Origin of the sequence: Rhodococcus sp. IEGM 1305, assembly GCF_030058635.1 — a bacterium.
In the GTDB taxonomy this organism is placed as follows: domain Bacteria; phylum Actinomycetota; class Actinomycetes; order Mycobacteriales; family Mycobacteriaceae; genus Rhodococcus_F; species Rhodococcus_F opacus_D.
This window is the reverse complement of the sequence record NZ_JASHKX010000017.1, coordinates 57,672-105,867: the sequence shown is the minus strand read 5'-3', so window position 1 is coordinate 105,867 and position 48,196 is coordinate 57,672. Positions and strand designations below refer to the sequence as shown.

The window sequence follows — 48,196 nt, the reverse complement described above, 5'->3', positions numbered from 1 at the left end:
TGGGCGATCGGGGCGGGTCACGAGGTGTCCCTGCGCGGCCGGATCTCAGCTGAGCTCGAGCGGGCCTTCCATGATGCTCAGGCGCAGATGCCGGTGGCGTGAGTTGCAACATTGCGCTGATGGATTCCGTGGCCAACCTGCGGCGAAGGCCATGAGCCTGTGGGGATCATGGCCTTCGGGATCATGTGGTGGGCGATTGTCCGGCGTCAGCGGTGCCCGCTATGGGTCCGAGGTATCCCGGCGGCACCTGACTTGACGATTCTCGCGGGGGAGGGGATTGGGTGCAGCAGTTCCGGCCCAGGGTAAGCCTGGGCCGGGGTGTGCGTGGCGCCTTGGGCGCGGCGGGACACTGTGATGCCACCGCCGGGGTGACGCGAATGCGGGTCACCGCGGCGAGGGTGCCGACGGCTGGGTGAGGTGCCGTGTTGCCGTGATCTCGACAGCTTCACCCGCTGCTCGGCAGTGGTCTCCTGGACATCAGTTCGGTTGTGGCACTGACGAGCTGCGGGTGAGTGCTAATGGTTGCAGTGTGGGATTCCCTCCGGCAGTTCGACAGTTCACGCCATCTCGGGGACGTGCAGGTGCGCGATGGCGAGTTCGAACTCGCATGTATCGAGTACCTCGGCGTTCGACTCGCGAACCCATTCGTCCCGGATGCGGTCGATGCGTTCCCTGTTCCGTTCCATTGCCTCGGAGCTGTCGAATGTCAGCGACGACACCCCGCGACCCGCGGCGTGGTCGAGCATCAGACTGGCGCTGCAGAAGCCGTCGAGTTCCTCCATCTTGGGCAGTGCTGCCATCTTCCACACGTCGACGGCGCGGTCCATATGGGCCGACTCGGTCTTGACCCACGTGACGCGGCAATAGGCCCCGCGGTCCGAATGGTGGTCGCGATGCATGACAGCGATGTCCCACCGCGACACCTCGGTGGTGCCGTGGAAGACCTCGGCTGCGACGTCACGTAGCTTCAGTACCTGCCCCTCGCTGGCGCGTAGCGATTCCTCGTCCCGCCACGAACTGGTCGCAATGCACCGGCCCGTGCCGCGATCGATGAGCAGAGACATTCCGAGGCAGCCCTCTACGTCCGCCAGCGCGGGCATCACGGTGTCGCGTACGTGCTTGATCCCGGCGTCGATGTACGACGGATGCGCTTGAATTGTGGTTGAGCGTGCGAACACGATCGGCACCCTTCTTCTCAGGGCGGCGCCGACGCGGCGTCGCCGGTCATTTGTCTGTGTTTCACACTGCTCCCCCTACCCCTCGGAGGCAATGGGCGGTGGCCGGATGCCCCAAACGAATGCGTGCCGGCGAGCCGTCCCCAGTGTCACCGCGGGGTTGTGCGGGCCGCGGTGGCGAGGTCGGTCAAGGCGGTATCGAGGTGGCCGATGATCCGATGCAGATGAGGGACCGCCGTCCGGTCACCGACGACCGCGACGTGCAGCTGCCCGGATCGGCTGGTGAGGGTGATGCTCAACGCCTGGCCACGCGCGAGGGTCGGGATTGGGTAGACGGCGTCGAGGTGGGCGCCGTTCCAGTACCGCGGGCGGGTCGGCCCCGGGGTGTAGGAGATCATCACGTTGAACGGTGGCGGGATGTCGTCGAGGACCTGGCGGATCGGGTCGAGCATGATCGGACTCAACGTCATGGCACTGACCAGTTGAAATTGGGTACGGCTCAGGGCCGCGACAATCCCGCTGGTATGGGCTACGGAGTCGGCGATCCGTGCCAGGCGGGCAAGGGGGTCGTCTTCGTCGGTGGCCAGGGACACCACCATTGCCCCGACCCCTCGGTTGCCGCCCGGCCCGATGGTGGGGTCCTCGCCGAGGTCGAGCGGGACGGGGAGCATCGCGGTCAACGAAGCCTCGGGGAGTGCGTACTGCTCGAGCAGATATGCGCGGAGCGCGCCCGCGCACAGGGTCAACACGACCACATCCAACGGGGCACCGGTACAGGCGGAGAGCCGGCGCAGTTGTTTCAGGGGCCAGGACCGGGCGGCGACCTTGCGGGCACGGCCGGTCGGGGCGTTGAAGATCGTCGGCGGGGACTGCAGCGGCAACGTCAGGCGCTCTTCGGTCAGTCCGTGGTAGCCGGCACGGACCAGGGTGGGAAAGGCGGCCGCCATCTCCCGCGGGATGCCCAGGCCAGACCGCAGCACCCCGCGTGGGTCGAGGGAGGAATACCGAGTGGGGGCCGCGACCGACGGGCTCCACGGCGCGGGGGAGTTCCGGAGGTCCGGGTCGACCGAGAGCGTGCGGTGCAGCAGCCTCATCCCCGAGGCGCCGTCGGTCAGCGACAGATGGAATTTCGTGTATACAGCGGTGCGCCCATCGGTCAGTCCCTCGATGACGTGCATCTCCCACATCGGGTGCTGCGGATCGAGCGGCATCGAGTGCATCTGCGAGACCAGCGACAGCAATTCGGCCATGGTGCCGTCGCCGGGAACGGCGGTATGCCGCACGTGATATCCGAGATCGACGTGCTTCTCGAGCCGCCACCACGGATACCCGTGCAGTCGGCGGACAGGGCGTTTGCGGAACAATTCGCCGGCCTCGGTGTGGGCGCGCAGGCGCTCGACCATGTCGGAGGCGTGGGCATCGGGTGCTGTGCCGTCCGGGGGATCGAACAGGGTCAGGGTGGCCACGTGCATCGGGTGCGACGGCGACTCGAAGAGCACGAACATCGCCTCGGTTGGGCTCATCGGCGCCAGACCACCGAACCCAGCTCGCACACCGCACCTCCCGGCTTCTGTGTGGTCTCAGCAGAACACACTGCGCCCGCGATGACCGTACTTTCCGCCGAGCCGACATAGGACCGCACGGATTCCACACATGCGAGCAGGTCCGCGGGTCCTGGTCGCGGGCCGGCCGAGTACTCGGTCCCACCAGTCGGCGAGCCGGGGCTGGGGTCGGGCCAGATGATCGGATCGCCGCACAGCCCCGCACCGACCAGCGGCCACGGTCGGTGAGCGGTCCGGACGCGTCGCTTGTCGGAGCGGTGGCGGATCGGCGGGCGGGGGCGGGATGCGTGCCACGGTGCGCGGAGTCTTAGTCGCCGATGTAACCGGTCTCGGGATTGATCTGGCCGAGGAAGTCGCGGATCGATTCGCGATGCTCGTCAATCGTGTTCGGCTGGAGCGCGGCCGACGGAGTGTTCGCTCGGTCTTGAATACCGGAATAGGCCACGCGTTGAAAGCTGGAGAATCCGTACCCTTTGTTCGGTCCGGATTCCCAGTCGTAGTCGCAGGCGCCTGGTTCCTCTGGACGTAGTCTCACAGTGAAAACCTCGCCATCGACCGTCAACGTGAACGGCCCATCGTCAGCCGTCGGTCGACTGTGACCTGCGGGCTCGTCGTGATCCTCGGTACGCATGAACGAATCTTCACATGCGCCGAGCTTGTCGGATCGAACGTTTGCCCACTCCTGCTCGAAGTGGAAGTGAGAATCGCTAACCTCACTGCATCGCGCTGGTGAGAGCAAGAAGGCGTTGTGGCTCCGTAAACAGCGTCAAGCGATGACCATCGATGACGACCAGCTCAAAGGCGCACTCGCAGTCATCTATCGACTACCGGACCAGTCGCCGGAGGCGATGGAGGATTGGGTGCGGACCCAGTACCTCGAAGACGGCCGGGACAAGGGCTATGCCCGCGAGGGCACCGAAGACCCGCTGTGGTTGCTCGCTGCCAAGGCGCACACTTATTACGGCGACCTGAAACAGGCGGGCTGAATCACATCTGCGGCCGCGCCTCACCGTAGTTGTCAGCCGCCTCGAAGTGCATCGAGTCCACCACATCGCTTTGCCAACCGGAACGGTAACTGCATCGTTGACCGGTTCGCGATGAGCACGAACGTCCTCAGACGTACCAGTCCGTGGGTCGTCCGGCTCGCGCACGTATTAGCTGCGAGCGGCAAGGACGATCTGCGATGCTGGTCAGTACTGACTGCGCGGAGACACGAGAAGGCTCAAGATGGCAGAAGCCCCAAGTAACGGTTCCGCATCGGGTGACAAGGCGGTGACCGTCTGTGCCGCCGCCATCCGGGACGCGGCCACAAGCCAAGCACCGAAGCACAGGCAGCTGCTGCAATCGGCCAGGGGCGGACGCATCCTGAGCAAGATCATGCTGTGGGTCTTCGCTGTCTCGACACCACCCGGGCACGGAGTCCTCACCACCACGGGGCGCAAGAGCGGCAAGCAGCGCCGCAACTACGTTCGCGCCATCCGGCGCCAAGACAAGGTGTACGTGGTGATGCTTCGCCCACCCACCCTGGCTATCGAGCGACCTCTGGCCGTTTCATCCTGGGTGTGGAACATCCGCGGCAACCCGAAGGTTCACCTGCGACTGCGACGCCGAACATTTGCTGGCGTCGCGCGAGAGATCAGCGACCCGACCGAACTGCAGCAGGCAAGAGACGCGATCTGCGAGACGGTTCACCTCATTGACTTCGGCGAGTGCCGGCTGCATCTTCGCGGGCGACCCTCCCGGGCCAAGATCAAGGATCTGCACCGCTATTGGTTCGACACCGGCATTCCACTCGTCATCGAACTCGCAGACTACTGAGGGCAGTAGGCATCCGCCCGCACCGCAATAGTGCATCTACACGGTGCGGGGGTTGGCAGGGATTTCGGAGAATGAGTTCAGTTGTGCGGAAGCAACGAATCGGGAGCGGCCAGCGCCCTCTGCCATGACCCGCTCCCGAATTCGTCCGGTCATGGATCGGCAACCGGGACTGAACACCGTGGTCCAGGTCGTCACAATCACACCGGTCCTACGGCTTGCTCGCCGACGTGTGCATTCCGCGCCCGTGCTCGGCTGAGGAATTCGAAAACGTAACAGACCAGTCGGTCCGGACGATCAAGGTGCCAAGACTAGATAACGACCACAAGGAGCGAGAACGATGGGTTCGTCTGGAATCGTCACCGATTTGGTCGCCTGGGATGCTGAAAGTTTTCTGAACGGGGCCGGGTGCAGTCGGCAGCGAGGTCGATGGTCAACGACGCCTGCTCGCTCCTCGGCCCTAGACCTTCCGAATCCGGCCACTCGACGCCGGACAACATCCGTGGCATATCCGTAGTCACTCTTCGCATCGACCCTCGTCCGGGCCCAGTGGATTCGTACAAGAACAGCAACGTTGTATCACCTTGCACGATGAGCGGGCTGTCGGTCATCGGACGGGCCACCGGGACTGCCCGGAACCAGACATATTGCTACTGAAAGGATCTCCATGAAGAGAGCAATCGTCGCTGCAGCACGCGTCACGGCCGCCCTCGTATCGGGGCTTGCCGTCGCAGCGATCATCGGGTCCGGCACCGCCCATGCGGACCCCCAAGCTTGCGTCATCCAGCGGGATGCCTTCAGTGCGACGGCAACCTGCCACGACACCGGTGCGCCCGCTGGTAGGGAGTACGCGCTGATCGTCGACTGTTGGGGCCTTCACGGCATTCCCAACGCCTTTCCGTTCTATGCGGTAGGGCCCTTCAGCCAGTCCACTCGCTCATTTGTGCCGACAGGTCAGGCCACCGGGGCTTGCGGCACGAATTGGGGTGCCCCCTCGTTGAATGTCGGCGTGATCACCAACGCCCATGTGGAGATCTATCGCCAATAGCAGGTACTAGCGACGCAACCGATCCACATCCCGGTATCGACATCGCCGAGCGCGGTTGTCGGTATGGCGATGGATTGGGTCCCGGAAGGGGAGATGTCGACTCTCAGGAACCGGCCATCGACGAAGGACTGCCAGCGACCGCCGAGGATCGCTGGCGGGATGCGATGGAGGACCAAGATCTGAGTCGACCACCGGCCGGCCGTCGGACGCTGTCGACGCTGGAGGCCAGCTTGCCGATGCGGATCTGAGCGTCAAGATCGGTTTCAAGCCACGTCGCGAATCTTGCACAACGCTGTGGCCAATCCGACGGCGATTGGTTTTGCAGTGGTTTGGCGCGCCATTTCAATGCCTTTGTCCCTCTTATGCGCCCACTCCACGTCCAGTAGGCAATGCCCGCCTCGGTCGAAATACTCTACTCCACTGTATGCACAAAGAATGACAAATCGGGCGGAATTTTTGGCGGAAAGTACGTCGTATCCCTACGGATCCCCCTCGCATCCATGGCGGGTGTTGGGAGTAGTCGGGGCCTGGGAGCGCGATATCCGCCGCCCCCCAGATCAGCCGCGGGCAGCGTGACTTGGGTCCCCAGAGATGGTGACTCGCATTCGATAGCTTCCGACTCGCCGCGAACGGAATCGTACGGGCGCGGCGACGCGAAGAAGTTCACGGCGAGGGTGGGGACGGGGCTCAGTGGAGGCCTTCGCGGAGCCGGCCAGCGGGGGAATTCCGATGTTTCGGAACGGATGCCCACGGGCACGCCGGGAGTATGACGACCGAACACGGAACGACGCACCACTCCGAATCCGGGTCGGCGGGGGACTGTCCGCTTCCGCCTCTGAGGTCCGGTGGCCGCTTGCATATCGTCGAAGGGCGGCCGTGGCGGCGGGCCCTCGACTGTGTAGTGGCCGGCGGTGGGGAGGGGAGAAGGCCATGGCACGGGGTAACGAACCCCCATGATCTGGATCTGCTGCTCGTTGTGCTCTCGACAGATCCCCGCATGGTGTTGTGCGTGGACGTTGTGGACGGAGAGGCGGCCGACCGCGGTGGCAATATCGTAGTTTGTCCTTCCGCGACGGTGTTATTCCGCCACGGCATCATGTTCGATGCTGTGAAAAAGCGTTCAGGACTCAATGTTCGGATGTATGAAAGTTACCGGGGGGCGGACGCGCATTCGATATTGGACGCACTCGACAAGGAGTATCACCTCGATACACCGTGGTTCACCCCCGCGCGGTGGCTCGATGGCCACGGGGTCGACTTCTAGCTGGGTGCCGGACGGGACTTCACCGGCATCCTCCGGGTTGATTGTCGGCTCTCGAAGGTTCGTGACCGGTTTCGCTTGCTTAGCTTGAACCCGTCGCTGGATCGGTCTCGTCGAACCGTGTCTCAAACCTTCAGCCCGCCGCTGTGCCTTCGATCAGAGTTCGGCGACGTCACCGTCTGTGACCACGGTATGGCTCAATCCCGCTTCGGAACCGATTCCGGCTGAAAGGGGAAGTGCGACACTTCAACGCAGGCGGAGATCCCGGCTGTCTGAGCTAGAACACCGTGATCGTGCCGGTGGGGCGACCCCTCAACGCCCCACCGGTCTGCGAACGGTCGGTCGCTGAAGAGTCAATGTCGACCGTCGCATTGGCGGGACCGGCGCTCACGGGCCGCGGGTGCTGGGAACCGAGTGGTCGGCGCTCACCGCGGCGGAGTCGCTTGGTGTGCCTTCGTCGGTCCGCTTCCGTCATACCACCCCACACACCATAGGGTTCACCCACAGCGAGCGCGTGATCGCGGCACTGCTCGAGCACGGGGCAGGGCAGGCAGATCTGCCGGGCCTGCGCTTCGCGCCGGTCGCGGGCGTGGCCGCGTTCGGCGTCGGGTGAGAAGAACACTGCCCAATCGTTTCCAAGGCACGCGGCACGCGCCTGCCAGTCACCGGAATCGCGGGGGACGTTGTCCCTGCGCGTGGCGGGATCGTCGAGGGGCGGCGAATGCGGCATCTTGTTCATTTGAACACCGCCGGCGTCGTGGGACCCGCACGGCGCGGACGGGCCGCAAGGCGGGGTTCCTGCTGCTCTCTCCGGCCGTCAACGGTCGATTGCCGGGACAGGACGTGCTCGGCTGCGTTGGCTACGCTGGCGTGGTTGCGGCGGGCAATGTCGAGGAGAGCATCAAAGGCGGCGTCCTGGCTGCAACCATACTGTTTGGCCAGGAGTGTTGCCGCGGCGGACAGTAACAGTGCGTCCGCGTTGTCCGAAGGGTCCCGTCCGGCTACCGCAGAGGTGTCAGTTGGCACGGAGAGTCCTTTCGCTGCATAGGCGGTCCAGGCGGCCCGGGCGGCCACGCATCACCGCCGGCGCGGCGGGTTCACTCTTCAGAGTCGTCGGCGAGACGCTCAGAGAACACCGACATTCACCTAGTCATACCTAGGCCGCGTCGTACCTGTCGGGACGACCCGAGACGAGACTCCACAAATTTGGAGCGGCGACTGTGACAAGGCACGTCGAAGGTCTTCGCGGCGGGCTGGTTGTCGAGCGCGGCAGGCGCCTCGCGCGCCGGCTTGCTGCGGCTGTGTCCGACTACATCTTGGCGTAGCGGGCCATGGCGAAGCTGTAGAGGCCGTAGGTGATGATGCCGAGGCCGGCCGCGATGAGGAGGGCCGCTCCGTAGGGTTGGGCGCTGACGGTTTTGAAGGCGCCGTCGAGTCCCGAGGCCTTATCGGGCTCGGTCGGCGGTGCCGGCTGCGTCGCCGAGGGCGAGCCGGATCGCGATGTAGCCGATGATCAGGTGCACGATGCCGCTCACGACGAACCCTGCGCGGGCGAATCGTTCGAAGAAGCTGTTCTGGGCCACCCGTCCTGCGGTAGAGGACGAGTTGTCGTGCGACGCCGGCGAGGAGGTGGCGGCGTGTGCCGGGGAAGGTGTGGTGTCAGGCATGGCGATCGTCCGATGTTGGTGGTGTCGACCGTCGGCGGGTGCGACGGTGAGTGGGCAGGGCTCGTAGGGCTGTCCGGAGCCCGATGCGGGAAGCCGGGGTCGATTCGATCGGCTCACGCACGGTGCGGAATTTCAGTTCGGAGGCCGTCTCGGGGGCGTCGTCGACGGTCGCGCGCAGAAACCGTTCGGGCAGTGCGAGTTTGAGGATGGTGTGCAGTGTCTGCAGGTACTTCCCGGCCAGGGAGCCGGTGGTGTATGGCAGGTCGTATTTCTCGCACAGTGCTTGCACCTTGGTGGAGATTTCCGCGTAGCGGTTGCTGGGGAGGTCGGGGAACAGGTGATGCTCGATCTGGTAGCAGTGGTTGCCGCTGAGGAACGCCAGCACCGGGCCGGCCCGGAAGTTGGCCGCGCCGAGCATCTGCCGCAGATACCATTCCGCCCGCGTTTCGTTCTCGATTTCGGCGAGGGTGAACTTCTCGGCGCCGTCGGGGAAGTGCCCGCAGAAGATCACCACGTACGCCCATACGTTCCGCAGCAGGTTCGCCGTCAGCGTCCGTCGCCAACGTCGTCCGCTGAGGGCGGGGAAGAGCAGGTAGTCCTTGCCGGTCTGGCGGGCAATCTTCCCGAGCAGCGCGCGGGTCTGGGCGGATTTCTCGGCGGCGGTGCCGGCCCGGGTCTGCTCGGAATACAGGTCGTGGAGGGCGATGCCCCATTCGAACATGGCCGCCAGCAGCAGGTTCCGCAGCGGTTGCAGCAGATGTTCCGGTTTCCAGGGTTGGTCGCGGGTGATGCGGATGACCCCGTAGCCGAGGTCCTCGTCCATTCCGACGACGTTGCTGAACACGTGGTGGCGGTAGTTGTGGGAGTAGCGCCACTGTGATGACAGGCCGGCCATGTCCCATTCCCAGGTGGTGGAGTGGATTTCGGGATCGTTCATCCAGTCCTATTGGCCGTGGGAGACGTTGTGGCCGATCTCCATGTTCTCGACGCTCTTGGCCACCGCGAGAGCCGTCGTCCCGAGAACCCACCCGGTGGTGGTCCTGCTGCCGTGGATCACCAACCGGGCCGCGGCATCGAGTACCCGCTGGAGGCCGATGGTGCGGCGGATGTAGGCGGCGTCGGCCTCGCCGAGCGACTCGGTGACGTCCCGGCGAATGCTAATGAGTTCGTCGCTGAGTGCCTCGACGTCCGCGTCGTCCTTGATATCGGAGATGGCCATGGTGTGCTCAGGTTCCCGACGAGCCCCCGTCCGGAACCTGGTGGTGCCCCGTCCGGTGCGGCCTCACGGCCGGGTCAGTAGGTCGACCCGACGCCGCTGATCACCGGCACCAATATCCGATGTGTCAACACTGTAGGTCTACTACCAAGCCCTACGGCAAAGGCCTACAGTTGAAAGCGAAGAAGGAAGTGTTTCTGATGGCCAAGGCCCCCGCTGATCGCACGACCCGCTCCGGCAACGGTCAGGTTCCGGACAGCGGCCCGATCACCCGACAGCGAATCCTGACGGCTGCACTCGAGATCATCGACCGCGACGGAATCGACGCACTGTCCATGCGTCGCCTCGGCAAAGCCCTGGGCCGCGACCCGATGACCCTCTACCGTCACGCCCCGAACAAGGCCGCGCTCGTCGACGCCGTCGTCGAGCGCGTCCTCGAACAACTCGAGGTCGACACCGACGACGGCGACTGGGCAACCCAACTCCGGGAGGTCGCCCGGGGCTTCCGCCGGTTGGCGCTCGACCATCCCCACGTGGTCCCGCTCCTGGTCACACGACCCCTGTCGACCCCGCTTGGGCTGCGCCCCCTGGGAACACTGCGCCCGCTCGAGAACATCCTCACCCTGCTTACCCGGGCAGGTTTCACCGCGACTGATGCCTTGCACGTGTACCGGGCCTTGTTCGGCTTCCTCCACGGTCACGTCCTCAACGAGCTCCAGGAAATCGTCGAAAAACCCGACGAGCACGACGACCTGCTGCGCTTGGGCCTGCACCGGCTGCCGATCGGAGACTTCCCCCTCCTGCGCGGCCTCGCACCCGTCTTGGCGTCGTACGACGGCGCCGCGGAACTCGAACGCGGCCTCGACATCTTGATCACGGGACTCACCGCAACGCTGCCCCACCCCGGCAGCCCCGCCCCTACTGTGAGCTGAACCCAGACCATGGACGAACCTTTGTTGCACCCTCCAACGCGCAGCAGTAGTGGCGAGGACGTGCCCGGCGCTGCCGCAGAAGAGGTGAACGCGGATAGAGACGGTGCCCTCACACCGTCGCCCCGGCTGCAGCTTCGCGAGATCATTCGCTGTCGTGGGGCGCGCTGGTGGTGGTGGGGCTGACAAAGAATGTGGTCAACCAAATGGTTGAGGGTATTGCGCGCCAGTACTGGTGATCGACATGGGGAAGTGTCCTAGGCCGTCAACAACGTCAGCAACAACGGCGCAGACCTGCTGAGGCCGATCGCAGCGGAGGGCACTCACTGACCACGGTGGGGCCTCGCACGCCCGTCCGCTCGGCGGACACGCCCGCGTCGGAATACCACCGGTAAGGCCGCTGTTGAAGAAGATGACGGTGGCGCTCATACCCCGGGTACCACACCAGAAAAGTCGCTGCGAGCGACCACTTGCCGAGAGGCGATATGGCGTCACCGTCGCCCCTGACCGGGTAAGACCTACATTGCGTAGCGTTCCCGGAAGGGACGAGGAGCCGCTGACGCCGGGGAAGGTGCCGGCGGCTTCCCTTTGCCTTCTCACCCGGTGTCAGTTGCGGGGTGGATCTCGCCGCGATGCCTCGAGCAGCACAAATGCCGTGTCCGATGGGTTGGTGACTACAAGGGAATGTCTGAGCCGAGTCGAGAGCGGATCCCCGGCAACTACCACTGGATACACAGCGGAGGCTGACCGGATCTCGAATTCAAGGCCATCCTGTGGCCACATACAGACATTTCGGACAGCATCCTCAGGGTCGGGCAGTAGAGTTACGGCTATCATCCGGGCCGGTTCGTTGCGGCCTCGCTCGACACATCTCGTTCGACGGAGAGAATGCACCATCAGCAATCCACACCGCGCCGGAACATCACCGAGAACCCACAATCTTCGCCACGCAGCAGCTGGCACGGCCTGGGTACTTTCGTTCGCCTACTTGTTGGCGGAGGTGTTCACCGCGGCGGCGTGGAGCACGCCTTACAGCTTCGCGCAGGACTCGATCAGCTCCCTGGGCGTGACGACCTGCGAAGTCGGATCCTGCTCACCCATGCACGACGTCATGAATTCGACGTTCGTCGCGCTCGGGGTGCTCACCCTCCTCGGTGCGTTGTTTCTTCATCAGCACATAAGAAGTGGCCGGGAGAAGAAGTGGATACTCTCGCTTGCCGTGATCATCGCGGTCAGCACCGCTGCCACCGGACTGTTTCCGGCGAACGATGGAACGATCATCCACTGGTCGGCCGTGTTGCCGGGCTTCGTGGCGCGCCACGTGGTGCTCGTGCTCATCGCCTGGCATATGTGGCACGAGAAGCGGCTGGTCGCTTTGTGGTCGGCCCTGTGCGCACTCGTGGGCCTGGTCGGCGCCGGCCTCATGCTGGGACAGGCGCTCCATTTCGGCCTTGGGGAACGTCTCGCTCTCTACCCGCTGCCGATGTGGATGGCCGTGACCGGCATGGCGGTCCTGATGGCGCTGGCACGCCGCACGGTGTTCCGCAATGTCGAGTTTTCGCTGCGTGCTCTCCACCCGCGCACCGCCACTTCGCGGCCAGCTACCGCGATAAATTCCATGTGGCGGTCCCTGGGCCGACATCCGGTCTCTGTCCCTTGGAGGAGGGCAGCACTGTCGAACAACCGCACGGTACGGCGATGAACGCCCGCCGCGCCACGCCCGACACGTGCAGGGCGGGTCCGTGGTCGGCACGAACGAACACGCTGTGAGTGTCTGAACAACCGACACGCGAGATCCTCGACTGGCGAACACCGGCACAGGTTCTGCCCGAGATTCTGGCACCGTGAACCGACAGTGTTGCGACCACCGCTTGAATGCGCCGTACTCTCAGTTTTGACCCCCTGCGCACTGCTTGACGCGAGTCGAGTCGGGGGAGACGAAGGATGTGGAAGATTGGGCTGAGATTCGTCGTCTGCTTCGCAGGGAAGAGTTGCCGATTCAGGTGGGACAGTCTTCCTGTCTATGTCGACGACCGTGATCGCCGCCTGCCAGGGCTTGCGCCGGGTGTTGTTCGCTGATCCTTCCGGTGCCCTGACTGTGTGGTGACGAACCGGGACCGAATTGACACCGTCCCTAGGGCGACTCGCCCAGGCGTGGGAGGTCGATCCGTTATCGTCTACGGATGAGCGATGACGCGACTCCGTCCAGTCCAACCCGCGCTCCGACGAGCACCCGGCGGGCGGTGCTCAACACGATGAAGGGCTCGGCAGGAAACCTCGTCGAGTGGTACGACGTGTACATCTACACGGTCTTCGCCACGTACTTCGAGGCGCAGTTCTTCGACGAGAACGACGCCAACTCCACGCTCTACATATACGCGATCTTCGCGGTCACCTTCGTCATGCGACCGGTGGGGTCCTGGTTCTTCGGCCGGTTCGCCGACCGTCGTGGCCGCAAGTCCGCCCTGATGCTCAGCATCACCATCATGTCATCGTGCTCCTTCGTGGTGGCGGTCATGCCGACGCGCGAAATCATCGGGTATTGGGCGGCGGTGGTTTTGGTCCTCGCTCGGCTTGTGCAGGGATTCGCCACGGGTGGGGAGTACGGCACCTCGGCGACGTACATGTCCGAAGCGGCGACCGCGAATCGGCGCGGCTTCTTGTCGTCTTTCCAGTACGTGACCCTCGTGGGCGGCCACGTGCTCGCGCAGTTCACGCTCCTGATCGCGCTCAGCGTTCTCGATGTCGAGGCGTTGGAGGATTGGGGATGGCGGATCGGCTTCTTCATCGGCGGCATAGCCGCACTGGTCGTGCTGTGGATTCGGCGTTCGATGGACGAGTCGCTCAGCGAGTCGCATCTGAAGGCCATCCGTGCGGGTGAGGACCGGACGGCGGGTTCCTTGACGGCGTTGTTCACCAAACACTGGCGTCCGCTGCTGCTGGTGTTCCTCATTACCGCGGGTGGCACGGTCGCGTTCTACACCTACAGTGTCAACGCGCCGGCGATTGTGAAATCCACCTTCGGGGCCGACAATGCGCTGACGGCAACGTGGATCAACCTGCTGGGGTTGATCTTTCTGTTGCTGCTGCAGCCGATCGGCGGCCTCGTCAGCGACCGCGTCGGGCGCAAGCCGCTGCTGATCTTCTTCGGTGTGGGTGGTGTCCTCTACACCTATGTGCTGCTCACCTTCCTTCCGCAGACCACCTCGCCGCTGATGGCGTTCGCGCTGGTCGCGGTCGGCTACGTCATCCTCACCGGGTATACCTCGATCAACGCGATCGTGAAGGCGGAGCTGTTCCCCGCCGACATCCGTGCCTTGGGTGTGGGCCTGGGATATGCGCTCGCGAACTCCATCTTCGGCGGTACGGCGCCGGTGCTTTTCCAGGCGTCAAAGTCGGCCGGTCACGTCGGTTGGTTCATCTTCTATGTGACGGTAGTGATCGGGGTCAGCTTGCTGGTCTACATCTTCGGGCTGAAGAACAAGGCGGTCACGGTGCTCGATCGCGAGCAGGGGAGCGCTTGGGGCGTGCCCGTGTCTTCAGGTCCCCGCTGAGCTGATTCCCGCGGTCCGGGTTCCGGGAGATCGGTGACGGCAGTGCTGGCCCGTGCTGGCCGAATAAGTGCCCGGCCGGCGCACCGAGCCGCTCGGTTGAAAATGGCAGCAGTTTGCGAATGGCAGTCCCTGCTCGTGGCGGAAAGAAACAGCCGCGAGTGTCGCGCCGGAACCTCTCGGTCGCCATCGTGCCCCGTGCAGGTGTCCTGAAGGTCGGGTCTATTCTGATTCTGGACGGGACGACCGACTCGCCATCACCGGCGGTGAGATGGACGGTCCGAAGTCGGAAAGGTTGTTGGCCTCTAGGCACTCTCGCAGAGTAGGCGTCATTTCGCGGCGAGGCGGAGCTGTGCGCCACAGGTCCGTCTCGAATGGGAAGATGGATTCGCGCCGTCGACGTTCGAGATCCTTGACAGGCTTCACGGCGGGCGAGGCCAGCGGCGGCGAGACCGGTCTCGGTATCGTCAGTGTCCCGGAGGGGCGACGACGTGCGACACCCTCGAGTAGGGCGACAGCGCCGATCGCGGTGACAACCGCCACGGTGAGCCCCCAGCGCTGTAAATCCTCCAGCGATGCCGCGCCGGCCGCGTGAAGCGACGTCGCGAACAGCGCACCGGCGGCCGCGACCGCAACGAGCGTGGACCGCCGGTCTCGGGCGGAGGCGGCAGCGTGGTGCAGGAGACTGCTTTCAGCACTGTCACACAGCTTACCGAGATCGGTATGTAGGAGAGCGATCTCGTCGGCGGTGCGGTGGACCAGCGTTGATCGAAGGTGTGTCGATGCGATCCGTGGCGGGCATCGATGTGCACTGGTGAGATGTGTTTGCAGAAGCCGTGTCTCGATCATCCGTGTGCGGGCCGCCGCGATGTCGCCGAGGCCCGCGAGCCCGCCGCGTTCGCACAGGTGGCGGCGGTTGCGCAGGAGCGATAGTACGCGGCGGTGGTCCGCCGAGTGCTGGGCGCGGAGGGCGACCCAGCCGATGAGGCCGTAGAGCATGTTACGGGTGCCCCGATCGAGGTAGTCGGGACTGGTAGCGGTGGCGCCGAGGTCGACGGCGAGGACGCGGGCGTCCTCGCGAATCGCGATCCCTGACCCCGGACGCCACGGCCTGTCGGTGAGCGGGGCCCGGTGCCAGCGTAATAGTCCACGGTAGGAGGGGGACGCGGCTTCCGTGCAGGGTGTGGTGCTCGGTTCGTCGACCAGTCGCCGTACCGTATCGACCCCGTCGGTGTGGACCTCGATGACCAGGCCCTCGACGGTGTCGCGATCGGTCCGGGGAGGGCTGTGCATTGTCAGGCTGCGCAGCCGTCGGTAGACCTCGGATCTGGGCAGTCGGGTGTCCAGTCGCGGGAATACGTCGATCGGGCTCGCCTCGGGCGTCAGTCCGAAGGGTCGAAGAAATGCTTCGATGGCGGTCCAGAATTCGGGGCTACCGTCGCCGCGGAGCGGGTCATGATGTCGGTCGATCAGACCGCCGGTGCGGTCGGGGGCAAGTTCCTCGCAGGCCAATACGAGTCCGTTGCCAGGAACCTCCCACAGTGACAGGCACGTTGCCGGTGGGCCGACGTACGGGCGTTGCGGGCTGTCAGGCGCGCGCTGGTTATCGAGTGCGATGCCGAAGGTTATCGGTGGACTGCTGCGGTCGACGATGTGTCGGAACGCCAGCAACTGTGCGTGGGGTCCATCGTCTCCGGTGGTGGTGGGGGCGCTGATGCGGGCAGGCAGGAACGGTTCGACATAGTCGACCGCGGGAACCGGGACCGGGTCGGCGCTTTCGGCGATATCCAACGGCAGCAGGATGACCCGCAACGTTGCCTGGCGTTTCCTCGACGACAGTGAGGTCGGGTCAGGCCGTCGGGTGACGAGTCCCGGACGATTCATTTCTGTTTCATAGTTTCTCGACGGTCCGGCACTGCTGTGCCGACCCTGAGGGTCGGCACAGGAGACAGTGATCTCGCCGGATGTTGTGTGAGTTGCTCTTGTCTCGCTCAGCCTGACTTCTTGGGAAACATGTCGTCCCGGCCGGGAGCGGCCGGGACGACATGCCAGAGGCCGGAAGTTGGCCCCCCGATCAGGTGGTCACACGCAGGGCGAACCGAGAACTTATGGCGTGTCTCCATTGAACTTGTCAGGGTCGTGTGAGTCTTGTTCGCTCCTATAGGAAATCGGAAGAGTGCAGCGGTGATATCGTCACGCCGAGCCGGTCTCTTCCGGGCTGCTCCTTCTGCTGTGGGCGCGGGTCAGGCTTTTTGGCTGTATTCCCGGGCAATATCGTCAATCCTCAGGCAGTGAAGAGGGTGGCGTGGTGTGTTGATGTCAGTTATCCTTCAGCTCTTACGCTTTCGGTCGAATTGGGTCGACTCGAGGGCCCTCTCTCGCTTCTCCGCTCGGCGCTCCTTGAGGGTACGTGCAGACTGTTTCGAACTCTTGACGGCGGATTTGTCAGCCATTGTCGGTCCTTTCCGAATCGGCAACCGCGAACTGGCTTCGACCATACCCAACAAAAGAAATAAGTCCAGTTCAGCGGCCGATATGGGGCGGCTCAAGTACAGGCGGGTCGTGACGGCGGGGTCGGTTGGAGCATCGTCACCGGGTTGTACCTCCTATTGGAGATGCTCTACGTCTCAGTAGCGTGCACCCCGATTTTCCTGCAGTGGCAGTCAGAGCTTCCGAGGTGCAAGGCGCGCAGTAAATTTCACGAAGCTTGCGTATTTCCTGCCGATGGCTATGGTGCAGGGCAGCGTTAGTGGCATCTATCTGGAGGACTGAAATGTGAGTGCAGCTACCGATCGTCAGTGGGCGGTTCGTGACGCTGTTCTGCGTTGGCTTCTAGCGAAGACAGCGGGGGGCTATCGCAGCCCGATTCTAGACGCGGATGCCATCGGAGCAGAAGTCGGGTGGGTGGCCTCGGCGCTCACCCACGACGAAGTGTCCGACGCCTCGATGTTTCTCTTCAAGGAGAACTTCCTGACAGGCGTGCCGGTAATGGGGATCGGGATTCCACGACCGATGCTGACTGTTGCCGGCCGTCGGGTGGCCAAGACCGGCAAACCTCTGAGGTCCAAGGACGACGCCCACGAAGTGAAGTTGCGCCAGCGTCTGGCGGCCCCGCTTGGGCAGGCATCCGTGACGACGGCGGTAGTGAAATAAATGAGAGAACGACTCGGCCGGTCAACCGTTGGGCTCTGCACCGTCGTCGGGGCACGTTGCGCCGACACCGACGAGGTCACCAGTCCGGTGGTCCCCTGCGGTAGGTGTCCGCGTACGCGCACCCTGCGGCGCGAAGGGCAGACCGCATCGGTCGATTCTTCATAGTTTGAGTTTCGGTACGGCGTGGCCCGTATGTCGGCGACGTGCGGCAGAGATTCATTGGCACGAAATCTAGAGCAATAGCAGGATTCACTGGAATGCTATTGGGGGAGTAGGTGCTCCGGAGGTCGTAGTGTGGGTGCTGGACGGATCGGTCGATGGCGGGCAGAGCGGCTCACAGTTTCGCCGGTCCGTCGCCGTTCCCGCGTTCGTGGGTGGGCACGTTGTTCTGGTGAGGGTGTAACGGCGGCGATGACCCGCGGTCTTCTCGTGGGATGACTGCATGTTCGTCCGTGATCTGACCGATTGCACTCGGAGCCAACCAACTGATTCTAGACGAAGGCGGGAATCGTCCACCATGAGTACGACATCCGACCACAGGGCAGCGTCGACCCTCGCCGGTGCCGGGTCGATCAGTATCGCGGAGATCAAAGTTCCTACCCGCCGCGATCTTCGCTGACGACAGCGTCACCTCTTCGCCCTCGTTGCCGAGCTATGCCGGATGCGCGAATTATGCTATACCACATAATGATCCGCACCCGGACCCATATTGGTCCACCCCGAGGAGGGCCTGTCCCGTGAACCTCAATGTCGCCCTACTGTTCCTCGTCCTCGCCGGCGGAATCGGTGGCACCGCCGCCATCCAGGCCGCGTTGCGCCGTTCAGCCGACCACGGTCGGCGCGTGTTCCATGTCGACGGCTGATCAACTTTCTCGGCTTCAAGCTCGCCAGGGTCGAGAAGGGTAGAGGTGGTGGCCCTAGAAGTTGTACCACTCGATCGTGGGTGCCGATCGGGCGTCCTGTACGGAGAAGTCATCGCGCCCTCCAGCAGTATGACCGGGAGTGGGTCCGCTGGTTCAACGCGGACCGATTGCTCTCATCGATCGACCACTTGTCGCCGATCGACTACGAGACGCGCCGCCGTGGACAGTGCCCCATCGCTACCTCCATCCCGGAGGTGGCCTGAACGACGTCTCCACTCGACCGGGGTCGTTCTGGAGGGTAGGTCCGCATAGCTTGGATGGAGTGGATGGATGGATGGAGAGAGAGAGGCGAGGACGGGAATCGAACCCGCGTATTCAGCTTGGGAAGCTGATGTTCTGCCATTGAACTACATCGGCGCACGATATTGGGCGCGCGTAAGCAGGCCCAACACCCTGCGGCGGAAACATTAGTCGCCCACTGACCGGCAGGGATCACGAAGAGGATCCAGCGGATCAACGCCCGCGCCGGGGGACGCTGGACTCTCCCGCAGCGGTGTTGCCGGGCCCGATCCTGCTGGTTACGCCGCCATAGTGCCGCCGCGAGGAGCGCGCGGGCAGCGGGGGAGAGCACCCCTGGCCGATACATGACCCCTACAGGGAGGATCAACGGCGGGTCCATGGCGCGGGCAACGACACCCGACTCGCCGGCATTGTCGACGACTGCCCTGGGCACCCACGCCATTCCGGCACCGGCGGCGACCAGCGGTACGCTCGCTTGGCGATGCGCTGTGACGACACCGAGCGTTGTCCGCCGTGATGCGCGGCGTAACGCGGACTCCACCGCGACCCGCCCTAGCGCGCCGCCGGTCACCGCGATCACCGGTAGGTCGTGAATCTGGTCGAATGGCAGGGGGTCGGGGAGACCCTCGGCGATCTCACGGGGAAGGGCAACGCACAGTTCATCGGTGCCCAGGTTGTGGGTGTCGAGGTCGCGGCGGTCGGCGGGCTCTCCGGAGTCGGCCGGTTCGAGGAAGCCGAACCCCAGCTCGACGGTTCCGTCGCGCACTGCCGTGGCTACGTCGGTCTCGGACCGGTACTCCCTGATCCGGACGGTCACCTCGCCGTAGGCCCGCCTCAGGTCACCGATTAGTTTGGGGAGCGGCGACTCGTACTGGCCTCCGGTGGTGCCGACGTCGACGTGTCCGCCGTGGAGACCTGAGAGTTCGGCAACGGACGCCGGTGCGGTGGCCCCATCCCGGAGCAGTCGTCGGGCGGGATCGACCGGTGCCGCACCCACAGGTGTAGGGAGGGTCGGACGTCGCGAGCGCCGTTGTCGTCGCGCTGAGTGTGGCCCGTGGCTATTCAGACGCCGCCCCGAGGCCGTGAGTAGTAGGAGCTCCGAGGCGAGGAAGCGCGAATGATCTTGGTGCGCATGGAAAGGAGATGCTGGCGCCGTTCAATTATGCAGCGAAGACCAGCGAGCGGGCCCACCAATCTCACCGTCCGCCGAGCTGTGCGGCCGGCGCGCCGCGTCGCCCGAAGTGAGCACGGAAAAAACATTTGGCGGCGGAACTGGGGGTCGGTAGATTCGGTGGCTGCCCTGCTTCTGTTCCGTCGTTCGCCGGGATGTCCCCAGTTCCCACCACCCGAAAGGTCCACCGTGACCGAACCTACTGGCCTCGTGAACGACGAGGCAAGAGCCGACGACCGAATCGAACGCCGACACCTCCAGGTGATCGGTGTCCTGTTGGTAGCCAGCTTCGTGGTGATCCTCAACGAGACGGTGATGAGCATCGCCATCCCGGTCCTTCAGGTCGAATTGGGCGTACATCCCAGCGTCGGGCAGTGGCTGACGACCGCATTCATGCTCACGATGGCGGTGATCATCCCGCTCACCGGCTATCTCATCCAGCGCATCCCTACGCGCACCTTGTTCGTGCTCGCCATGTCGCTGTTCACGGCGGGAACGCTGATTGCGTTCGCCGCACCCGGCTTCGGTGTGCTGCTGTTCGCCCGCATCGTGCAAGCATCCGGGACAGCCCTCATGCTGCCGCTGCTGATGACGACGATCATGACGCTGGTGCCGCCCGCCCGTCGTGGTGCGATGATGGGCAACATCTCCATTGTCATCGCGGTTGCGCCTGCTCTCGGCCCCACCCTGTCCGGTTTCATCCTCGACCACCTCGGGTGGCGTTGGATCTTCGGATTCGTTGCCCCCATCGCGTTGGTCACATTGGTCCTCGGCGCCCGATTCGTTGTTTCGGTGTCCGAGACGACGAAGGCCCGCATCGACATTCTGTCGATCCCCCTGGCGGTACTCGGATTCGGTGGCCTGGTGTACGGCCTGGTGAGCATCGGCGAATCGGCCCAGGAATCCCCGACGATCCCCGTGTGGGTGCCGTTCCTCATCGGTGCGGCCGCGATGTCCGGGTTTCTCGCCCGACAGTTCCGGCTGCAACGCGAGGACCGGGCCCTGCTGGACCTGCGTGTGTTCGGATACCGCCAGTTCAGCATCTCGGTCGTCGCGATGCTGGTCGGCATGGCAACGATGATGGGCACCTTCATCATCGTTCCCTACTTCGCGCAGTCGGTGATTCACCTCGATCCGTTCGAAACCGGTCTCATCACACTGCCCGGCGGCCTTCTGATGGGTCTGGCGGGTCCGATCGTGGGCCGCGTCTACGACCGGCGCGGTCCTCTCGTGCTGGTCATCCCCGGCTCGATCCTCGTCAGCATCGGAGTGTGGATGCTGACGACGTTGAACACGTCCACCTCATTGTGGTGGCTGCTGTTGTCGAACATGGCACTGTGCCTCGGCCTGGCGGCGACCTTCACACCGCTGATGACGTCGGGATTGGGATCGGTGGCCGCTCACCTGTACGCGCACGGCTCCGCAGTGGTGGGCACGTTCCAGCAGGTGGCCGGCGCCGCCGGTACGGCACTGTTCGTCACTGTAATGACGGTCGTTGCCTCACGATCCGGTCACCCTCACGATTCACCGGACGCCATCGCCGAGGGGGTGCGAATGGTCTTTCTTGTCGCCGGGATCCTCTCATTCGTGCTGATCGCCGCATGCGCCTTCGTGCGCAAACCGGCGAACCCGGTAAATCACGCACACCCTGCATCGGTGGATGCGGCCGCGCAGGGGACCTGAACGGTGGCGCGTGCTGAAGGTGGGCCCCCGAGCCAGTGTTCGAGCCGCCTGGATCGGGTGCGCTTGCCGACTGAGGGTTGCGTCCATGACGATGGTTTACGGACCGGATCCGAATCTGTGCGAGCGCGGCTCGCCCCTGCTTCGCGGACGCTGGAGTGGCGTTGCGGTGCCGGATCGCGGCGTCGTGTTGCGTCGGCTGTTGTGCGAAGTTGGCTTGGGGAGGGCCCTGTCCAGTTGGTGTGGGTGAGTTGTGAGCGGAGGAGGGCGACCGGTGCAATGATCTGGTCTGCTGTGGGCAAGGGTCCATCCGCATTCTCGGGTGTGGCGGTCGAGGGTGTGTGAGATTCGGTTCGCGTGGACGCCTCGACCGTCGGTGGCATCCACGAGGAAGGTGACAGGTTTCTGTGCCCGGGTGTCGGTCACGAACGGTGCCTGCCCGGTAGTGGTGCATCCATCGTCTGTTTCGGTGGCGACGAGGGGGGATCGCAGGGTGGGCGTAGCTGCTGCCGGATACATCGGCAGTGATCGCGCCAGCGCTGCATGAGACGTCCTCGCCTGTTCCCCCGGTTGAGCTGGGCCTTTGAACCCGATCCGGCGGTCCGCCGATGGGTGTGGCTCCCAGTGCTGTCGTGTGTCCACGCGGACACACCTGGCTGAGTGGGGGAATGTACATCCGCTCACTCTCGATTGCAGAAGTCCCTGGTCCAGGCATCATTCCTACTCGAAGATGCTTTCGGGAAGCCAGTCTGCGTCGAACAGCCGGGCGAGGTTTCCGAACCCCCCGAGATCGCCATCGACACTGGCCGATGTCACCATGAGCCGATTGATCATGATCCGAGCCGCCTGCTCCTCCACCGTTCCGGCGGCGAACAGGAGTGACCACGAGCAAACCTGCCCGTCGCGATGCGCACGACCCATCGTTTGGCGTGCGGCAATTCCGGAGTAGCGAGGCTGGTGGAAGAACCCGATGCGACGTGCCGATGAGGCGCGGGAACCGTCGACCATCAACTCGGACGCCTGCAGATTGATCGCAGATGCGGTGTTGAACACCACGACCGGGTTGTGGCCTCGCTGAAATCGAATGCGCTCCGTCTCGAGATCGCCCGCGCCGAAGATGCGGGAGACGCCAATGCCGTGCTCCTCCAAGAGGTTGGCTACCGGGTCGGCGGCCGTGGTGACCAATTCGACGGCGACGAGTACCTGGTAGCCACGTTCGACGTGTGCGGCTACCAGCTCGGCGGTCTGCGGGGCTCGCAGCATGCCTGCCTTCTGCCGGAACCGCATCAGAGCGGCACGGCCGCGGGCGGTGTCGTTCCCCTGGCGGGCGATCCTCATCGCGCTGCGGAACTCACTCCAGTCCTGGTGGTACGCAGCCCATTGTGTGGCGGTGAAGTCGAGTGGCAGGCCGTCGATAGGTGGCGGCCCCCAGGGCGCGTCGCGATGCATCATGACGGGCGGGTCGCAGTCGGTCATCCATTTTCGGACGCGGGTGACGGCCTGATGCTGCAGCCGCTGAGAGCCTTTTGCTTGGTCGTTCCAGTCCCATTTGCCCTTGTCCCACCCGGGAGTCAGGGGTAGGCCATGCTCGACCAGTTTCTTACCGAGATCGGCCCACTCGCCCGGCGGGTCATCGTGCAGTTGCGCGAAAAGCGAAGACAAGTAGGTGTATTCGCCTGGGTGATGACCCGGTGTCGCCGTCACGGTGATGACGAACGGCGCCTTCTCAGGCGTCGCGGAGAGACGGTTGATGCGCCGCTGGTACTGGGTGCGCTGGGCCGTGAGGTGCCTGAATTGCTGTGCCTCGTCATTGATGATGAGGGAGAAGGAGTACTTCGGTTGGCCGTTGCGTCCGAGTAACTTCTTGAGCTGGTCCGGGGAGATGATCAGCCACCGATAGCCTCCGTCGCCGAACGCAGCGAGGGCGTCGCGCCACGCGGCGATGGTGATCTGGGCCGGCCGGTCCACGGTGATGAGTACGGTGTCGCCGCCCCCTAATTTCAGCGCAGCTTTCGCGCCGAGGATTGCGCTGCCGGTCTTGCCTACACCGGGCTCGTCGGCCAACAGGAATCCGCGCTTGCCGTGGTGAAAGGCCGTCGCGATCGCCTTCGCGGCGTCCACCTGTTCGGGCCGCGGTATCTTGTGGAAACCAGTAGCGCCCGGTTGCCGCACGCCGTTGAAGTCCTCTTCGACCCAGCGAGCGTACGAGTACGGTTTCGACGCGTAGACGGTGAGTTCGTCAGGCAATTGAGTGCCGATGTAGGCATATGCTTTGAGCGCTTTGTAGTACTTGGCACCGGGCGCGGATGCCCGATAAGGGACATCGAGGATCCAGATCCGCTCCCCGTGCCCCGGGGTGGGTATCAGCGGCGCGGCGCTGGCTCGTCTGGGCTTGGAGCGTCGCTGGGTGGTCTTCCGTGCGGCCATGAGTGCAGGCTATTCCCCAGGCGGATCGTCGGGGTCGACGACGTCGTCTGCGGCGGATGCGGTTGCGACCGCCGCGGCGGCTGGCACCGAGGAATCGCGGGCTGTCGCGGCGGGCGCGGGGCCCGGTGCAGGGCGATTATGTATGTCGATGGTCTCCACAACCTCAGGTTCGGCGGATGGTTCCACTGCTCTCGGCGCTGCTGTCGGGGATGTTGAGGCAATCGCCTTCGTCATGCAGCCCGACCAGGCGTCGCGTTCGGCGGGCCCGGGACAACGCCCGCCCAGGCGGTTCGTGCGCCTGCTCAGCAAGGCGGCGAATGTACCTGCACCCCGTATCTCGTCGTAGAAGGGGCTGTCGGACTGTCTCATTGGCCTTGCCCTCGCCTGTGGTAGGGGTCCTGTCTGTGCCTATTGACCTGTTTCGGTGGCCGTCCGCTGCGGCTGGCGCTGCAGGTGGCACATATCAGTTGTGCACGAATAGATGGTGCACGCTACATGTTGAGATGGACTTGGCCGAAGGAGGCATCGCCGGGTGTAGTGAGATGGCGAGAGGTCGTGGCCTGGCGGGCGACCGGCAGGGCGGTCGTGTCGTCGTCACCGATGTGGTCGACGACCTCGACCGCCGATCTGAAAGTCATTGTCCGGGATCAGGTCGCGCCTGCAGCGCCGGCGCGGCGGCGGCCAGCAGCGCGTCACGGTCTCGGTTCAACGGGGGATAGATGCGTTGGGTGTTGATGGTGACCTTGGTGGCTTTGGCTCGCGCGCCGCGCGACACCACCTGTCGATCCCACCCCTCGGTGTACACCGCTCCCGCCGGTCCCAGGTCGAGAATCGTTGCGTACCAGGGGATCCGGAGCGGGAGCATCGCCTCCCCGAGTAGATCGCTGATGACGTTGTATCCCGCGTAGCGGCCCATCGGTCGCCCGTGCTGGCACGACATCACCGACAGGTGGTCCTCGTCCACCCTTGCCGCGGCGACGTCGCCGGCGGCGAATACCTCGGGCGAGCCGATCACCCGCAGATAGTCGTCGACCGGCAGGCGACCGAGCCGGTCGTGCTCGGCACCGAGTTGTGCGGTCAGCGGGTTCGCCCGCATGCCCGCGCACCAGACGACGGTGCCCGCGGCCAGCACCTCTCCGGAGGAAAGCGTCACGCCGTGCTCGTCGACAGCGGCGACACCGACACCCGTCCTCGTCTCGACGCCGTTGTCGGACAAAGCCGCTTCGATCACCGGTCGCGCCGATGCCCCCATGTCGGAACCGACGTAGGGGTTGTGGTCGATCAGCACCACCCGTGGTTCGACGTTGCGTCCTGCGAATACCTTCGCCAGCATTCCGGGCAACTCGGACGCCGTTTCGATGCCCGTAAGGCCGGCGCCGACCACCACCGCGGTCGCCGCGCCCGCGTCCGCTCGGCCGCCGGACAGCGTGGCCAGGTGGCGCTGTAGCTTCATTGCGCCGTCGTAGGTGTCCACGTCGAAGCCGAATTCCCGCAAACCGGGGATATCGGGCTTCGCCACCCGACTGCCCAGCGCCATGACCAAGCGGTCGTACCTCTGCGTGAATTGTGCCCCGTTACCCGAAACGGTGACGCTGTGCGCCGCGGTGTCGATCGCCGTCACCTCGGCGGCGATGTGCCCGACGGCGACCGGGTCGAGCACGTCGCTCAGTGGAATGCGGCAAGCGCTCAGGTCTGCCTCGTAGTTGCGGACCCGGATGTCGTGGAACGGCTGCGCACTGATCACCGTGACATCGACGGTGCCCGCCGCATCGAGTTCGTCGAGCCGCCGCGCAGCCCCCAGCGCGGCCCACAAGCCGGCGAATCCCGAGCCGAGGACGAGGACGCGCTTGGAATCCGTCACACCGCCATCGTGCCAGGTCTGCGCCGGGGCGACCGCTGGATCACGCGCGATCGGGCAGCACCGGACCGGAACGCCCGAACTCAGCCCTGCGTGAGCCGGGCCACCAGGTCGATGTAGCTCTGCTTGGCATCGGCGCTGCTCGTACCCGCCACCTTGGCCCAGGCGTCGTACTTGGCGCGGTTGACCATGTCGAACCGACCGGGCCGCTTGCCTTCGACATCGCCCTTCGACCCCTGCTTGAACAGCGCGTACAGCCGCAGCAGCTCATCGTTGGCCGGCCGCGAGGTGAGCTTCGTGACGTTCTCCTGCGCATCGGCGAACGCCTGATCCAGATCCGACATGGGCACCCCTGGCTCTCGGGCGAACTCTTCGACGCAATCGTAACGCCCGGAGCCGATGGCGTCTGATCCGTTCGGGCCGCCCATCCGATGACGGCGAGTCGGGGTTCGAGAAACAGGATGTCCCGAGCGGGAGTTGGTGTGAAGGTGTGCGGCGACGGGGGTTCCATCGATATGGTCGACGGGCGAGTCAGGTGAACTGAGCAGCCGCAGTGGTGGTGGGACCCCAAACTTCGACGGAGGTGTGTATGACGGTCGCTGACACGGTGGCGCCGCTGGTTCGCGCGGTGGTGGGGGAACAGGTCCCGGTAGGAATCCGGTGTTGGGACGGTAGTCGCAGTGGTCCCTCGGACGCGCCGTGGCAGGTGCACATCGTCAATCGGCGTGGTCTGCGGCGGTTGCTGTGGGCGCCCAACGACCTCGGTTTCGCGCGGGCCTACGTGTCCGGCGACATCGACATCGAGGGTGACCTGCTCGCTGGGCTGGACGTGTTGGAGCAGGTGTCGGACCCGACGAGGGGCCCCGGCGTACGGATAGACAGGCAGACGAAGAAGGCGCTGGCGACAGCGGCGCTACGTCTGGGGATCATCGGCCTCCCACCGAAACCACCGGCCGAGGAGATGAAACCGGCGCGCGGGCACCGGCACGACAAGGAGCGTGACGCCGCCGCGATCAGCCACCACTACGACGTCGGCAACGACTTCTATCGACTCGTGCTCGGCGAGTCGATGACCTACTCGTGCGCGTACTGGGCGGAGCCGAGCGACGATCTGGACGCAGCCCAATATGCCAAATGCGATCTGGTGGCCCGCAAGCTCGGCCTGACCGCGGGGATGCGGATCCTCGACGTCGGCTGCGGGTGGGGAACCTTCGCGCTGCACGCGGCACGTCACTACGGAGTGCACGTCGTCGGTGTCACCCTGTCCCAGGAGCAGGCGGACTACGCCGCCAAACGGATGGTCGACGCGGGCGTGGGGGAGTTGGTGCAGATCCGAGTCCAGGACTACCGCGACGTCACAGACGGCCCCTACGACGCGATCTCGAGCATCGGCATGGCCGAGCACGTCGGCGTCGCGATGCTGGCAACCTACGCCGCGGACCTGTTCGCGTTGCTACGCCCGCAGGGGCGGCTGCTCAACCACGCGATCTCGCGGCGACCACGCAAACCCGCCGCCACGTTCTCCAAAACGTCCTTCATCGATCGCTACGTGTTCCCCGACGGAGAAATCGAACCACTCGCGACGATGATCGAGGCGCTCGAAGGGGCCGGTTTCGAGGTGCGCGACGTCGAGTCGCTGCGCGAGCACTACGCGCTGACCCTGCGGGCCTGGGTGGGGAACCTGGAGGCGAACTGGGACGAGGCGGTGGCCTACAGCAGCGCCGGGCGGGCCCGGGTGTGGCGGATGTACATGGCCGGCGCGGCGTTGGCGTTTGCGGCGAATCGGCTCGGGATCAACCAAGTTCTGGCAGTTAAATCCTCCGATCGGGGTGACAGCGGCATGCCCGGCACCCGTGCCGAACTCTTGCAACAATCTGTACCGATACAATCTCCGTCGGCTCGCGAACACTGAAAACCGTTCAGAAGCACTGAATTCGCGTTCGGTGTGTGCCGAGCGCTGCGCGGTAAACAGTGTGGTGATGAGACCCCGACGGTGAGGAGGGCGCGTGCGGTTCGCGCTGGACTATTTGCTGGCTGACGTGCCCGCGGAGCAGGTCGAGGAAGCTCGGGGTTTCTACACCTCGAGGGCAGCAGGCCGTGGCCCCCGCACCCCCGAGGAGTTGAGGGAAGTACGGGCGAGGCGGTCCGCTCCTTCTCCCGCCGATCCACCGGCGATCGAAGAGATGGTCGAAGCCGCGGGAGCGCATGTCCCGGTGAGGATCTCTACCCCCACCGGCGGTCGAGCGCGGGGCGTCTACCTCGACATACACGGCGGCGGCTTCTACATGGACTCCGCGGCGCGCGACGACGTGCGTAACCGTGAGCTCGCTGACGCTCTCCGCATCGCCGTCGTCAGCGTCGACTACCGGCTGGCACCCGAGCACCCGTGGCCGGCCGCACCCGATGACTGTGAAGCGGCGGCGCTCTGGCTCGTCGAACACGCCGATGCCCGCTTCGGATCATCCCGACTGGCGATCGGCGGGCGATCGGCGGGAGCGACACTCGCGATGGCAACTCTGCTCCGGCTGCGGGACCGGGGGGCCGTCGACGGGTTCACCGGCGCCGCACTCCAATTCGGCACCTTCGACTCGAGCGCGCAGACTCCGGCCGGACGTCGGATCGCCGACGAATACTTCATCCAGGCCTACGCCGGCCATGTGGAAGATCGCACTGCTCCAGACATCTCTCCTCTCTACGGCGACCTCCACGGCCTTCCCCCGGCGCTGCTGGTCGTCGGAAGCAAGGACGTGTTGTTGGAAGACAACCTCGCGATGGCAGGCCGGCTCTCCGCCGCCGGCAATGACGTCGAGCTCCGGATCTATCCCGACGCGCCCCACGGGTTCACGGGCCACCCCACGGCAATGGCCGGGACTGCGCTCAGCGGCGTCGAATCATGGCTCCTCGAGCGGCTCGCCCAACCGTAGGACTACTCGGCCGTCCAAGCCTGGGAGGTCGTGGCGGCAAGCTCGGCCAGGTGGTGCAGCGAGTTGGTGAGATGCTCAGGACCGAACGGCGGGAACTGGATGTACTCGCGGATGAACTGGGGCACCGCAGACCAGTCGTAGGTGAGCGTGACCTCGGTCTCGGCCGGGCCGCGCGGCACCAGGTCGTAGCGCCAGATCCAGCCGCCGAACTCCAGGCGACCGCCGTCCTTCTCCTGCCCCGTCATCCAGCCGATGGCGCGCGGCGGGTCGATCACGTGGACCTCGTTGGCCACCTGATACTCACCGTTCGGATGGTTGGGGTGATACATGTCCATCCGGAATATCTGCCCCACCTCGGTCAGCGGCGCCCGGTCGGCGGCTTGCTGAACCCAGCCGGTGCCGTCGATCGCAGAATGGGTCGTCGGGTCGGCCAATACCGCGAACACCCTGGAGGCGGGCGCGGTGACCGTCACAGTGGCGCTCACGTTGTCTTGTTCCACGGTATGCACGCTCCTTGTTGCCTCATCTCACACCTCCCGCAGGTGCGGAAGCGGACACTCATCAATACAGACTGCGTGGCGAGGCGGAATTCATCGGTCGCCGACGCCACACGGTGGCCATGGTTATCCTGCGTCGGCGCGGTGTGCGGTGCCGAAGCGGCGTTGGTAGGCCGCCGGGGACATCGACAGCTCTCGCACGAAGACTCGTCGCAGGCTTTCGTAGCTGGGAAATCCGGCGAGGGATGCTGCCTGTGTTGCGTTATGTCCGTGGTCGAGGAGGGCCTTTGCCAGGTCGAATCGGATCAGTTCGACGTATCGGGCAGGTGTGGTGGACAGCTCGGTGCGGAAGAGTCGTGTGAGGTGGCGGGGGCTCATGTTGAGGTGTGTGGCGAGTTCGGCAAGCGAGTGGTTCCCGGCGGGGTCCGCCGTCACGAGATCCACAATTCGGCGGAGGGCTGGTGTGCGCGGCGGTGGGCCTTGGAATGGCGCGGAGAATTGCGATTGTCCGCCCGCGCGCTGCAGGTAGACCACGAGGCGTCGGGCGACGTCGCGTGTCAGTTCGGGGCCGTGGTCGTCTTCGACGAGGGCCAGCGCTAGGTCGATGCCGGCGCTGACGCCTGCGGAGGTGTAGGTGGTGCCGTCGCGAACGTAGATCGAGTCGGGTTCGACGTGGGTCGTCGGGTGGCGGGCGGCGAGTTCGTGGGCGACTTTCCAGTGCGTGGTCGCGCGTTTGCCGTCCAGGAGGCCTGCCGCCCCGAGGATGAATGCCCCGGTGCAGATGGAGCCGACCCGGGCGGCTCGGGTGGCGAGGGTGTGTGTGGCGTCGAGGAGGTCGCGGGCGATGGCGGTTCGGGGGTAGATGTCGCCGCCGGCGACGAGGAAAGTGTCGGGGGACGGTTCCGATGCTGCGTCGCCGTCGACGGAGATCGTGATGCCGATGGACGATGCCACATTGGCCCCGGTCGGTGACAGCAGCACGATCTGGTAGTCGGCGCCGCATAGGTTCGCCTCGGCGAACACCTCGGCGGGGCCGGCGACGTCGAGCAGTTTCACCCCGTCGTAGACCAGGACCGCGACCCGATGCGGGTGGGGGCCGGTGTGCATGCTCATCGCCTGTCCGGATTCGAGTGGTTCATGGCCGGACCGAGGCGGCGCCGGAGGCCAGGTGTGCGGCACCGTTGGGGGACGGACACATCGTCTGTTCTACAACATCGAAACCTGAACGTGCAGGGCTCATGACCGAGATCATCGCAGGAGTGGAGATTCCCGAGACGCAGGCGGCGGCTGAGGCCACGGTTCTGATCAGGGAGACGACGAACCCGCTGATTTTCCATCACTCGCGGCGGGTGTTCCTCTTCAGCACGCTGCGGGCTCGCGAGCTCGGCCTGCGGCCGGACCCTGAGCTGCTCTACCTCTCTGCCCTCTTCCACGACACGGGTCTGCTCACGCCCTTCTCGGATGTGGAGCAGCGGTTCGAGCTCGATGGCGCCGATCGTGCTCGCAAGTTTCTGCTCGATCGCGGTTTCTCCGATGCCGCCGCTGAGGTGGTGTGGACGGCGATCGCGTTGCACACGACGCCGGGGATTCCCGGCCGGATGGGGGATGAGGTCGCTGCCACGAACTTCGGTGTTCTCACCGATGTGGTCGGGCTGGGTCTGGACGGTCTGCACCCGGATCAGGTGGAGGAGATCACCGCTGTCCATCCGCGGGGTGACTTCAAGAACGAGTTTCTGCGTGCTTTCGTCGACGGGCTCAGCTATCGGCCGGACACGACCTACGGCACCGTCAACGCCGACGTGCTCGAGCACTTCGTTCCGGGCTTCCGCAGCGTGAGCATGGTCGATCGGATCACGGGGTCGGCGTGGTCCGCGTGACCGGAACGCACGCACGACCATTCGTCAGTCCGGCACACTATTCGAAGGAAACATGATGACCAGCGTGAATCTCGGTAAGCAGCACCCGTCCGTTTACCAGAGCCTGACGAAGTTGGACGCGGAGGTGAAGGCAGCTCTGGAGGCGGCGGGGGTGGGCCCGCTGCTGGTGGAGTTGGTGAAGATTCGGGTCTCGCAACTCAACGGCTGCGCGTTCTGTCTTCGCTTGCATACCCGCGACGCGCTGGCCAAGGGGGAGAGCGCGGATCGACTTGCGGTCGTGGCGGCGTGGTGGGAGTCGCAGTACTTCAGCGACCAGGAGCGGGCGGCGCTCGGGCTCGCCGAACAGGTCACCGCGCTCGCTGTCCCGGAACGGCGGACCTGGGACGACGGCTCACTCACCGACGTGCAGGTGTCCGCGATCAGCTGGCTGGCGACCGTGATGAACGCCTGGAACCGGGTCGCGATCACCAGCCACTATCCGGTTGCGCCGTAGAGTTCTCGGTCCTCGCGGCACGAGGCAGGCGGTGACGGCGAATCGGGCCGGCGCAAGTGCGGGAATCGCGGTGGTTGTCCATGGCGAGTGTCACCTGGTTGGATCCGGCGTGCTGTTGACGTTGGCCTGGGCTTCGATTGCCAGCGAAACATGGTCTATGACCCGGCTTTTGGAAATTTTCGAGTTGCCGGTGAGCCAATGCTGGTACAGGAACGCGAGAGCGCCGAACATCGTTGCCGTCCGTGCCCATGATTTCCAGGCCTGCTTCGATCAGTTGTTCCCGGCGCGTGGCCCGTCGGTCTTCCGGCTCCTGTCCACGCCATCGGCGGGGTGCGCCGCGGCCGGTCTCGGTCATGTCCTCATCCTCTCACTGCGGCGTGCAGGTCGGATGCCGGTGTGATCCTCTCCCTAATGTTGACATCGATCGCTGTTGACAGCGTGTGATGTCAGTTCTAGTGTTGCCGGCATGCGCGGCATCAACGAGGAGGGCGCCCGAATGGTCAGGTCTGCAACACCGGTGGAACTTCCGGTCGACAGCGTCGATGACCCACCCGAAGTGGTCGACGTACTCGTCGTCGGAGCGGGATTCGGTGGGCTGGGAACTGCGATCAGACTGAAACAAGCCGGCATCGACGACTTCGTCGTGCTCGACCGCGCGGAGGACATCGGCGGGACGTGGCGGGTCAACACCTACCCGGGAGCGCAGTGCGACATCCCCTCGATCCTCTATTCATTCTCTTTTGCGCCCAACCCGAACTGGACCAGGCTTTACCCGCTGCAGCAGGAGATCCACGACTATCTCCGCGCCTGCACTGAGAACTTCGGCATCGTCCCGCATCTGCGGATGGGTCACGACGTGCGGGACGCGACCTGGGACGACGACTCGCAGGTGTGGCACGTGACCACCAGTCGTGGAACCTGGGAGGCGCGGATCCTGGTCGGGGCGATGGGCCCGTTCAGTGAACCGGCGGTACCGAACCTCCCGGGACTAGCGAGCTTTCGAGGCGCTGTCTTTCACTCGGCTGCCTGGGATCACGAGCACGATCTCGCGGGGGAAAGGGTCGCGGTGATCGGAACCGGTGCCTCTGCGGTCCAGATCATCCCCCGAATCCAGCCGATCGTCGGTTCGATGACAGTGTTCCAGCGGACCCCGACGTGGATACTTCCGCACCCCGACCAACCGATGACCGGATGGCCCCGGAAATTGTTCGCGCGGGTACCTGTTGCCCAGCGGCTGGCACGGACCGGTCTCGATCTGGTCCAAGAGGCGATGGTTCCCGGATTCGTGTACAAGCCGGCGCTACTGAAAGGGCTGGCGGCACTCGGCCGCGCCCACCTGCGCCGCCAGATCCACAACCCCGAACTGCGGACAAAACTTACGCCCACCTATGCGTTCGGCTGCAAACGACCAACGTTTTCCAACTCCTTCTATCCGGCGCTCGCGCAACCGAACGTGGACGTGGTCACCGACGGAATTCGGGAAATGCGATCGAATGGGATCGTCACCGAGGACGGCGTTCTGCACGAGGTCGACACGATCGTGCTGGGAACGGGCTTCCGGTTGACCGACAATCCCGCGTTCGATGTGGTGCGAGGCCGAGACGGTCGTACCCTCGCCGAGGCGTGGAACGGCAATGCCCGCGCCTATCTCGGCACCACTATCAGTGGTTTCCCCAACTTCTTCATGTTGCTCGGTCCCAATTCGGTCGTCTACACCTCGCAGGTTGTGACCATCGAAGCGCAGATTGCGTACATCCTCAGTTGTCTGCAGGAAATGAACGCGCAGGGGGCGGCGAGTATCGACGTCCGCCCCGATGTTCAGCAGGCATTCGTCGACGAGGTCGACGAGAGGTTACAGACCTCGGTATGGAACACCGGCGGGTGCAACAGCTACTACCTCAGCGGCGAGGGCCGCAACTTCACCTTCTACCCGGGGTTCAACCGCCGCTTCCGCGCGCGGACCCGCCGGGTGGACCTCGACCACTACATCGTCAGCGGGGCCGGAGCCTCGGCAAAGTCGCCAGTGAGGACAGCAGGATGATGTCGTTTCCCCGAATCGGCCGAAACCCTGTGGTCGATCCTGTCGGTGCGCGGCGGTACACGGACGAGGCACACGCGATCGCCGCTCGTGACGTCGAGTTCTCCTGGGATGGAGTGCCATTGCACTATGTTCCCGACGAGCCGATGGCCACGCACGTCATCAACTTCATGCATCTGGTTCTTCCCGAAGGTGAGCGCGCGATGTCCGCGACGTTGGCGGAGGCACTGCCGCTGATCGAGGACGAGCGGCTCCATGAGGAAGTGGTCGGGTTCGTCGGCCAGGAGGCGACTCATGCCGCTTCGCACAAGGGTGCCCGTGAACACCTCGCGGAACTGGGCATGGACATCGAACCGATGGCGAAGAAGATGGACTGGCTCGTAGACCGGATTCTGGGAGATCGAGGGCTGTCCGGCCGCGCGAAACGGGCGTGGCTGTGCGAACGGCTGGGCTTGTTCGCCGCCATGGAGCACTACACCGCCGTGGTGGGGGAGTGGCTGCTGACGGACCCCGCGCTGGAGAAGGCGGGCATGCATCCGGTGATGCTCGACATGGTCCGGTGGCACGGCGCCGAGGAGGTCGAGCACCGGAACGTCGCCTTCGACGCCTACATGTACGTCGACGGCAGCTATGCCCGCCGCGTACGAACGGCGCTGATCGCCAGCCTCACGCTCAGCTTGCTGTTCCTGACATCGATGAACTACCTCTTCTGCACCGACCCGTCGACGGACAAGGGTCGCTTCTGGCCGCTGCAGCTGATCCGTGCAACCAGGCGGGGGCTCGTGCCCAACATCAAATTCCTGATCACGGAGATTCCGCCGTACCTCCGTCCCGGCTTCCATCCCTCGCAGATCGGTGACATGGATGTGGCGATGCGATACCTCGCACAGTCGCCTGCCGCCAACCGTTCCCACCGAGAAAGTCACTCATGACGATGACGACGTCGGACAGGTCCGCAGGTTCGGACTCCGATACGCCCCATTTCGAACCCTCCAGGGTTCTCCGGCTGGCCGCGCGGGCGACGGTCGCGTACCGGCACGTGTTCGCCGCCAGCCGTGCTGCTCCATGGCTGTCGAGGCCGAAGCCTGTGCGCAACTGGGGGTTCGATAGGGATCTGATCGTTGCGGAGGTGCGGACCGAGGCTGCTGATGTGGTCAGCCTGAAAGTGGTGTCGCCGGACGGACGCGATCTTCCGTCCTGGATCCCGGGCGCTCACCTCGACCTGATCCTCCCGTCGGGAAAGCAACGGCAGTACTCTCTGTGCGGCGACCCCGACGACCTGTCGTCCTACCGCATCGCGGTCCGCCGGATCGACACCGGTCTGGGTGGCTCGATCGAGGTACACGACTCCCTGCGGGCAGGGACGCCGATCACCGTGCGGGGGCCGCGCAACGCCTTCCCGCTGGTGGCCGCGGACTCGTATCTGTTCGTCGCGGGCGGAATCGGAATCACTCCGATCCTGCCGATGCTGAAGAGATGCCACGACCGTGAACTGCCATGGCGGCTGGTGTATCTCGGACGCTCCCGAGCGACCATGCCGTTCCTCGATGAACTCGCCAGGTACTCCCGTGGCCAGGTCGAGATCCGGCCGGACGACGAACTCGGCCCTCCCGACATCACCGGAATCGTCGCCACGGCTTCACCGGGTGCCGCCGTCTACATGTGCGGCCCGACACCGTTGATGACGACCGCACGTCGGGTGATGCGCGAGATCGACCCGACCGGATCGCTTCACACCGAACGCTTCTCACCACTTCCGGTGGTCGATGGCAGCGAGTTCGAGATACACCTCGCCCGCCGAGGGACGACCGTGTCCGTCGGGCCGGACGAGACCGCGCTGGCCGCGATCCGCCGGGAGGTCCCCGGCGTCGCCTACTCATGTCAGCAGGGCTTTTGCGGCACCTGTCGCGTACGTGTTCTGGCCGGCGAGGTCGATCACCGCGACAGGATCCTGACGCACAACGAGAAGGAGGATTCGATGCTGATCTGTCTGTCCCGCTCGGCCGGTGGGTCACTGGTGGTCGACCTGTGACGCGCTGGTACCCACTCGCCGCGACCGACGACGAGTTCCTGCAGACCGCCCGATTCCGGATCGTGCACGTCGTGAATCTCTCGACGGACACCGACCACGTGTGGAGTGTGTTGACCGCACACGACGCACTGGTGTCGTGGGCGCGGCTGATCACGGCAAGCGAGTGGACATCGTCGCGGCCGTTCGGCGTCGGCACCACCAGGACCGTGACGCTCGGGCACGGGGCCGCAGCGCTGAGGGAACGCTTCTACCGCTGGGACGAGGGCAGACGGATGACCTTCACCGCCGAGGCAGCCAGCAGACCGGGATTCCGCCGGTTCGCCGAGGACATCACCCTGGAGTCGACGCCGGACGGAACCCGCCTCACCTGGACCTTTGCGGTGGACTCCGCGCCCGGTTTCGCCCCCATTCTCGCGCTGTCCCTGCCACTCCTTCGTCGGGTGACACGGGGATGGGTGAACGCGCTCGCCGACACGGCGCTCGACGACACGGCGCTCGACGGACCGAAGGGCACCACCCGATGATCAGCACCTCGGCTGCGGCCGACACGTTCGATGTGATCAGTCCGGCGACCGGGCAAGTGGTCGGTACTCACCCACGCGGGTCGGCCGACGACGTCGACGACGCGGTGCGCCGCGCGCGTGAGGTCGCCGGATGGTGGGCGGCACTGGGATTCGAGGCACGGGCCCGGCGACTCGATGCGTGGCGGGGCGTCATCGCCCGCCGGGCACCGGAACTCGCGGAACTCACCCACATCGAGATGGGCAAGCCGCAAGCGGACGCGATGCTCGAAATTGCGATGGCCTTGGAACACCTCGCGTGGGCAGCGAAGAACGCCGCCCGGGTACTGGGTCGGCGCACGGTCCGCCCCAGCCTCCTCACCGTCAACCAGGCGGCCGGCATCGAGTATCTCCCCCTCGGAGTCGTGGGGGTGATCGGACCGTGGAACTACCCCATTTTCACCCCGCTCGGTTCTCTGTCCTTCGCGCTCGCAGCCGGGAACACCGTGGTCTACAAGCCCAGCGAGTACACCCCGGGAGTCGGTGTGTGGTTGGCCCAGACATTGTCCGAGGTCGTGCCGGAACACCCGGTTCTGCAGGTGGTCACGGGTGACGGCTCGACGGGAGCAGCGCTGTGCCGATCGGGTGTGGACAAGATCGGGTTCACCGGTTCCACCGCCACCGGAAAGCAGGTGATGATCGCGTGCGCGGCGACGCTCACCCCGGTCCTGATGGAGTGCGGCGGAAAGGACGCCTTGATCGTGGACGCTGACGGCGACCTCGACGCCGCGGCCGATGCGGCGGTGTGGGGTGGATTCTCCAACGCCGGTCAGACCTGCCTCGGGGTGGAGCGGGTGTACGTGCACGAAGAGGTATTCGACCGCTTCGTCGATCGGGTGGTCACCCTCGCAGGCACGATCCGCGCCGGTACCGGCGGGAACGCCCAGATCGGCCCCGTCACCATGCCCACACACATCGACGTGATCCGTCGCCACATCGACGACGCGATCGGAAGGGGCGGCCGCGCCGTGCTCGGAGGGCCGGACGCCATCGAGGGCAACGTGGTGCAGCCGACGATCCTTGTGGACGTGCCGGAGGACAGTGCCGCGGTCACCGAGGAGACATTCGGGCCGACACTGACCGTCGCCAGGGTGCGGGATATGGACGAGGCGGTCGAACGGGCCAACGCGACCCGATACGGGTTGGGGCTGAGCATCTTCTCCCGCCGTCACGGCGACGAGATCGCGACACGAATCCGCACCGGCGCGGTGTCGGTCAATTCGTACGTCATGTACGCCGCCGTCCCGAGCCTGCCGCTGGGTGGTGTCGGTGATTCCGGATTCGGCCGGGTTCACGGCGCTGACGGGTTGCGGGAATTCACGTTTCCCCGTGCGATGACGAGGCAGCGATTCCCGTCGATTCTTCCGCTCACCACGTTCCGGCGCACACCACGCATCGACGCTCTGGTCCGCATTCTCGTCCGACTGCTCCACGGAAGGCATTGATGATGGCCACGTTCAGAACCCGGTCGACAATTGCGCGCACCCTGAGAGACCTGGGCCTCCCACTTCCCGGTCGAGGCGCCGAGTACAACGTTGCCGGCAAGGTGGTCCTGATTACCGGCGGAGGTGACGGTATCGGACTGGCATCGGCGCGAGCGCTGCATGCCCGCGGTGCAACGGTCGCACTGCTCGACGTCAATCAATCATCGCTGACGGCAGCCGAATTCGCGCTCGGCCGACGGCGGGTCCTCACCCTGGTCGCCGATGTCCGCGACCGTCCCGGCATGGATGCGGCCGTGCACGCGGTGATCGAGCGGTATGGGCGGATCGATGTGGTGATCGCGAACGCCGGAGTGACCCCGCCCCCGTCCACCCTCCGCCAGATCGATCCGGTGGGCTTCGACCGCGTCATCGACATCAATCTCACCGGTGTCTTCAACACCGTCCATCCTGCGATCGACGAAGTGATCGCGCGACGCGGCCACATCGTGGTGGTGTCGTCTGCGGCGGCCTTCGCACCCGGTCTCGGTGGCGCGTCCTACATGATCAGCAAGGCCGCCGTCGAACAACTCGGCCGGGCACTCCGTCTCGAACTCACCGGATACGGCGCCTCCGCGGGTGTGGCGTACTTCGGGATGGTCGACACCCAACTGGCTCGGGCAACACTCGACGACGACGAGATCGGCAGAAGGCTCGATGCGCGTCTTCCGCGTCCGCTGCGCCGCCGCATCAGCCCGGAGGATGCGGCGACGGTGATCGCAGACGCTGTCGCCCGCCGCGCGGGACGCACCCTCGCTCCAGCGGCATGGCAACCGTGGGCCCTGGGACGAGGACTGGTGAACGTGCTCGCCGACGGCTACCTCGCGGCCGACGCCGAATGCCACCAACTGATCCGTGAGCTCGAAGAACGCCCCGTCACCACACATGCGAGTGGATCCACGACAGCCGGTCCCGACGCGAGGAGAACCCCATGACCATCGAGGAAGCGCCCCACACCCTGTGCGCAGCTTTTCAACGCACCGCCGCCATCGACCCGGACGCCATCGCGCTGCGAACGGTCGGCGATGCACAGACGTTGACCTGGCGGCAGTACTCGAGCCAGGTCCGCGACGTGGCAGCCGGATTCGCCGCACTCGGAGTCCGCCGCGGCGACACCGTCGCCGTGATGATGGCCAATCGTGTGGAGTTCTACCCCATCGATGTCGGAGCCCAACATGTCGGGGCGACGTCGTTCTCGATCTACAACACGCTTCCCCCCTCTGCCATCGCATACGTTCTCGGCAACGCCGAAGCCAAGGTCGTGGTGTGCGAGGCCCAGTACGTGGAGCGGATCAGGGAATCCGGCGCACAGCTGGAGCAGATCGTCGTCATCGACGCCGAGGGAGGAATTGCCCCGGCCGGGACACTCACCTTGAACCAGATGAAGGCGCTCGGCTCACTGGACTTCGACTTCGACGCCGCGTGGCAATCGGTGCGGCCCGACGATGTCGCAACCCTGATCTACACCTCGGGCACCACCGGCAACCCGAAAGGCGTGGAGTCGACTCATGCCGCATTGCTGTTCGAGGCCGGCGCGGTGTGCTGGATCCTCCCGATCGAGTTCGGAGACCGCATCACCTCCTTCATGCCGTCGGCACACATCGCCGATCGGATGACGGCGCTGTACTTCCAGATGGTGTTCGGAACTCAAGTCACCGTCGTCGCGGACGTGCGGGAGATCGCTGCCGCACTTCCCGACTGCCGGCCGACCATCTGGGGCGCGGTGCCGCGTGTCTGGGAGAAGCTGAAGATCGCGGTCGAGCGGGCGGTGGCGAACGAGCCGGACGACGCACGACGGCACGCGTTGCAGTGGGGGCTCGATGTCGGCGCACGCCGGATCGAGATGCTCCGGGCAGGGCTGCCGGTACCGGAGGAACTGGAACACGAGTTCGTCAAGGCAGAATCGATGGTGTTGGCGCCGATGCGCGCCGAACTCGGCTTCGACAAGCTCAGATGGGCCGTGTCGGGGGCGGCACCGATACCCGCCGACACGTTGGCGTTCTTCTCCGGGCTCGGGCTGCAGATCTCCGAGATCTGGGGGATGTCGGAACTGACCTGCATCGCCAGCGCGGCCCCGGCCGATCCCGCCAAACTGGGAACGGTCGGCAAGATCGTGCCCGGCATGGACATGAGGGTCGCGAACGACGGTGAGCTTTTCGTTCGTGGCCCCCTCGTCATGAAGGGTTACCGGGGCGAGCCTGCCAAGACTGCCGACGCCGTCGACGCCGACGGATGGCTGGCCACCGGTGACGTGGTGTCCATCGACCCGGACGGATACCTCGCCGTGATCGATCGGAAGAAGGAACTGATCATCAACTCGTCGGGGAAGAATATGTCCCCCGCCACCATCGAGAACGCAATCAAGGCCACCTCCTCGCTCATCGGCGGCGTGGCCACCATCGGAGATGCGCGGCCGTACAACACGGCCCTGATCTCACTCGACCCCGAGGCCGCAGCCAATTTCGCTGCGACGAAGGACATCCTGGTCGACGCCGCTTCCCTGGCACGAGACCGCGACATGATCGCGATGATCGCGACCGCCGTCGCGATGGCCAACACGTGCCTCTCTCGCGTGGAGCAGATCAAGCGCTTCCTGATCCTCCCCACCTTCTGGGAGCCGGGCGGTGACGAACTCACCTTGACGATGAAGCTGCGCCGCAAACCGATCGCCGAGAAGTATGCCTCCGCGATCGAGCTGCTCTACCGCGAACCACTCGCCCAAGGTGTGTATGAGCCCGCCGCCCGGACGTCGGAGGTCCCGGTGAGGAGCTGAGACACCTGATCCCTCATGACTCGTTCGCAACAACTGTGGAGACGAACCCTTGACTGCTCACCCTGCCATCACCGACATCGCATCCCCATGGATGGACGACGAACTCGGCGCGGTTGCCGAACTCGCCCGCAACTTCTTCGCCAAGGAGGTCACCCCCCACCAACGCCGGTTCGCCGCACAGGGCTTTCCGGACAAGGAGGTCTACGGCACCCTGGGCAAGCTGGGCTTGTCGGGTATGTCGATTCCTACGGAGTTCGGCGGAGGGGGAGGAACTTTCGCTCACGATGCCGTGCTGTTCCACGAACAGGTGATGGCGGGTGACCACTCGTTGCAGCTCGGTGTGCACTCGGGAATCGTTCCGCACTACCTGAACGCGTACGGAAGCCGCGAGCAGAAATCGCGATGGCTTCCCAAGCTCACCAGCGGTGAATGGGTCGGTGCCATCGCCATGACCGAACCGGGCGCCGGCTCGGATCTGCAAAATATCACTACCAAGGCCGTGCGTGACGGGGGTGACTATGTCATCACCGGCGGCAAGACCTTCATCTCCAACGGTCGCAACTGTGACCTCGTGATCATCGCGGCCAAGACCGATGCCACGCTCGGGGCGAAGGGTGTGTCTCTCGTTGTCGCCGAGGTGAACGACGACACTCCCGGATTCTCGCGCGGACAGATCTTCGAAAAGCTGGGCCAGAAGGGGCAGGACACCACCGAACTGTTCTTCGACGGACTTCGCGTCCCGGTGGACAACCTCCTCGGAGAACGTGAGGGTGCCGGATTCGTCCAGCTGATGCAGCAACTACCACAGGAAAGGCTGATCTGCGGCGTCGCTGCCGTCGCCGCGATCGAACGCGCAGTAGCACTCACGATCGAGTACACCAAATCGCGGACAATGTTCGGAAAGACCCTGTTCGACCTCCAGAACACCCGCTTCGAACTTGCCGAATGCGCGGCACTCGCGAGGGTCTCGCGCACCTTCATCGACGACTGCATCGACAAGCACCTTCGCGGCGAACTCGATGTCACCACCGCCGCAATGGCGAAATACTGGTTGACCGACCAGCAGTGCGCCGTGATCGACCGCTGTCTCCAACTGTTCGGAGGATACGGTTACATCCTCGAATACCCCATCGCCCAGATGTACGCCGACGCCCGCATCCAGCGCATCTACGCCGGATCCAACGAGGTCATGAAAGAACTGATCTCGAGAGCGCTATAGCAAGCAGGCAGCTCAGCGTCGTCGCATGGTGGATGATTCAGCAAGTGCCTACCAACATGCACACGATCGGCTCGGCCTAGTCTGGGGACGTCCCGGGGCGGAGAACAGATCTGACAGAAGAGCAATCGGCTCTACTGGACCGTTGGTTCGGGCAGTGGCAGGTTCTCGCGGATCATTCGTGGCCATTGCAGGACACGACCGTACTGAGAGTGCGGACAGCTTGCAACGACTTCATCGTGAAGGCATCACGGTCGAGGGGTCGCCAGCGGAATGGGGCCCGGCCACCTACCTGCAGGCGGGGCAGGCACTCGCTGGCCTGCTGTTGCCGGGCGAGGTGTCTACCGTGTACTACGCAAATCTGATCGAGCGCACGCATGGGTACATCGACCGGGCGGACGATCTGGTGCCGGCTGACCAGCTGGAGGCATTGGACAAGTGATCTGGTGAGGTTGCAGCCTCAGCAGTTCATGGGCCGACCCGATTTGGAGGAGGCCTTCCTTGCCGGTCTCGGGCGTGATCTCACCGCCTCGGACGTCGAAACCTTGGACCTCGAGTGGATGCATCACGCGATAGCGACTGCGGTGTGGGCTCACAACATTGGTGACGCAGAGTTCGAGCAACACGGCCGCTGGATGCTCGACAAGAGCGTCGGCCCGGGTATCCCAGGTTGATCTTTGAAAACGTAGAAACGCGACGCATCTACCGATCGGCGGAATCCCGCAGATCATGACCGCAGGCAGATCGCCGGTCGGGCAGTGAGTGTCGCTCAGGCGTGCCCACACCGGGTGCGGACCCACCCATCTCGGATTCCGACCGGGCGCCCACTACGGTGGCGACCCGGTCGGAAGTCGAGGCGGTGCTCAGCACGCAAATGCGTGCGTCGTGAACGGGTGGGTGAGGTGCCGCCTCCCCGCGTCGGTCAGTCGCCGATGACGGCGTCGGCCTCGATCTCGATGAGCAGGCCGGGGGCAATCAGCGCGCTGACCTCGAGGATCGTGGTGGCGGGTCGGATTTCGCCGAAGACCTCGCCGTGCGCGATGCCGGCCTCTTCCCACCGGCTCATGTCGGTGAGGTACATGCGGGTGCGGATCACTTCGGTCGTGCTCGCGCCGGCCTCCGTGAGTGCTGCCTCGATCCGGCGCAGTGCCTCCCGGGTTTGTTCGCCGAGATCGTTTCCGCCGACGGGGCCGTCGGGACCCGACGCCGTGGTGCCCGACACGGACACGAGCTGGCCGATGCGCACGGCGCGGGAATAGCCGATCTTGGCTTCCCATTCGGAACCGGACGAGACGTTGTTTCTGTTCGACATGGGCAACATTGTCGCAAGCCCCGATCCGGCGCTCACCAGCGCGGGCTTTCCCCACGATCCGGTCTCCGCGCGGGTCGAAGTCTTGACACCGGTTAGAACAAATGTTCGCATGTACTCATGAGGTGGGATGGGCAAGCGGTCGACGCCGACGACGGTGCATTGCCGGGGCTGGAGCGCGCCGGGCTCGTGCGCAGCGTGCAGACACCCGAGTTCGACGGCATCACCTTCCACGAGGTGCTGTGCAAGAGCGCGCTGAACAAGATGCCCGAGGAGTCGCAACTGCCTTTCCGCTTCACCGTCAACGCTTTTCGCGGATGCTCACATTCCTGTCGCTACTGCTTCGCGCGGCCCACCCACGAATACCTCGACCTCGACGCGGGCCGCGATTTCGACAGTCAGATCGTCGTGAAGACCAACGTCGCGGCGGTGCTGCGCAAGGAACTGGGGCGTCGGTCGTGGAAGCGGGAGCACGTGGCGCTCGGCACCAACACCGATCCCTATCAGCGAGCGGAGGGCCGGTACCGTCTGATGCCCGGCATCATTCGAGCGCTGGCCGAATCCGCCACCCCGTTCTCGATACTGACCAAGGGGACATTGCTGCGGCGCGACCTCCCGCTGCTGACGCTCGCGGCCCAGCAGGTGCCGGTCAGCATCGGCGTGTCGCTGGCGATCCACGATCCCGACCTCCAGAAGTCGATCGAGCCGGGAACGCCCACCCCGAAGGCGCGCCTCGATCTGATCCGGGCGATCACCGACGCCGGCCTGCCCTGCAATGTGATGGTGGCCCCCGTCATTCCCTTCCTGACCGATTCGGTGCGGCATCTGGACGGACTACTCGAATCCATCGCCGATGCCGGGGCCTCGGGTGTGACCGTCTTCCCGATGCACCTGCGCGGCAGTACCAAGGGCTGGTTCATGAACTGGCTGTCGACGGAGCATCCGGCTCTCGTCCGTCAGTACCGGCAGTTGTACGGGCGGGCGGCCTACGTTCCGCCCGAGTACACATCGTGGCTGAAGCAGCGCGTCGACCCTCTCGTCGACCGGTACGGTCTGGGCGGCGCGGCGAACCATCGGGAGGCCGGACAGACCGAGGCCGTCGAGCCCGATCGCGGTGAACTGGTCGGAGTCGGTCGTCCCGGACCGGCGCTCACTCTGTTCTGACGTGAACGGTCCGCCTCGGCTCGTACCATTCGGCGCCGGCAGGTTCTCCCGCCATGTTCCAGCTCCACGAGATGGTCGGCGCGATGCGCACATAGAGACCGGGGCCGACCATTCCGTCCCGTTCCACCGGCTGATCGGCCGTGCCGTAGACCCGGATGGACCGCGCGACGAACGGCTCGAACGACACCAGGTCGTCGACGACCAGCGACACCTTGTCGTTCCCGGCCCGGATGTTCCGGAACTTGCGGGTACCGGCGACGGACGGACCGGAACCTCCCACCCAGAAGTCCGTTCCGTCGAACTCGAAGGCGAGTGGAACCACGTCGGGTTGCCCGTCCGCGCCCACGGTGGCGACGCGGGCGATCGGCTGCGACCGCAGGTAGGCGATCTCTTCGTCTGTGAACGACATGGAAATCTCCTCGTCGATGTCGACCGATGTTTCTGCGTCGACACTAGCCAAGCGCACGAGTAACGCTCCCCGCATTCCCGGAGACAAGGGGGAGAGAGGTTCGCCCGACGCACAACGACCGAGGAGCGCCATGCCTGTGGGAAATCTGGTTGTCCGATCGGCGGTGGTGGGTTCGCTCGCCGCGGCCGCACTACTCGGTGCACCGGCCGCAGCCGGGGCGGATGCTGCGACGCTGACCCCCACCTACACGATCGGGCACGGTCTGAACCCCGGCGACCTCAGCGTGTGCGGAGGGCGGATCGACGCCCACGCATCGTCCGACTACCCGGAGCCGTACGGTCCGAACTACGTGCTGTTGACGACGTACTTCGTCGGCCCCTCCCGGGTCTGCATGGTCGACGGCACCCTGCATTGGCGCAACCTCGACACCGGCGCCTCCGGAACGAAGCAGTGGGCGTTGAGCGGCTGGGACGGTCCGGGCGCGCCGACAGCCGTGTACTTCGATCCGGGGGCGGGCCGGGTCAGCATCGAGATCACCACGAGCACCCCGAACATTCCGGGGAGGGGCGAGTTCACGGCGTCCTGAGCGGAGGTGTGCCGGGTTCAGGCGAAGGCGTTGTCCAGCCAGGACTTCCACGCGTCCTGCGACTTCTCCTGGTCGGCACCCGCAGTGAACAGGTGGTGCGCCGCGTCGACCGTTCCGCCGAACGCGTTGCGGCCGTAGAACCGGTACAGCGCATCGGCGGTCCGGATGCCGATGAAGTGCGGCGTCAGGTAGTCGACGACACCGTCGACGGTGCCGAAACCGGGCACGTCGACGGACACGGCGTCGCCTGCGGCGGAAGTGTCGGTCAGCCCCAGCGCGCCGCGGAGTGTGGCCATCGCGCCCGGACCGGTGGACGTATCCGGGCCGGCGGTCGTGATGTAGGTGGCCGCGCGGCCTGCGAAGTACTGGACGTACTGGCCGAGGCTGTGGAGGTAGAACGTGGTGTGCTTGTCGGCGCCGTCGTACTGCGCGTCCCAGTCGTCGGTGAAGATGCCGCTGTGGACGTAGCGCAGCGCCGCGGTGCCGCCCTCGCGGGCCTCGATGAGGTATTCGAGGGCGTTGAACCAGCCGTCGGGACCTTCCTGGCGCACGGCGAACTTCTGCGGCGGCTCCCACGCGACGACGGTCGGGTCGTCCGGTCCCTCGCTGCCGACGCCGGGATCGAGATCGGAGGGGAACATCCACCCGCCGGTGCCGCTGGTGACGGCGGCGAACACCTCTTCCGGGGTGGCGTTCAGGACGACCTCGCGGCGAATCTCGAAGTTCTGGGACATGGCTAGCTCTCCTCGTGACAGTTGTCGGGTGACTTCGCTTGCTCGGACGGTGTTTTCAGGCTGGGGTGCAGTGCGACGACGAGTCGGTGTCTGCGGCCGTTCGGGGCGTTCTCGTCGTGGTATCGGGCCACCAGGTGCTTCATGGACTCGCCGAGTTCGTCGGCGAAGGCGGACCGGTCGGCCGCGGACGCGAACCGGATCTCGCTGTCGATCGCGTAGGTGGCCAGCGGCTGACGCGCCGCGGTGGCGCCGGCGATCAGCTCGCCGACCTCACGCACCAGGCGCGCGGCCAGTGCGACCAGCCAGCGGGCCGACAGTTGGTCCGGCGACCGGTCGGGATCGGGGGCGAGGGCGGCGAACGCGGCGGGGGAGATGACGTACGACGCCGCGGTGGCCTGGAAGACCCGTTCGGTGACGTTGCCCTTCTTGCGTTCCTCGACGAGTTCGACGAGGCCGTGCTCCTCGAGTGCCCGCAGGTGGTAGTTGGCCTTCTGCCGCGTCAATCCGACCGTCGCGGCGATGGAACTCGCCGAACCGGGTTCGGCCAGCGCCGCGAGCAACCGCGCCCGGACCGGGTCCAGGGAGATCTCCGCGGCGGCCGCCTGATCGATCACTGCTACGTCCAACATGCGTCAACTCTCACACTGACAGTAAATTCTGTCAAGACAAAAATAACTGTCGGTGAGTCGGGTGGTCAGCGCAGCGCAGGTGGGTTGTTCAGATCGCGCGCCGAATAGGTGTCGCAGGCCTGGACCTGACCCGTCCGGTACCCGGTGGCGAACCACTTCTGGCGCTGCTCCGAGGAGCCGTGCGTCCAGCCCTCCGGATTCACCCGGGCGCCCGCGGACTGCTGGATCCGGTCGTCACCGACCGACGAGGCGGCGGAGAGGGCGTCGTCGATGTCGGTGCCGGTCAGGGTGTTCAGGAACGGCGGCCCGCCGTCGGGGCCGGGGAGGCTGTCGGCGTAGTGGGCCCACACGCCCGCGTAGCAGTCGGCCTGCAACTCGGTTCGGACCGCGGCCGAGTCGGCGCCCCGCGGGTCGGCCTGTGCCCGCCCGATGTCGCCGAGCTGATTCTGGATGTGATGGCCGAACTCGTGCGCCACGACGTACTCCTGCGCGAGCGGTCCGCCGCTGGACCCGAAGCGGTCGACGAGAAGCTGGAAGAAGCTGGTGTCGAAGTACGCCGTCGAGTCCGCCGGACAGTAGAACGGTCCGACCTCGCTGGTGGCGTTGCCGCAGCCGGTGTTGACCGAACCGGAGAACAGCACGACCTCCGGCGGCACGTACGCGGTGCCGGTCTGTTTCGCGAGCTCCTGCTCCCACACGGAGTCGAGACTGCCTGCGGTGAACACCACCCGGCAGTTCACGTCGCGGTTGGCGTCCGCGCCGGTCTCGCATCCGGCGAGGCCCGCGCCGGAATTCTGGGCGGAGGAATCGGTGGTGCCGCTGAGGCCGCCGAGTAGCGAGCCGGGATCGCCGCCGAGGAGCAGTGCGAGGACCAGCACGATCAGACCGCCGGCGCCGCCGCCCATCGCGAACTTGCCGCCGAGGCCACCGCCGCCCCCGCCGCCGACCGACACCCGGCCGGAGTCCATTCGGGCGCCCTCGTTGAAGGTCATGTGTCGTCGCTTTCTCTGCAGTTTTCCGGTGCGTGCCGATCGAGCCTCGCACGTGAAGCGGGTATGCGTTTCCGCTCACGCCCGGTGTCTCCGTAGGATCTCAGCCAACGAAGTAGCTTGCCCCATGTTTCGAAAGGAATCCCGTGCTGCGCACACATCTCGCCGGTTCATTGCGAGCCGAGCAGGCCCAGCAGACCGTAACCCTCACCGGTTGGGTTGCCAGGCGTCGTGATCACGGCGGGGTGATCTTCATCGATCTACGTGACGCGTCGGGTGTCTCCCAGGTGGTGTTCCGGGAGGGCGCCGCCGCCGAGCAGGCTCACCGTCTGCGCGCGGAGTACTGCGTCAAGGTGACCGGTGTGGTCGAGGTGCGTCCCGAGGGCAACCAGAACTTCGAGATCCCCACCGGGGCCATCGAGGTCAACGTCACCGACCTCGAGGTCCTCAACGAGAGCGCGCCGCTGCCGTTCCAGCTGGACGACCATGCCGGTGAGGAAGCGCGCCTCAAGTACCGCTACCTGGACCTGCGCCGTGAGGGCCCCGGCCACGCCATCCGGTTGCGGTCCAAGGTCAACGCCGCGGCCCGCGCCGTGCTCGCGCACCACGAGTTCGTCGAGGTCGAGACGCCCACGTTGACGCGGTCGACGCCGGAGGGCGCCCGCGACTTCCTGGTTCCCGCGCGACTGCAGCCGGGCAGCTTCTACGCGTTGCCGCAGAGCCCGCAGCTGTTCAAGCAGCTGCTCATGGTCGGTGGCATCGAACGCTACTACCAGATCGCGCGCTGCTACCGCGACGAGGACTTCCGC

The 48,196-nt window shown here is 65.3% G+C and carries 45 protein-coding genes and 2 pseudogenes (1 of these 47 running past the window's edge); 29 read left to right on the top strand and 18 right to left on the bottom strand.

The annotated features are described in order from the left end of the window. Positions 1–24: 24 nt before the first annotated feature. Positions 25–102 carry a hypothetical protein gene (locus tag QM693_RS37885; protein WP_502942663.1) on the top strand — a complete coding sequence of 26 codons (78 nt, stop codon included), beginning with the start codon at positions 25–27 and terminating at the stop codon, positions 100–102. 455 nt (positions 103–557) lie between these two features. Here QM693_RS37885 and QM693_RS22500 read toward each other — a convergent pair whose 3' ends face one another. From QM693_RS22500 to QM693_RS22490, 3 genes are all read right to left on the bottom strand, one after another. Then, the gene (locus tag QM693_RS22500; protein WP_283353472.1) at positions 558–1,187 is read right to left on the bottom strand and encodes an antibiotic biosynthesis monooxygenase; all 630 of its coding nucleotides are present in this window, start codon (positions 1,185–1,187) and stop codon (positions 558–560) included. Between the two features lie 137 nt (positions 1,188–1,324). After that, complete coding sequence (locus tag QM693_RS22495; protein WP_283353471.1) at positions 1,325–2,698, bottom strand: wax ester/triacylglycerol synthase family O-acyltransferase; 1,374 nt, start codon at positions 2,696–2,698, stop codon at positions 1,325–1,327. A 346-nt stretch (positions 2,699–3,044) separates the two neighbouring features. After that, entirely contained in the window at positions 3,045–3,368 is a 324-nt protein-coding gene (locus QM693_RS22490) for a hypothetical protein (protein ID WP_280782264.1), read from the bottom strand. A gap of 142 nt (positions 3,369–3,510) precedes the next feature. Between QM693_RS22490 and QM693_RS22485 the strand changes: the two genes are divergently transcribed. The 4 genes from QM693_RS22485 to QM693_RS22470 all read left to right on the top strand — a co-directional run bounded on the left by QM693_RS22485 (position 3,511) and on the right by QM693_RS22470 (position 6,864). Further along, a complete protein-coding gene (locus QM693_RS22485; RefSeq protein WP_280782263.1) occupies positions 3,511–3,723 on the top strand; it encodes a hypothetical protein in 213 nt (70 codons plus the stop codon). 241 nt (positions 3,724–3,964) lie between these two features. After that, positions 3,965–4,555 carry a nitroreductase family deazaflavin-dependent oxidoreductase gene (locus tag QM693_RS22480; RefSeq protein WP_283331640.1) on the top strand — a complete coding sequence of 197 codons (591 nt, stop codon included), beginning with the start codon at positions 3,965–3,967 and terminating at the stop codon, positions 4,553–4,555. 664 nt (positions 4,556–5,219) lie between these two features. After that, a complete protein-coding gene (locus QM693_RS22475; protein WP_283331639.1) occupies positions 5,220–5,600 on the top strand; it encodes a hypothetical protein in 381 nt (126 codons plus the stop codon). Between the two features lie 1,009 nt (positions 5,601–6,609). Then, positions 6,610–6,864 (top strand): hypothetical protein, encoded by a 255-nt coding sequence (locus QM693_RS22470; RefSeq protein WP_283331638.1) that lies wholly within the window; start codon positions 6,610–6,612, stop codon positions 6,862–6,864. 274 nt (positions 6,865–7,138) lie between these two features. Here QM693_RS22470 and QM693_RS22465 read toward each other — a convergent pair whose 3' ends face one another. The 4 genes and pseudogenes from QM693_RS22465 to QM693_RS22450 all read right to left on the bottom strand — a co-directional run bounded on the left by QM693_RS22465 (position 7,139) and on the right by QM693_RS22450 (position 9,747). Further along, a complete protein-coding gene (locus tag QM693_RS22465) occupies positions 7,139–7,591 on the bottom strand; it encodes a WhiB family transcriptional regulator (RefSeq protein WP_283353498.1) in 453 nt (150 codons plus the stop codon). A 579-nt stretch (positions 7,592–8,170) separates the two neighbouring features. Continuing rightward, positions 8,171–8,257, bottom strand: a pseudogene (locus QM693_RS22460) (DUF1206 domain-containing protein); the annotation flags it as partial. Positions 8,258–8,306: 49 nt separating this feature from the next. Then, positions 8,307–8,528, bottom strand: a complete 222-nt coding sequence (locus tag QM693_RS22455) for a DUF1206 domain-containing protein (protein WP_283353470.1) — start codon at positions 8,526–8,528, stop codon at positions 8,307–8,309. Then, positions 8,521–9,747 (bottom strand): annotated as a pseudogene (locus QM693_RS22450) (fatty acid desaturase family protein). Before QM693_RS22450 ends, QM693_RS22455 begins: the two are co-directional and overlap by 8 nt. 197 nt (positions 9,748–9,944) lie before the next feature. Between QM693_RS22450 and QM693_RS22445 the strand changes: the two are divergent. The 3 genes from QM693_RS22445 (at position 9,945) to QM693_RS22435 (ending at position 14,227) form a co-directional block, all read left to right on the top strand. Next, positions 9,945–10,676: a TetR/AcrR family transcriptional regulator gene (locus QM693_RS22445; RefSeq protein WP_283331960.1), complete on the top strand. Its 732-nt coding sequence runs from the start codon at positions 9,945–9,947 to the stop codon at positions 10,674–10,676. Positions 10,677–11,661: 985 nt separating this feature from the next. After that, complete coding sequence (locus tag QM693_RS22440) at positions 11,662–12,375, top strand: DUF998 domain-containing protein (RefSeq protein ID WP_283353469.1); 714 nt, start codon at positions 11,662–11,664, stop codon at positions 12,373–12,375. A 481-nt stretch (positions 12,376–12,856) separates the two neighbouring features. Further along, positions 12,857–14,227 carry an MFS transporter gene (locus QM693_RS22435; RefSeq protein WP_283331634.1) on the top strand — a complete coding sequence of 457 codons (1,371 nt, stop codon included), beginning with the start codon at positions 12,857–12,859 and terminating at the stop codon, positions 14,225–14,227. Positions 14,228–14,446: 219 nt separating this feature from the next. On the opposite strand, the gene QM693_RS22430 is transcribed toward QM693_RS22435, so the two are convergent. Beyond that, entirely contained in the window at positions 14,447–16,108 is a 1,662-nt protein-coding gene (locus QM693_RS22430) for a hypothetical protein (protein WP_283353468.1), read from the bottom strand. Between the two features lie 891 nt (positions 16,109–16,999). Here QM693_RS22430 and QM693_RS22425 point away from each other — a divergent pair. The 4 genes from QM693_RS22425 (at position 17,000) to QM693_RS22410 (ending at position 21,394) form a co-directional block, all read left to right on the top strand. Then, a complete protein-coding gene (locus QM693_RS22425) occupies positions 17,000–17,377 on the top strand; it encodes a serine recombinase (RefSeq protein ID WP_283353467.1) in 378 nt (125 codons plus the stop codon). Between the two features lie 737 nt (positions 17,378–18,114). Then, positions 18,115–18,240 carry a hypothetical protein gene (locus QM693_RS22420; protein ID WP_283331631.1) on the top strand — a complete coding sequence of 42 codons (126 nt, stop codon included), beginning with the start codon at positions 18,115–18,117 and terminating at the stop codon, positions 18,238–18,240. Positions 18,241–19,129: 889 nt separating this feature from the next. Next, entirely contained in the window at positions 19,130–19,390 is a 261-nt protein-coding gene (locus QM693_RS22415) for a hypothetical protein (protein WP_283331606.1), read from the top strand. A gap of 510 nt (positions 19,391–19,900) precedes the next feature. Further along, a complete protein-coding gene (locus tag QM693_RS22410; RefSeq protein ID WP_283353466.1) occupies positions 19,901–21,394 on the top strand; it encodes an MDR family MFS transporter in 1,494 nt (497 codons plus the stop codon). Between the two features lie 717 nt (positions 21,395–22,111). Here QM693_RS22410 and QM693_RS22405 read toward each other — a convergent pair. From QM693_RS22405 to QM693_RS22395, 3 genes are all read right to left on the bottom strand, one after another. Continuing rightward, complete coding sequence (locus tag QM693_RS22405) at positions 22,112–23,818, bottom strand: DEAD/DEAH box helicase (protein ID WP_283353465.1); 1,707 nt, start codon at positions 23,816–23,818, stop codon at positions 22,112–22,114. A 634-nt stretch (positions 23,819–24,452) separates the two neighbouring features. Beyond that, entirely contained in the window at positions 24,453–25,679 is a 1,227-nt protein-coding gene (locus QM693_RS22400; RefSeq protein ID WP_283353464.1) for an NAD(P)/FAD-dependent oxidoreductase, read from the bottom strand. Positions 25,680–25,759: 80 nt separating this feature from the next. After that, positions 25,760–26,020, bottom strand: a complete 261-nt coding sequence (locus QM693_RS22395; protein ID WP_283332312.1) for an acyl-CoA-binding protein — start codon at positions 26,018–26,020, stop codon at positions 25,760–25,762. Between the two features lie 245 nt (positions 26,021–26,265). Here QM693_RS22395 and QM693_RS22390 point away from each other — a divergent pair, with 245 nt between their 5' ends. Both QM693_RS22390 and QM693_RS22385 read left to right on the top strand, forming a co-directional pair. Further along, entirely contained in the window at positions 26,266–27,588 is a 1,323-nt protein-coding gene (locus tag QM693_RS22390; protein ID WP_283353463.1) for a class I SAM-dependent methyltransferase, read from the top strand. A 94-nt stretch (positions 27,589–27,682) separates the two neighbouring features. Further along, positions 27,683–28,600 carry an alpha/beta hydrolase gene (locus QM693_RS22385; protein WP_283353462.1) on the top strand — a complete coding sequence of 306 codons (918 nt, stop codon included), beginning with the start codon at positions 27,683–27,685 and terminating at the stop codon, positions 28,598–28,600. 2 nt (positions 28,601–28,602) lie between these two features. Here the strand turns inward: QM693_RS22385 and QM693_RS22380 are convergent, their stop codons facing one another. Both QM693_RS22380 and QM693_RS22375 read right to left on the bottom strand, forming a co-directional pair. Further along, a complete protein-coding gene (locus tag QM693_RS22380) occupies positions 28,603–29,100 on the bottom strand; it encodes an SRPBCC family protein (protein ID WP_283353461.1) in 498 nt (165 codons plus the stop codon). Between the two features lie 123 nt (positions 29,101–29,223). After that, a complete protein-coding gene (locus tag QM693_RS22375) occupies positions 29,224–30,210 on the bottom strand; it encodes a GlxA family transcriptional regulator (protein WP_502942662.1) in 987 nt (328 codons plus the stop codon). Between the two features lie 125 nt (positions 30,211–30,335). Here QM693_RS22375 and QM693_RS22370 point away from each other — a divergent pair, with 125 nt between their 5' ends. From QM693_RS22370 to QM693_RS22315, 12 genes are all read left to right on the top strand, one after another. Continuing rightward, the gene (locus QM693_RS22370; RefSeq protein ID WP_283353459.1) at positions 30,336–30,974 is read left to right on the top strand and encodes an HD domain-containing protein; all 639 of its coding nucleotides are present in this window, start codon (positions 30,336–30,338) and stop codon (positions 30,972–30,974) included. A 55-nt stretch (positions 30,975–31,029) separates the two neighbouring features. Continuing rightward, positions 31,030–31,467, top strand: a complete 438-nt coding sequence (locus QM693_RS22365) for a carboxymuconolactone decarboxylase family protein (protein WP_283332318.1) — start codon at positions 31,030–31,032, stop codon at positions 31,465–31,467. Between the two features lie 496 nt (positions 31,468–31,963). Then, positions 31,964–33,508 carry a flavin-containing monooxygenase gene (locus tag QM693_RS22360; RefSeq protein WP_283353497.1) on the top strand — a complete coding sequence of 515 codons (1,545 nt, stop codon included), beginning with the start codon at positions 31,964–31,966 and terminating at the stop codon, positions 33,506–33,508. Next, positions 33,505–34,437 (top strand): metal-dependent hydrolase, encoded by a 933-nt coding sequence (locus QM693_RS22355; protein ID WP_283353458.1) that lies wholly within the window; start codon positions 33,505–33,507, stop codon positions 34,435–34,437. Before QM693_RS22360 ends, QM693_RS22355 begins: the two co-directional genes overlap by 4 nt. Next, complete coding sequence (locus QM693_RS22350; protein WP_283353457.1) at positions 34,434–35,537, top strand: PDR/VanB family oxidoreductase; 1,104 nt, start codon at positions 34,434–34,436, stop codon at positions 35,535–35,537. The genes QM693_RS22355 and QM693_RS22350 overlap by 4 nt, the downstream gene beginning before the upstream one ends. Then, positions 35,534–36,061 (top strand): SRPBCC family protein, encoded by a 528-nt coding sequence (locus tag QM693_RS22345; RefSeq protein ID WP_283353456.1) that lies wholly within the window; start codon positions 35,534–35,536, stop codon positions 36,059–36,061. Before QM693_RS22350 ends, QM693_RS22345 begins: the two co-directional genes overlap by 4 nt. Further along, complete coding sequence (locus tag QM693_RS22340) at positions 36,058–37,542, top strand: aldehyde dehydrogenase family protein (RefSeq protein ID WP_283353455.1); 1,485 nt, start codon at positions 36,058–36,060, stop codon at positions 37,540–37,542. Before QM693_RS22345 ends, QM693_RS22340 begins: the two co-directional genes overlap by 4 nt. After that, complete coding sequence (locus QM693_RS22335) at positions 37,542–38,513, top strand: SDR family oxidoreductase (RefSeq protein WP_283353454.1); 972 nt, start codon at positions 37,542–37,544, stop codon at positions 38,511–38,513. Before QM693_RS22340 ends, QM693_RS22335 begins: the two co-directional genes overlap by 1 nt. Then, entirely contained in the window at positions 38,510–40,351 is a 1,842-nt protein-coding gene (fadD11, locus tag QM693_RS22330) for a fatty acid--CoA ligase FadD11 (RefSeq protein WP_283353453.1), read from the top strand. The genes QM693_RS22335 and fadD11 overlap by 4 nt, the downstream gene beginning before the upstream one ends. Before the next feature lie 49 nt (positions 40,352–40,400). Continuing rightward, positions 40,401–41,570 (top strand): acyl-CoA dehydrogenase family protein, encoded by a 1,170-nt coding sequence (locus QM693_RS22325; protein WP_502942661.1) that lies wholly within the window; start codon positions 40,401–40,403, stop codon positions 41,568–41,570. Between the two features lie 178 nt (positions 41,571–41,748). Beyond that, entirely contained in the window at positions 41,749–42,009 is a 261-nt protein-coding gene (locus QM693_RS22320) for a hypothetical protein (protein ID WP_283353452.1), read from the top strand. Positions 42,010–42,013: 4 nt separating this feature from the next. Beyond that, positions 42,014–42,241 carry a hypothetical protein gene (locus QM693_RS22315; RefSeq protein ID WP_283353451.1) on the top strand — a complete coding sequence of 76 codons (228 nt, stop codon included), beginning with the start codon at positions 42,014–42,016 and terminating at the stop codon, positions 42,239–42,241. 248 nt (positions 42,242–42,489) lie between these two features. Here the strand turns inward: QM693_RS22315 and QM693_RS22310 are convergent, their stop codons facing one another. Then, positions 42,490–42,879, bottom strand: coding sequence for a RidA family protein (locus QM693_RS22310; protein ID WP_502942660.1), 390 nt, complete (start codon positions 42,877–42,879; stop codon positions 42,490–42,492). A 117-nt stretch (positions 42,880–42,996) separates the two neighbouring features. Between QM693_RS22310 and QM693_RS22305 the strand changes: the two genes are divergently transcribed. Continuing rightward, positions 42,997–44,040: an Rv2578c family radical SAM protein gene (locus QM693_RS22305; protein ID WP_283353449.1), complete on the top strand. Its 1,044-nt coding sequence runs from the start codon at positions 42,997–42,999 to the stop codon at positions 44,038–44,040. Here QM693_RS22305 and QM693_RS22300 read toward each other — a convergent pair. Then, a complete protein-coding gene (locus QM693_RS22300; protein ID WP_271211387.1) occupies positions 44,027–44,449 on the bottom strand; it encodes a PPOX class F420-dependent oxidoreductase in 423 nt (140 codons plus the stop codon). The two genes, QM693_RS22305 and QM693_RS22300, sit on opposite strands and share 14 nt — an antisense overlap. Before the next feature lie 130 nt (positions 44,450–44,579). Between QM693_RS22300 and QM693_RS22295 the strand changes: the two genes are divergently transcribed. Beyond that, entirely contained in the window at positions 44,580–45,035 is a 456-nt protein-coding gene (locus QM693_RS22295; RefSeq protein ID WP_283353448.1) for a hypothetical protein, read from the top strand. A 17-nt stretch (positions 45,036–45,052) separates the two neighbouring features. Here QM693_RS22295 and QM693_RS22290 read toward each other — a convergent pair whose 3' ends face one another. The 3 genes from QM693_RS22290 to ypfJ form a co-directional block, all read right to left on the bottom strand. Next, on the bottom strand, positions 45,053–45,769 hold the full coding sequence (locus tag QM693_RS22290) for an SRPBCC family protein (RefSeq protein ID WP_283353447.1): 717 nt from the start codon (positions 45,767–45,769) through the stop codon (positions 45,053–45,055). Between the two features lie 2 nt (positions 45,770–45,771). Further along, positions 45,772–46,398 carry an ArsR/SmtB family transcription factor gene (locus QM693_RS22285; protein WP_283353446.1) on the bottom strand — a complete coding sequence of 209 codons (627 nt, stop codon included), beginning with the start codon at positions 46,396–46,398 and terminating at the stop codon, positions 45,772–45,774. 65 nt (positions 46,399–46,463) lie between these two features. After that, entirely contained in the window at positions 46,464–47,390 is a 927-nt protein-coding gene (gene ypfJ, locus QM693_RS22280; RefSeq protein WP_283332332.1) for a KPN_02809 family neutral zinc metallopeptidase, read from the bottom strand. 143 nt (positions 47,391–47,533) lie between these two features. On the opposite strand from ypfJ, the gene aspS reads away from it, so the two are divergent. Beyond that, a protein-coding gene (gene aspS, locus QM693_RS22275; RefSeq protein WP_283353445.1) for an aspartate--tRNA ligase crosses the window boundary here: on the top strand, positions 47,534–48,196 show its start. 1,146 nt of this gene lie beyond the right edge of the window; 663 of the gene's 1,809 nt are visible here — the first part of the coding sequence; its start codon is at positions 47,534–47,536; its stop codon lies off the right edge, out of view.

What these genes read in the sequence shown, in the direction of transcription:
- QM693_RS22295 (WP_283353448.1), top strand. Translation starts at nt 44,580, where the DNA reads ATGCCTGTGGGAAATCTGGTTGTCCGATCGGCGGTGGTGGGTTCGCTC.
- QM693_RS22405 (WP_283353465.1), bottom strand. Translation starts at nt 23,818, where the DNA reads ATGGCCGCACGGAAGACCACCCAGCGACGCTCCAAGCCCAGACGAGCC.
- QM693_RS22430 (WP_283353468.1), bottom strand. Translation starts at nt 16,108, where the DNA reads ATGAATCGTCCGGGACTCGTCACCCGACGGCCTGACCCGACCTCACTG.
- QM693_RS22465 (WP_283353498.1), bottom strand. Translation starts at nt 7,591, where the DNA reads ATGCCGCATTCGCCGCCCCTCGACGATCCCGCCACGCGCAGGGACAAC.
- QM693_RS22340 (WP_283353455.1), top strand. Translation starts at nt 36,058, where the DNA reads ATGATCAGCACCTCGGCTGCGGCCGACACGTTCGATGTGATCAGTCCG.
- QM693_RS22435 (WP_283331634.1), top strand. Translation starts at nt 12,857, where the DNA reads ATGAGCGATGACGCGACTCCGTCCAGTCCAACCCGCGCTCCGACGAGC.
- QM693_RS22480 (WP_283331640.1), top strand. Translation starts at nt 3,965, where the DNA reads ATGGCAGAAGCCCCAAGTAACGGTTCCGCATCGGGTGACAAGGCGGTG.
- QM693_RS22355 (WP_283353458.1), top strand. Translation starts at nt 33,505, where the DNA reads ATGATGTCGTTTCCCCGAATCGGCCGAAACCCTGTGGTCGATCCTGTC.
- QM693_RS22360 (WP_283353497.1), top strand. Translation starts at nt 31,964, where the DNA reads ATGGTCAGGTCTGCAACACCGGTGGAACTTCCGGTCGACAGCGTCGAT.
- QM693_RS22305 (WP_283353449.1), top strand. Translation starts at nt 42,997, where the DNA reads ATGAGGTGGGATGGGCAAGCGGTCGACGCCGACGACGGTGCATTGCCG.
- fadD11 (WP_283353453.1), top strand. Translation starts at nt 38,510, where the DNA reads ATGACCATCGAGGAAGCGCCCCACACCCTGTGCGCAGCTTTTCAACGC.
- QM693_RS22455 (WP_283353470.1), bottom strand. Translation starts at nt 8,528, where the DNA reads ATGCCTGACACCACACCTTCCCCGGCACACGCCGCCACCTCCTCGCCG.
- QM693_RS22445 (WP_283331960.1), top strand. Translation starts at nt 9,945, where the DNA reads ATGGCCAAGGCCCCCGCTGATCGCACGACCCGCTCCGGCAACGGTCAG.
- QM693_RS22290 (WP_283353447.1), bottom strand. Translation starts at nt 45,769, where the DNA reads ATGTCCCAGAACTTCGAGATTCGCCGCGAGGTCGTCCTGAACGCCACC.
- QM693_RS22390 (WP_283353463.1), top strand. Translation starts at nt 26,266, where the DNA reads ATGACGGTCGCTGACACGGTGGCGCCGCTGGTTCGCGCGGTGGTGGGG.
- QM693_RS22310 (WP_502942660.1), bottom strand. Translation starts at nt 42,879, where the DNA reads ATGTCGAACAGAAACAACGTCTCGTCCGGTTCCGAATGGGAAGCCAAG.
- QM693_RS22285 (WP_283353446.1), bottom strand. Translation starts at nt 46,398, where the DNA reads ATGTTGGACGTAGCAGTGATCGATCAGGCGGCCGCCGCGGAGATCTCC.
- QM693_RS22335 (WP_283353454.1), top strand. Translation starts at nt 37,542, where the DNA reads ATGATGGCCACGTTCAGAACCCGGTCGACAATTGCGCGCACCCTGAGA.
- QM693_RS22375 (WP_502942662.1), bottom strand. Translation starts at nt 30,210, where the DNA reads ATGAGCATGCACACCGGCCCCCACCCGCATCGGGTCGCGGTCCTGGTC.
- QM693_RS22395 (WP_283332312.1), bottom strand. Translation starts at nt 26,020, where the DNA reads ATGTCGGATCTGGATCAGGCGTTCGCCGATGCGCAGGAGAACGTCACG.
- QM693_RS22350 (WP_283353457.1), top strand. Translation starts at nt 34,434, where the DNA reads ATGACGATGACGACGTCGGACAGGTCCGCAGGTTCGGACTCCGATACG.
- QM693_RS22490 (WP_280782264.1), bottom strand. Translation starts at nt 3,368, where the DNA reads ATGCGTACCGAGGATCACGACGAGCCCGCAGGTCACAGTCGACCGACG.
- ypfJ (WP_283332332.1), bottom strand. Translation starts at nt 47,390, where the DNA reads ATGACCTTCAACGAGGGCGCCCGAATGGACTCCGGCCGGGTGTCGGTC.
- QM693_RS22475 (WP_283331639.1), top strand. Translation starts at nt 5,220, where the DNA reads ATGAAGAGAGCAATCGTCGCTGCAGCACGCGTCACGGCCGCCCTCGTA.
- QM693_RS22370 (WP_283353459.1), top strand. Translation starts at nt 30,336, where the DNA reads ATGACCGAGATCATCGCAGGAGTGGAGATTCCCGAGACGCAGGCGGCG.
- QM693_RS22365 (WP_283332318.1), top strand. Translation starts at nt 31,030, where the DNA reads ATGACCAGCGTGAATCTCGGTAAGCAGCACCCGTCCGTTTACCAGAGC.
- QM693_RS22495 (WP_283353471.1), bottom strand. Translation starts at nt 2,698, where the DNA reads ATGAGCCCAACCGAGGCGATGTTCGTGCTCTTCGAGTCGCCGTCGCAC.
- QM693_RS22300 (WP_271211387.1), bottom strand. Translation starts at nt 44,449, where the DNA reads ATGTCGTTCACAGACGAAGAGATCGCCTACCTGCGGTCGCAGCCGATC.
- QM693_RS22485 (WP_280782263.1), top strand. Translation starts at nt 3,511, where the DNA reads ATGACCATCGATGACGACCAGCTCAAAGGCGCACTCGCAGTCATCTAT.